Genomic DNA, 54573 nt, shown 5'->3' with positions numbered 1-54573 from the left:
GGTGCAGGGGTCGGGCACTCGTCATCGAGGCGCACCTTTCGGTTCGGTTCATGGACGCTCTGAATCGATTCAGAGGATCGCAAGCAGCGTATCCGGGCGATCGGCCGCGGGTCAACGGACCGGCTGCCCGGACCTCTGAAGATCTGGACAGGGTGCATCGACCGTTCGGCGTTCAGGGCGCGCCCGTCGTCCGCGACGATCACCCCTGGACACCTCGGAGCGAAGTCCCTAGCGTGATTCCCATGGCTGCCGATGACGCGCCACCCGATGCACCCACGATCGACGGTTCCGACGGTTCGGAGGAGACGACCGTCGCCTCGGAGAGCCCGCACTGGCGTCGCGACGTCGCGGTGTTCCTGTCCGGCCAGACGGTCTCGCTGTTCGGCTCGACGCTCGTGCAGTACGCGATCATGTGGCACCTCACACTCGAGACGAAGTCCGGTGTGGTGCTCGCGTTCGCCGCCGTCGCGGGATTCCTGCCGCAGGCGATCGTGTCGATCTTCGGCGGGGTGTGGGCCGACCGCATGAACCGCAAGCTGCTCGTCATCGCGGCCGACGGCTCGATCGCCATCACGACCCTCGCGCTCGCGATCTTCCTCATCAACGGCGCCGCCGAGCTCTGGCTCATCTTCCTCACGCTCGCGATCCGCTCGGTCGGCGCGGGTATCCAGATGCCGGCGGTGTCGGCGCTCATCCCGCAGATCACGCCGACGGACAAGCTCATGCGGGTCAACGGCATCAACGGCTCCATCCAGTCGGCCATGATGCTCGTCGCGCCGGCTGCAGCCGGTGCGCTGTACGCGAGCGCGTCGCTCGTCGCGATCTTCTTCGTCGACGTCGTCACGGCCGCGATCGGGATCGGGCTGCTCCTGCTCGTGCCGGTGCGGACGCTCGTTCGGTCGGGCGAGCGCCCCGGCTACTTCGCCGACCTCACCGAGGGCGTGCGCTACGTCTGGCACCACGGCTTCGTGCGATGGCTGCTCATCCTCTTCGCGATCGTGTTCCTGCTGGTCGTCGCGCCGTCCTACCTCACGCCGCTCATGATCGCCCGCACCTTCGGCGACGAGGTCTGGATGCTCACCGTGAACGAACTCGCCTTCAGCGTCGGTATGGTCGGCGGCGGCGCGATCATCGCGATCTGGGGCGGCACCAGGAACCGCGTGCTCCTCATCGTCGGGTCCTCGGTGGTGTTCGGGGCGCTGTCCATCGGCCTCGGACTCTCGACCAACCTCTGGGTCTTCTTCGGCTTCATGTTCCTGCTCGGGATCGCGGTGCCGTTCTTCTCGACGACGTCGATGACCCTGCTGCAGGAGCGCGTCCAACCGGAGCGGCAGGGTCGCGTGTTCGGGTTCGTCGGCATCGTCATGGCGGTGTCGATGCCGCTCGGGATGATCGTGTTCGGGCCGCTCGCCGACATCGTGTCCGTCGAAGTGCTCCTCGTCGTCGCCGGCGTGCTCACCTTCGTGGTGCTCGCCGTCGCCGTGCTCGTGCCGTCCGGGCGACGGGCGATGGCCGAGGTGACGAAGCAGCCGTGATCCGCTCCGGCCGTCCGGTCAGGGGAGCTGCGCCGAGTAGCCCTCGCGGTAGGTGGGATAGCGGTAGGCGAATCCGGTGTCGCGGAGGGCGGCCGCCGTGATGCGCTTGCCGTGGTGCGGTTCTTCCGGGGTGCGACCGGCGTCGTCGAGCGTCGGGGGAGCGACGCCGAGTCGATCGGCGAGGAAGTCGGCGACCGTCGACAGCAGGACCGGCTCCTCGTCGATGCCCGCCACGACCGGCGGGAGCGATGCCGCCGGCAGGTCGAGCAGGTGCACGATCACGGCAGCGGCGTCGTCACGGTGGATGCGATTGGTCCAGCCGGACGGCCGGGTGACGCGGCCGTCGCGGACCTGGTCGACGAACATCGTGGCCGTCGGACCGTAGAGGCCGCCGAAGCGGATGGCGCTCGCCTCGGGCACGGCGGCGAGGACGGCCTCCTCGGCTGCGAGCAGGGCGCGCGCGGTACCGGCGGTCGGGACGGCCGGCGTGGTGTCGTCGATCGTCTCCCCACCGTCCTCGCCCCACACCGCGGTCGACGAGACGAACAGGATGCGGGGTGGGGTGCCGGGGAGTGCGGCTACGGCAGCGAGGAGGTGCCCGACACCGTCGCGGTAGAGGGCGTCATAGGCATCGACCGAGCGTGCCCGGGGCGCAAGGGCCACGACGATCGCCGTCGTGTCCGCAGGAAGGTCGGGGACGGAGGTCGTGAGGTCGCGGAGCTGGAGGGTGAAGCGCCCCTCGACCGACTCGGGGGCCGGGTTCGACTCGGGCGCCGTGCGCTTCACGCCGACGACGTCCTCCCCACGGGCCAGGAGCCTCCCGGCGACGTCCGAGCCGAGCTGTCCGAGTCCCACGATCACGACGGTCATCGCTCCACCGTACCCGGCGCCAGGGGTGAGAATGGTGGGATGAGTGCTGCGGGGGAGTTCATCGACGCGGCGCTCCAATACGAGGGCGACGGCTATCGGGCAGCGGACGTGGCCGAGCGGCTGGGCGATGGACTTCAGTCCTACGGGTCCTCGGTCGGTGCGGTCCGCGGCACCGTGCGGGACGCGCTCCGGAAGTTCCGCGGGCTGGAGCACGACGAGCTGACAGCCCTCGCCTCGGAGCTGTGGGCCGTGCCGGTCTTCGAGCGCCGGCTCGCCGCGATCGTCCTGCTGCAGTCGAGCGTCCCGGTGCTCAAGCGCACCGACCTGACGCGGATCGAAGGTTTCGTCCGCGCCGGTCGAGTGCCCGAGCTCGCCGACCCGCTGGCCACCGACGTCATCGGACCGCTCCTGGAGCGCCTCGACGGGACGCCCCGGACCAAGGCCGAGAGCGTCCTCGACCGCTGGATGCAGGACGAGCCCTGGTTGCGACGTGCGGCGCTGCTCGCCCCGATCCGCGAGCTCGGTGCGGGTGGCGGCGATGTCGATCGCGCCACCCGTCGGCTGGCCGTCGCCCTGGACGGCTTGCAGCGGCCGGCGCCGATCGCCGTGGTGGAGCCCGCGATGGAGCGTCTTCGCGCCGTGCTCTGATCCGTCCTGTCGCGAGCGCCCTTCGACAGGCTCGGGGACCGGGTTCGGCTCGGGGACCGGGTTCAGCGCAGGGGCCGACGCGGACTCACACCTGGCGGAAGTCGATCCCCAGGAGGCTCGCCGCAGCCCGGTAATCCGCCGCCCGGTGCCCGAGCGACAGCGACCAGTGGTGCCCGATACCGGTCGCGCTCCACTCGTCCACCCAGACACCCGGGTCGCGCCCGAAGTCGACGCGGCTCGTCGTGTTGCCGATCGCGAGCAGCGGGCCCGGGACGACCTCGCCCTCCGAAGCGACGAAGGCGAGTGATCCGTCGCGGTCCTGTCCCAGCCCCAGCAGTGTGACGGGCCCGTGGCGCACGTCGAACTCGACGCTCACGCCCCAGCCGCGCTTGCCGTGATAGACCCCGAGTCCGCGCAGCAGCGGGTCGCGGGAGCTGACGGCGAGGTGCGCCGGACCGTCGTGCCCCATCTCGACGACTCCGTCCTCGAAGTCCAGCGCCTGGACCTCGCAGAACGACCCACCGGCGCCGACGACCTGGGTCGCGAGCTGTGCGACCGTGGTCCGCAACTCGTACTCGCCGGTCGTGGGGACACCGCGAGCGGTGAGGAGGGACGCGCCGAGGATCATGCCGGCGCCGAGTCGCTCGTGCTGTTCGCCGTCGCGACCGCGGTGGTAGTAGGCGAGGCTGTCGAGCGCGAACTCGTCGACGAGCCGATCGAGCCCGACCGACACCTTCGCTCCCCACGCGAAGTCGTCCTCGACCACCGTGTCGTCGAGGGTGAAGACCTCCCTGGCGAGGGCCATGCGGTCGGCGACCTCGGCATCGGTCACCTCGTCGACGAGGACCCGGAGGTCGTCGAACTCCACGACCTCGACGTGCGAGCCGAAGGTGGTCGGCAGCAGGGTGAGGTCGGTGGAGACGTCGAGCATGCCGGGGTAGACGTGTCCCATGAGGCCGTGGCGGGCGTGACGGAGGGCTGCGCGGACGTGCGCCGCCCGGATCCACTGCGAGATGCGGTCCCACGCCGACTCCTGACGCAGCCACCCCGACACCGAGCGGAACGGGATGCCCGCCCGACGGAAGACGTTGCCGACCTCGGGCACGGGGCACTGCCCGCAGTAGGCGAGCCAAGCGCCGGTGTCGAAGCTCGCGTGGTCCATCCGCTCGGTCGGCTGCAGGTCGATGACGAGGACCGGGGTGTTCGCGCGCTGGGCGATCGGCAGGACCATCGAGGAGGTGAGGTAGGTGGTGAGGAACAGGACGATGAGGTCGCAGTCCCCCTGTCGGAGGTGTTCCGCCGCGGCGTCGCCCTCCTGCGCGTCCGAGATGAAGCCGACGTCGACGACCTCGGCGTCCATCTGCTGGAAGCGTTCCGAGACGTACCGGGCCGATTCCTGGAGCTGGGGAAGCAGCTCCGGGAACTGCGGCCAGTAGGTACCGAGGCCGCCGGCGACGAGGCCGATGCGGGGCTTCCGCCGTGCCTTCGGGGTGAGGAGCGGGTGGGCGGCTGCTGCGGTGTGGGTCATCGTCGATCCTTGGATGGGTGCGGGTACGGGAGTATTTAATCGATTAAATACTGGTGACGACTGTACCCGGGCGTCACCGCCGCGTCCAGCCTCGCCGCTGCTCAGGCAGGCAGGGGAGCGGACTCGCGGACGACGAGATGCGGCTCGAGCGTCCGCGTGACGTGCTCGTGTGCCGCGCGGTCGGCCCCCAGCTCGGCCAGGAGGATCTCGACGGCCAAACGCCCGAGCTCGTCCTTCGGCTGCTCGACCGTGGTGAGCGGCACCCGCCCGTCGGCTGCGAGCGCGAGATCGCCGTAGCCGACCACCGACACCTCGTCGGGCACCGCGAGACCACCGTCGTTCAACCCCCTGATGACGCCGAGCGCGAGCTGGTCGTTCGTGCAGAACACGCCGGTCGGACGCGGTGTCTCTGCCGCGATCCGACGGCCCGCGATGCGCCCCGAGTCGACGGTCATCTCGTCCACGGTGACCTCGCGGAGGTCGTCGGGGTCGAGACCGGCCGCGACGAACGCGTTCCGGGCACCCTCGCGTCGATCGGCGCACTGCGGGATCGCCAGGTCGCCGTTCACGAGCACGATCGACCCGTCGGCGCGGGCGGGAGCATCGCGTCCGGCGGACACTCGGGCGGGATCGGCGAGCAGGTGCGCGACCGCGAGTTCCCCGCCGTGCACGTCGTCGATCGCGACGGAGCAGCCGGTGCCCTCGGGAGCGGTGCGGTCCATGAGCACGAGACGGCTGCCGACCCGTCGGAGCTGGGCCAGCCGGGAGGCGTCCGCCGTCAGCGGAGCGACGAGCGCGCCGGCAGCCCGATGTTCGGCGAGCATCTCGAAGTGCCGGAGTTCGAGGTCCGGGTCGTCATGGCTCACGCAGAGCGCGACCGTGTAGCCGTGCTCGGCCGCGGCCTCGGTGACCCCGCGGGCGATCGCCGAGTAGAACGGGTTCGCGATGTCGGGGATGACGAGGCCGATGAGCCGGTTCGTGCCCTGCCGCAGGGTGGCGGCGGCGCGGTTGGGGACGAAGTCGAGCTCCTCGATCGCCGCGAGGACGCGCTCGCGCGTTGCGGGGGCGACGATCTCGGGGCGGTTGAGCGTGTTGGAGACGGTCGCGTTCGAGACGCCGGCGAGTCTGGCGACGGCGGCGAACCCGATGTCGTGCTTCGCCATGCTGCCCTCCGATTCCACTCCGAGCGTACCCGGCGCGCCCCTCGTCCCGTTCTCAGGACTCCTGCGGTGTGGTGGGGCGATCTCCACCCGACACGCCGCGGAAGTCCTGAGAACGGGACGGAGGCGACCGCTACGGGAGGGTGTGGCCCGCAGCGGTGAAGAGGCGGTACCACTCCTCGCGTGACAGCCTCACGTCGGAACCTGCGGCCGCTTCCTCGACGCGCGACGGCTTGGTGGTGCCGAGCACGACCTGGATGTTCGCGGGGTGCCGGGTGATCCACGCGGTCGCGATGCCGGACGGCGTCACGCCGTGCGCGGCTGCGAGCTCGTCGAGCACGTCGTTCAGCTCCGCGTAGTGCTCGCGGTCGCCGATGAAGACGCCCGTGAAGAAGCCGGCCTGGAACGGCGACCACGCCTGCAGGGTCATGCCGGTCAGGCGGCTGTAGTCGAGCATCCCGTTGTCGCGGTCGATGGACTGGTCGAGGCCGGCCATGTTCGCGGCGACGCCCGACGCGATGATCGGGGCGTGGGTGATGCTCAGCTGCACCTGGTTGACGATGAGCGGCTGCTCGACGGAGCCCTTCAGCAGCTCGACCTGTGCCGGCGTGTGGTTGGAGACACCGAAGTTCCGGACCTTGCCCGAGGCCTGCAGGGCGTCGAACGCCGAAGCCACCTCCTCCGGCTCGACGAGGCTGTCGGGGCGGTGCAGAAGCAGGAGGTCGAGGTAGTCCGTCTTGAGGGCGGCGAGCGACTCGTCGACGGTGCGGAGGATGTGCTCCTCCGAGAAGTCGAAGAAGCCCGGGCGGATGCCGACCTTCGACTGGATGAGCACCTGCTCGCGCTCGGCGGCGGTGAGGGTGACGGCGTCTCCGAAGCGGCGCTCGCAGCCGTGACGCTCCGAGCCGTAGATGTCGGCGTGGTCGAACACGGTGACGCCGGCGTCTCGTGCGGTGTGGAAGAGGGTGCGGATCGCCTCGTCGTCGAGGGGCTCGATGCGCATGAGGCCGAGGACGATGCTGGACGCGGTCAGGTCGGTCTGGGGCAGGGGGATGGTCTTCATCCGACCATCCTGGCCGAACCCACCGATGGTCTGCCTAGGATTGACGACATGTTCGTGTTGTCGTTGCTGCTCATCGTCCTCACGATCATCGCGCTCATCGACGTGGTGGGTCAGCCCGAGCCCGTCGTACGCAACCTGCCCAAGATCGTGTGGGTACTGCTCATCGTCTTCATCCCGCTCATCGGCGTCGGACTGTGGTTCCTGCTCGGCAAGGACTGGTCGAACAGCCGCATCAGGTTCCCCGAGCGTCGGCCGCGCAGTGCGTCCCGTTCGAGCGGCTCCTGGGGTCCCGCGGCATCCTCGTCACCCTCGCCGTCCCAGCCCGACCGCGCGGTCAGCAGCACCGAGGAGCAGCTCGCGGCCCTCGAACGCGAGATCCAGGCCGCGGAGGACGCCGAGCGAATCCGCAAGCTGGAAGCCGAGCTCGCGCGGGACGACGACCGTCGCGACGAGCCCCGCTGACCGCTGCTGCGCACGACGCGGTCCGCACGACGGTCAGTCGAGGACGGCGACGAGGATCTCGGCACCGACGACGAGTCCGGCGACCACGAGGACGGGGACGAGCACCCAGTTCCGGCTCGGACGCAGTCGCGCCCCACGGGTGGTCCCCGCGTCGAAACGCGACGGACGCGGGGTGACCGGACTCATGCGGGCGATGCGTCCACCGAGCTTCGGGACGACCAGGTCGATGAACCGGAACAGCCGCAGCGTCTCCGACGCGTCCCAGAGCCGGAAGCTCCCGCTCGTGGTGACGAAGAGGTTGTCGTCGACGATCTCGATGTCCCAGCGCCGGCCGTGGTCGATGAGGAGCGCCATGACGTCCGGGGTGAACACCTGCAGCGCCTCGACCTGGAAGTCGCGGGGGACGTAGAGGGCGAAGTGCCGGTCGAAGTCGCCTTCGAGGGAGACGAGCTGTTCGTGTTCGACGGTGCGTGCGATCCCGCGACGCGCGCCGCCGTTGTTGGCGACACCGTCGAGCAGCAGGTGCGGTGACCGCGTGGGCAGGGAGACGTGCACGAAACCGACCGAACCGCGGGTCTTGCCGGCACCGCCCGAGGCCGAACGCTCCGAGAGGGTCGCGTCGCCGATCGTCACGCCGACCGTCGCCGGCCCGGTCCGTCCGCGGATCCGTCGCCCCTCCGGACTGCGCAGCTGGTTCGTGACCGCGATGTGCAGGCCCGTGCCGAAGACGACGCCGACCGGTGGGGGCGGCGCACCGTTGGCCCGGTACTCCAGACCGTTGTCGGCGGCGAAGCGACGAACGCGCAGGAGGCGACGCTCGGTGAGCGGTTGCGTCAGGAGGAAACCGCCGAGGACCACCGCCAGCACGGCGACCACGGCGACGATGCCGGCGACGATCTCGATCCCGCTGCTGAGGCCCTCCCATCCGTCCGGGAGACGCAGCGGCAGGCTGGTGGCCGCCCACCAGAGGTACAGCCCGCTCGCGACGACCACGCCCGCGCCGACGGCGGCGTCGCGGAAGGCCCAGGGCTGGTCGGCGACGACCTCCTTCCACGGGAGGTGCCGCGTCAGCGCGGTCGTGTCGGGCTCGACGGTCGGAGGCACAGCGTTCACGATATCGCCGCCATCGGATGCACGTGCGGTTCACAATTCAGGACGCGAACGGCGCGTCGCCCCCGGATCCGAGGGTCCGGGGGCGACGCACCGAGGCCGTCCTGAATTGCGAACGGGTCAGAAGTCGTACTTGTCGATGTTCGATGCGTCGAAGGTGGTCGGCGGGCCGACGATGACGGTGCCGTCGGCGCCGACCTCGCGCTCACCGAGGTCGCCGGCCTCGAAGGTGTCGCCCTCCTTGCCCGTGATCGTGCCCTCGGCGAGTGCCTTGCCGGCGAACGCGGCGACGTAGCCGAGCTGAGCCGGGTCCCACAGCGCGAACGCGGTGACGGTGCCGTCCTTCACGAACGGACGCATCTCGTTCGGGAGGCCGAGGCCGGTCAGCGCGACCTTGCCCTTGTACTCCGAGGTGGAGAGGTAGCGGGCGGTCGCGGCGATACCGACCGTCGTGGGCGAGATGATGCCCTTGAGGTTCGGGTGCGCCTGGAGCAGACCCTGGGCCTCCTGGAACGACTTCGTGTCGTCGTCGTCGCCGTAGACCTTCGCGACGAGCTTGATGTCCTTGTAGTCCGGGTTGGAGGCGAGCTCCTCCTCCATGTACTTGATCCACTCGTTCTGGTTCGTCGCGTTGGCCGTGGCCGAGAGGATCGCGATCTCGCCCGAGCCGCCGATCTGCTCCGAGATGAGCTTCGTCTGGATCAGGGCGACGTCCTTGGCGACGACCTGGGAGATGAAGACGTCGCGGCAGTCCTTGCTGGTGTCGGAGTCGAACGCGACGATCTTCGCGCCGCCGTCGCGGGCCTCCTTGAGGGCGGGGCAGACGGCGTCGGGGTCGTTCGCTGCGATGACGATGACGTTCGTGCCGGCCTGGGTCTCGGCGTTGATGAACGACACCTGGCTGGACGCGCTCGCCTCGAGCGGGCCGACGACCTCGGTGGCGCTGAAGCCGGCCGCCTTCGCGCCGTCTTTGCCGCCGCCGAGCACGACGTCCGTGTACGGGTTGTTGAGCTGCTTGGGGATGAAGGTGATGCTCTCCGCGGCACCGCCGCCACCACCTGATCCCGCGGAGTCGCCGGTGGCGCACCCCGTCGCGATGAGTGCGAGGGAGGCTGCTGCGGCGATGAGGGCCGCTGCGCGACGGGCCGGACGGCCTGCTGCGCGGTTTCGAATCGACTGCATTGTCTGTTCCTTTCTGGATACGCCTGGTGCTGTGGCGTGGGGTGCCCCGAGGGCTGCGCCGATCGGGAGATCAGTGCTGGGGCAGGCTGCGTCGGATCCGTCGGTGGTGGTTCCACTGCTTGACGGACTCGAAGATACTGGGGCCGACCACCGAGGCGATCAGCAGGGTCCCGGTCACGATGATGAGGACGACGTCGGAGACGCGGCCGAGCCGGAGCGCGTAGTTGATGGTGCCGATGAGCAGCACACCCGCGACGACGCCCGGGATGGAACCCTTACCGCCGAAGATCGAGACGCCGCCGAGGAGCACTGCCGCGATGACGGCGAGTTCGAGCCCGGAGGCGTTGTCGCTGCGGGCGCTCGAGTAGCGGAGCGTCCAGAACACCCCCGCGAGGGCGGAGACGCCGCCGGTCGCGACGTAGAGCCAGAACTTCGAGCGGGCGACCTTGATGCCGACGAAGCTCGCCGCCTCCGTGCTGTACCCGAGCGCGTAGAGCCCGCGGCCGAAGGGGGTCAGGTGCAGGACGACCCCGAAGGCGAGCACGACGACGACGACCCCGACCATGACCACGGGGACGCCGGTCGAGCCGATCTTCGACGTGAAGAACGCGGTGAGCTCGGGTGGGAAGTTCGCGACCGCGTTGTCGCCGATCACGACGAGCGCGAGGCCGCGGAACAGCGCGAGCGTGCCGATCGTCACCGCGAGCGACGGGAGTCCGACCACCGCGATGAGGAAGCCGTTGAACGCGCCGGCGACGACTCCGACGAGCAGCCCGATGAGGAGGACGACCCCGATGTCCATCCCGCCGCCGGCCCACAGCACACCGATGACGGCGCTCGTGAGGCCCGCGGTGCTCGCGACGGACAGGTCGATCTCGCCGGTGATGATCACGAGCGTCATCGGCATCGCGATGAGGAGGATCGGGATCACGTCGAGGAGGAGGAAGCCGACGGTGACGGGGGAGGCGAACCGCGGGATGAGCAGGCAGGCGCCGATGACGACGACGAGCAGCGCGTAGATCATGATGGCGTCGCGGCCGAGCAGGATGCGCGAAGCGCCGGTGCGGCCCTTCGGTTCGGCCACGAGCACGCCGGTGGTGTCGGTGCCGAGCGGGCCGGAGCCCTTGGTGAACGGAGCCTTCGGGGTGGTGCCCGAGGTGGTCGGGGTCTTCAGATCAGACATCGCGTGCCTCGCTCATTCGCAGTTTCTTGGCCGTACGGAGGCTGGCGACGCGGTCGATGACGATCGCGGCCAGGATGAGGATGCCCACGATCGCCTGCTGCCAGAACTTGTCGACGCGCAGGGCGGTGAGGGCGCTCGTGATGGTGGTGAGGAGGATCGCGCCGATCGCGGCCCCGGCGACGGAGCCGCTGCCACCGAAGATCGCGACACCACCGACGACGGCCGCTGCGACGACGTCGAGCTCCATGCCCGACCCGGTGGTCGCGCCGACCGAGTTGAAGCGGGAGGCGTAGAGCACGCCGGCGAGTCCGGCGAGCAGGCCGTTCGCCAGGAAGGCGAGGAAGACGCGGCGGCCGACCGGGATCCCGAACAGCTTCGCGGCGTCGGGGTCCGACCCGATCGCGTAGAGGTCGCGGCCGGACCGTGCGCCGGCCATGTAGACGGCGACGACGATCACGACGAGGATCGCGATGAGGGTGATGACCGGGAAGCCGAGGACGGTGTCGACGGACAGGTTCCCGAACGCGTCGGGTCGGTCGTCCGCGAAGTACTGCGTGCCACCGGCCCACGCGTTGTTCAAGCCTCGGTAGATGTAGAGCGTGCCCAGGGTGATGACGAGGGCGGGGACCTTCGCGATCGTGACGAGCGCACCGTTGATCGCACCGAGCACCGCGCCGAGCAGCATCGCGATGGCGAACACCGCGATGATCGGCAGCTGCGGCATCGTCGCGAACATCGTGCCGGTCGCGAAGGCGACGAGCCCCAGGATCGAGCCGACGGACAGGTCGACGTTGCGGGTGATGATGACGAGCGCCTGACCGACGGCGAGGATGATCATGATCGTCGCGTTGAGGAGGAGGTCCTTCACCCCCTGCGCCGACAGGAACAGCGGGTTCGCGAGATAGGTCACGAGCACGAGGACGACGAGGGCGACGGTGACCGGGAGTTCCCGGAGTCGCACGATCGACGCGATCGGGTTCGTCGTGCGCTCGGTCGCGACGGTGACGGGGCCGCCGCCTCCCGGCTTGGTGGTGGTGTCGGTCATCGTGCGCCTTCCAGGGAACCGGTGGCCGCGTGCATCACGGTCTCCGGGGTCGCTTCTTCGCGGGTGAGCTCGGCGGTGATCCGGCCCTCGTGCATGACGAGGACGCGGTCGGCCATGCCGAGGACCTCGGGCAGTTCGGAGGAGATCATGAGGATCGCGATGCCGCGACCGGCGAGTTCGGAGATGAGGCGGTGGACCTCGCTCTTCGTGCCGACGTCGATGCCGCGGGTTGGCTCGTCGACGATGAGGAAGGTCGGCTCGGTGGCGAGCCACTTCGCGAGGACGACCTTCTGCTGGTTGCCGCCGGAGAGGGTGGAGACCGCGTACTCCTGGGAGCCGGTCTTCACCTGGAGGCGGGCCGACCATTCCTCGGCCGCCTCGCGTTCGCGGCGGCCGGAGATGATCCCGAACCGCGCGAGCCGGTGGCGGAGGGTGAGGGTCGCGTTGCGGGCGACCGACAGGTCCATCACGAGACCCTGCTTGCGGCGGTCTTCCGGGACGAAGCCCATGCCGGCGTCGATCGCCGCCTGCGGGTCGCCGGCCTTGACCGGCTTGCCGTCGAGCGTGACGTGTCCGGTGTCGTAGGGGTCGATGCCGAAGACGGCGCGGGCGACCTCGGTGCGCCCGGCGCCGACGAGTCCCGCGAGGGCGACGATCTCACCCGAGCGCACCGTGAACGAGATGTCGGAGAAGACGCCGGCGCGCGACAGCCCGTCGACGGTGAGGACCGCGTCGCCGATCTCCGCGTCCTGCTTGGGGAAGAGGGCGGCGATGTCGCGACCGACCATCTGCCGGACGATCGCGTCGACCGTCGTCTCGCTCGTGACGTGCGTGGCGATGTAGCGGCCGTCGCGCATGACCGTGATGCGGTCGCACAGCGCGAAGACCTCCTCGAAGCGGTGGGAGATGAACATGATGCCGGCGCCCGCGTCGCGCAGGGAGCGGGCGACCTGGAAGAGGCGGTCGACCTCGACGCCGGAGAGCGCGGCGGTCGGTTCGTCCATGATGAGGACCTTGGCGTCGAGCGAGATGGCCTTCGCGATCTCGATGATCTGCTGGTCGGCGATCGAGAGGCCCTCGGCGACGCGGTCGGGGTCGATCTGGACGCCGAGGCGGTCGAACAGGGCGCGGGCGGCCTTCCGCATGGCGCCCGTGCTGATGAGGCCGAGGCCGTTCTTCGGCTGGCGGCCGATGAAGATGTTCTCGGCGACGGTGAGGTCGGGGAACAGGGTCGGCTCCTGGTAGATCACGGAGATGCCCGCGGCCTTGCTGTCGGCGACCCCGCGGAACGCGACGGGCTTCCCCGCGAGGGTGAAGTCGCCGGCATCGGGCGTGTAGAGCCCGGCGAGGATCTTCACGAGCGTGGACTTCCCGGCGCCGTTCTCGCCGACGAGCGCGTGGATCTCGCCGGCCTCGATCCGGATGGTGCCGTCGGCCAGGGCGACGACGGGGCCGAAGGTCTTGGCTGCTCCGATGAGGGAGAGCGCCGGCTGGGCGCTGCGCCCGGTGGGCTCGGTGCGCGTCGGCTGCGCTGGATGGTCGATCGTCATTGAGGGTCCGTTCCTCCACGGTGAGGGGCTTGCTCCCGGTGAGATGTGAATCGATTCAGGGTCGGGAGCACCTGCACTGTATGGCCGTCGGATCGCGGGCGGCAAGGCGAAGCGGTCGTTCCTGACAGGACCTTCAGAAACGGCGCCCCGGTCTGCTCGCCTAGGCTGTGGATGCTCGATGGCGAAGGAGGACGACCGTGCGGATCCTCGTCGTCGATGACGAACGCGAGATGGCTGGCCTCCTCTCCCGCGGTCTCGGGTCGGACGGCCACGACGTGACGACCGCGTTCGACGGCCCGACCGCACTGGACCTCGCGCGGCAGGCGGTCGCGCCGGCATCCGGTGGCGACGCGGGCTTCCAGGTCGCGGTCGTCGACGTCATGCTCCCGGGGCTCTCCGGATTCGCCGTCTGCCGCGAGCTCAAAGGCCTCGACCCGACGCTCGCGGTGATCCTGCTCACGGCGCGCGACGCCGTGGACGACCGGGTCCGAGGGCTCGATGCGGGGGCCGACGACTACATGATCAAGCCGTTCGCCTTCGCCGAGCTCGCCGCCCGGATCCGCGCGGTCCGGCGGCGGGACGCGCTCACCGTGCAGCCGCGCTTGGAGGTCGGTGGGCTGACGCTCGACCTGCACCGGCACCGGGCACGCGTCGGTGACCACGACGTGCCGCTGAGCGGGACCGAGTTCGACGTCCTCCGGGTGCTCGCGAGCGAACCGGGTGTCGTCGTCTCCCGGGCGGCCATGCTGCGGGAGGTCTGGGAGACCTTCGACAACATCGACCCGAACGTCGTCGACCAGTACATCAGTCGTCTCCGTCGCAAACTCGACCTGGCCGAGGCTGGCGTCCGCATCGTGACGAGCCGCGGCGTGGGGTTCTCGCTCGTCGCCGCAGGGAGCTGAGGGCGTGTCGGCGGACCGTCGCCGGTCGACGCGGTACCACGGCATCCGCACGCGGATCGCCGGGGGCAGTCTGCTCATCGCCGTCGTCGTGTCGCTCTTCGCCGGGCTCGCGATCAACGCCCAGCTGGAGCGCATCGTCCGCGACGGCACCGTCCAGGCGCTCCGCAGTGACGGCGCGCAATACGTGTTCGCGCTGCAGGCGAGACCCGACGACCCGCTCCAGGGGCCCGGCCTCGGGACCCGCATCGCCGTCATCGCCCCCGACGGCTCCATCCCGGTCTTCAGCCTGCCGACGACGCTCGCCGCGCCGCTCCCGGCGCTCGCTGCGACGCGGGAGGTCACCACGGTCGACGCCGGTGCCGCCACCTACATCCTGTTGTCGCAGCCCGTGACCGTCGGTGGCGACACCTGGTACGTCATCGCCGGGCGCGACGAGGCCGAGGAGACGACCGTCCTCGTCCAGATGCGGCTCCTCCTCGTCGGGTCCTTCGCGCTCCTCGTCCTCGGTGTGGCGGCCGGCGGATGGATCCTGACGACGGTGTCGCTCCGGCCCGTCACCCGGCTTCGGGTGAGTGCGCAGAGCCTCAGCGAGCGGTCGACGGACGAGGTGCTGCCGGTCGGCCGTGCCGACGACGAGATCGCGCAGCTCGCGATCACCCTCAACGACCTCATCGAGCGGCTGCGGGCCTCGGCCGACCGCGAACGGCAGCTCGTGTCCGACGCGAGTCACGAGCTCCGGACGCCGCTCGCGATCCTCCGCACCCAGCTCGAACTCGCGCGCCTCGAGGACTCGTCGCGCGAGCAACTGCTCGCCGACATCGAGGGGGCCGAGCGCAGTGCGACGCGGCTGTCGGCGCTCGTCACCTCGCTGCTCGAGTTGTCCCGCATCGAGGCGGCGACGCCGGAGGAGCGGACGAGCGCGGCCAGGCTGGAGGCCGACGTGCTCGAAGCGGTCGAGCGCGCACGGTTCCGGGTCGCCGCGGACGACGCGCTGGCCGGGATCGAGGTCGAGTACGTGAGTGCGATCGCGGAGAGCGGGCCGGGGGACGGCGCGGCGGTGTACGCCGTGCGCGCCGACGAGGTCGGCCGGGTCGTCGACAACCTCGCAGGGAACGCGCTGCAGGCGTTCACCGAGCGCGGGGGTGCTCCGCGCCGGGTGTCGGTCATGCTCGACGACGACGGTGGTCAGCTCACGCTGCGGGTGTCGGACAACGCGGGAGGGCTCGACCCGGCCTTCGAACCGCGGGCGCTCGAGCGGTTCAGTCGCTCGGACGCGACGCGGTCCTCCGGGCACGGTTCCGGTCTCGGGCTCGCGATCGTCGCCGCCATCGCGCGCAACGCGGGTGGGGAGATCGTGCTCCACAACCGTCCCGGCCACGGTCTCGAGGTCGTCGTCACCTTGCCCGCCGCGTCGGCCAGGCCGGGCGATCCTGCCTGATCGTCGCCCGTTCGCAGGAGTCGCCCGGTGTGTCGGGGCGGGCGGGGGCGCCGCGCCGGGGAACTCCTGAGTCGGGGACGGAGACGACCGGGGCAGCCGACCGCGCGGGCGCGAGGAGGCCCTGCGTGCAACAATGAGCCAGCCCGTCCGGCGTCACCCGGCGGGCCCGACAGGCGAAGGGGAGCCGTGAGCGCGAGCGTGAAGGACGTCGCGGCGAGAGCCGGCGTCTCGGTCGGGACCGTCTCCAACGTGCTGAACCGCCCCGAGAAGGTCTCGCCCGTCACGGTCGACCGCGTCCACGCGGCGATCGACGAGCTCGGCTTCGTCCGGAACGACGCGGCCCGCCAGCTCCGGGCTGGTCGCAGCCGCAGTGTCGGCCTCGTCGTGCTCGACGTCGGCAACCCGTTCTTCACCGACGTCGCCCGCGGCGCCGAGGATCGAGCCGATGCCGAGGGGTGGTCGGTCCTCCTCGGCAACAGCGACGAGAGCATCGACCGCGAGCGCGCCTACCTCGACCTCTTCGAGGAGCAGCGGGTCGCCGGCGTCCTGATCACGCCGCTCGGCGACGATCTCACCCGGCTCGGCCGGCTGCGCGACCGCGGGACGCCGACGGTCCTCGTCGACCGGCAGACCGATGACACGAGCTTCTCATCGGTCGCCGTCGACGACGTCGCGGGCGGACGGCTCGCGGTCGAGCACCTCATCGGACTCGGACGGCGTCGCATCGCGGTCGTGGGTGGTCCGTCTTCGCTCCGTCAGGTCGTCGATCGGCTCGCCGGTGCGCGCCAGGCGGTCGATGCAGCCGCGGCAGGTGGTGCCGAGGTGACCCTCGAGGTCCTGGAGACCACCGCGTTGACGGTGCTGCAGGGCCGTTCCGCGGGCGAGACCATCCGGAACCGTCCTCGCGACGAGTGGCCCGACGCGGTGTTCGCGGCCAACGACCTCCTCGCGATGGGGGTCCTGCAGGCGTTCAGCATGCTCGGTTCGGTGCGCGTGCCGGACGACATCGCGCTGATCGGGTACGACGACATCGACTTCGCGTCGGCGGCGGTCGTCCCACTGTCGTCGATCCGTCAGCCGAGCGCGCTCATCGGCCACACCGCCGTCGAGCTCCTGCTCCGTGAGGCGGACGCGGGCGCTCGACGCGTGCCCGAGCAGATCATCTTCCAACCGGAGCTCGTCGTCCGGCAATCGACGGTCGGCGTCGACCCGGCCTGAGTCTGGTGCCACCCTGCGTCACGCCGGGTGGTCGGGGACCCACGGGTCGATGAGGCGGAGACCGACACCCGCGAAGTCGCGCGTGTTCCGCGTCGCGAGCGCGGCGTCGGAGGATCTCGCGATGGCCGCGATGATCGCATCCTGAGGTCCGATCGGGTTGCCGGAGCGGCGTCGCGTCGTCATGAGCTCCGCGTAGTCGAGCGCGGCTTCCGCAGAAAAGGGGAGGACGCGCCCTGCGAAGTCGGCATCGAGCACGGTCGCCATGGCCCCGACGAGCGTCGATCGGCGAGCGCCTGCAGGGAGGCGCAGGGCTCCTTCGAGGAGCTCGGCAGCGGTCATCGCCGTGAGGTGGAGGGCGGCCTCGTCCTGCCGATCGAGCCACCGGACCACCGTCGGGTCGGGCCGTGGTCTGAACAGTTCCGAGACGACGTTCGTGTCGAGGACGATCACCTCGGGGTCTGGTCATCCGCGTCGGCGCTCGCAGCGTCCTCGAACGGATTCGGTCGGACGGTCGTGGTGCGCTCGGGCAGTTCGATGACGAGTTCACCGTCGAGGTGGAGGTCGACGAAGCGCTGATGAATACGCTCCGCCAGCCCGGGTCGGTCGATGTCTGCGGCCGAGGCGGCGCGGAGGTCTTCAGGCGTCGTCGTCCTGACAGCCGCGGCGAGGATCGCCCGGATCTCCGCTTCCATGGATCGTCCGTGCAAGGCGCCGAGCTGTTGCAGACCGCGCTTCGTGTCGTCGTCGAGATTGCGGACGGTCACTGTGGGCATGTCGTCACCTCTCGTGGAAATGGAGTGCTAGCACGATGCTAGCAGGACAGTGGGTCCGGCTTCATCGGTCCTCCACAGGCCACGCCGAGCGGAGGTTCCTTTCAGGGAGGCCCACGTAGGGTGGCCGTTTCGCCTTCCTCGGATCGGGCAACCGGTCGACCGCGGTCATCGAGGGACGGCTCTGCCGAGGCGATGCTGCACCCACCGAGCATGAACCGAGCGCGCCCCCGACGCGACCGAGACCCAGGACGGTACCCCGCACATGACCAGCACCACCCCTGCGCGCGCCCTCGAGCGCCGCGACCCGAACACTCCGGCCGCAACCCCCGCGGCCCCCGGTCGGACCGGCGGCCGCCACGTGGCCCTCAGCCCGCGGGCCGCCCGTCGCGCGGCTCGCCTCGAGGACGCCAGCTGGACCGCCTCCGCCGAGGAGGAGCGACGTCACGTCGACCTCGTGCCCGCCAAGCGGCCCTCGGCCCCGCGCGCCAAGAGCTCCTTCGCGAAGCGCGCCAAGCCGTTCGCCACGTTCGGCGTCATGACGCTCGCAACCGGGCTCTTCGTGTCGGTGTCACTGCCGGCGGCCGCTGCCGGCGTCGACGTCGATGCGGCCACCGGTGGCGCGATCCCGTCTGCGGCGACGATGCAGTCGGTGTCGTACTCCGTGCCGTCGGCCGCAACCGATGTGCCCTTCGTGCGCGACGGCTACGGCGCGACCAGCCAGGAGGAGGTCGACGCTGCCTCGGCCGCCGCCGCAGCTGCCGCAGCCGAGGCGGCCGCGAGTGCATCCGCCGCCTCCTCGTCGTCCGCGTCGGCTTCGGCGGGACGCACCTACGCGGCCCCAGCCGTCGCCCGATCCGGCGAGGCGATCCTCGCCTACGCGGCGCAGTTCGTCGGCGTCGTCCCCTACGGCAACGGCAACGACCCGTCCGACAGCTTCGCCTGCGACGGCTACGTGCAGTACGTCTTCGCGGCGTTCGGTGTGTCCCTGCCTCGCGGTGCCGGTGCGCAGGCCGCATCGGGCGTGCAGATCTCGGCGTCGGAGGCCGTCGCCGGTGACCTGCTCTACTGGCCGGAAGGTCACATCGCGATCTACGACGGCGCGGGCGGCATGTACGACTCTCCCGACTGGGGTCGCTACGTCCAGCACCGTCTGACGATCTGGGGAGATCCGGTCTACATCCGCATCCCGTAGGCCGAGCGCTGAGTCGCCCAGAACGGTGCGTTTTCACCGCAAATACGCACAATTCCGGGCAACTCAGCCGGAGCGACGGATACCGTGGAGCGATGAGTGACGCACGCGGCTTCGAGACCTCCCTCGGCACGATCCTGGGGCGGGTCGACGGCGCGGTGGTACGAGCTCGCGGCATCCCGTACGCGCGTGCTGGTCGCTTCGAGGTGCCGGAGCAGATCGGTCTTCCCGTCGGCTCCGACGGCGATCCAGTGCCGTTCCGGGCCTTCGAGCGGGCGCCTGCTTCACCGCAGCGCTCCTCGCGGGTGCTCGAGGCCGTCCTCGAGGGCGCCGGTGAGGGCATGGTCGACTCCGAGGACTGCCAGGCGCTCTCGATCACGATCCCTGCGGACGCCCGGCCGGACGAGTCGCTGCCGGTGATGGTGTGGATCCACGGTGGTGCCTACGTCACGGGCGCCGGCGACCTCGACGTCTACGATCCGATCAGCCTGGTCGTCGAGCAGCGGGTCATCGTGGTGTCGGTCACGTACCGGCTCGGGATCCTCGGCTTCCTCGGTGACGGTGAGACGCTGCCGGCGAACCTCGGCCTGCTGGACCTCGTCCTCGCGCTCCGGTGGATCCACGAGCACATCGGCGCGTTCGGTGGCGATCCGGCGTCGGTCACGCTGTTCGGGCAGTCGGCGGGCGGCGATGCGATCGCGCACCTCATGATCAGCGACGGCACCGCGGGGCTCTTCCAGCGCGCCATCATCCAGAGCGCGCCCCTCGGCATCAGCAGTGGGCGCGCCAAGATGGCGAGCGCGATGATGCGAGCGGCGGGCAGCCCGACACGGGACACGCCGGTGGTCGAGTTGCTGGCGCTCGAGGAGCGGGTGGAGCGAGCCGCTCGTCGGTTCGGACTGCGCGGAGGCATGGCGTTCGGCACCCAGTACGGTCACGAGCCGCTTCCGGCGGAGGCCGACCGCGACGCCGCCTGGCGTGAGGCGGCGTCGCGCATCGACGTGCTCATCGGCTCGACGACGGAGGAGACCCGGCTGTACGTGCCGCTCATTCCGGCCTTCGCCCGCATGACCTCGGCGCCGCTCGTCGGTGACCCCATCCGGCGGGCGCTCGTCGGCGCGACCACGCACGTGACCTACACCCGCGACGCCCGGAAGTTCGTCGAACGGCATCGCGCGTCGGGCGGTCGAGCGACGCGGTACGAGCTCAGCTGGGCGCCGCCCGGTAGTCCTTACGGAGCGTCCCATGTCACCGATCTGCCGCTTCTCCTCGGGACCGAACGATCGTGGAGCCGGACGGCGCTCATCGGCTCGGCGACCTGGGAGGAGGTCGATCGACGCGGACGTTTCCTGCGTCAGATGTGGGCCGACTTCGCGCGTGACGGCGTCCTGGCCGCCGACGCGACCGCAGGCCTGAGCGACGTGGTGACGCTTGACCGCTGAGCGTACTTCCGGACGCTGATGCCCTGAATACCCCATCTGTGAACAGATGTAATTGTGTACACAGTTTGATACCATGGTGCGATGAACACGATCACCCACTCCCTCTCGACGCGAGATCTTCGTGAAGGCCTCGCAGACGTCTTCGGGCGGGTCGGCTATGCGCACGAGCGGATCGGTGTGACGAGGCACGGGAAGCTCGCCGCGGTGGTCATCAGTGTTGAGGACCTCGAACTGCTGGAGTCTTTCGAGGCGGCACGAGACGAGGCGGAGTTCCGGGCGGCTCGGGCTGAAGACGACGGAACCCGCGTTTCACTCGACGAGCTGCGCGCCGAGCTCGACGCTTGACGAGGTACGTGGTCGAGTTCACCTCCGCTGCCGCTCGTGAGTTCAGGAAACTCGATCCCCAATTGCGGCGACGGCTGCTCCTCGCCATCGGTGAGCTGGAGGCTGATCCTCGACCGACTGGTGTGCGCAAGCTGGTTGGGTTCGAGAACGCATGGCGGATTCGGGTCGGCGATTATCGCGTCCTCTACGAAATCCTGGATGGTGTCGTGCTGGTGACCGTGTTCCGGATCGCGCACCGTCGCGAGGTCTACGACCGCTGAGCGCGCGGTGGGTGGCTCCTCCTGGAGACCAGTGCCAGGCACGCGCGGGCGTGTTCCCGGGCTCCATCGGGTGTCGGCGCAGCGGCCAGGCCGAGCAGCCTGCGTCGATGCGGTTCGCCGAGGAGCAGGGTGTAGAGCTGCTCCGCCCGCTCGCCGACGTGGCCGGAGAGGAACGCGATCGAGCGGGCCGGGCCGGCCGCGTAAAAACCGGCGGCGACCTCGGGGAAGCGCGGAGACTCCGCGATCACGAGTCGGTGCAGCGCGACCGAGACGTCCGAGTGCAGCGCGATGACCAGTCGGGTAGCCGCGTCCTCGAGAGGCTCCGCCTCGGAGCCTGGCTCGTCGGCCGCGAGGAGGTACCCGTGCTGGCGTTCGACCGCCGCCGTCAGCACGCCGGCGAGGTCACCGAACCAGGTGTAGATCGTCCGCTTCGTCACGCCCGCGTCGGCGGCGATCGCCTCGATCGTCGTCCCGCCGTACCCGTGCTCGGTGAACCGGCGGATGGCGGCGTCGAGGATCGCGTCGCGGCGGCGGTCGCGTTCGGCTGCCGTCGGGCGACCACGTCTCGATTCCATGCTCTAATGATACGGTAACGTCTCATTAAATGGAGAGGGTGGAGATGACCAAGATCCTGCATGTCGCGATCGTCGACGACTGGGAGGCCAGTCGGCCGTTCGGCGAGTACGAGGTGTCGACGCGAGCCGTGCCGTTCGTCGGCGCCGGCTTCGTCCACGCGACGACCGCCGACCGGCTGCCCGAAGTGCTCGAGCGCGTCTACGGATCGCTCCAGCTGCCGCTCGTGCTCATCGTGCTCGACGTGGAGGAGCTGCAGGCGACAGGCATCGAGGTGGTTCTGGAGCCGGAACCGCGCATCCTCGCGCCGCTGCCGACCGCCGGCCCGGCGATCACCGCCGAGCTCCCGCTCGAGCGCGACGCGGCCGGCGCCTGGCAGATTCCCTCGGCGCTCGCGGGATCAGCAGCGGACTAGCATCGGGGCATGTCGAAGTCGTGGCCCGAGATCGTCCCCGATGTCCGCATCCCGGTCCCACCGTTCCGCGACCTGGACGAATCGAAGACGTTCCATCGCGCGCTCGCCGTCCATGTCGCCGAGATCGGTCGTGCGTCCGGCGGGCCGTTCGCCGAGACCCTGGCGCTGTGCTCGGTGATCGCCTCGGCCGGCGCTCTGCGGCGTTCTGCCTCGAGTGGCGACGGGGCCACTGGAGCGCCGGATCATCCCTCGGCTGTGGTCCTCGGGGTGACGCTGCTGACGCGACTGCCCGTCGCCTGGACCCCGGTGTCGCTCGTCGAGGCGGTCCGTGCCTCGTCGAGCGGCGAAGGCATGCTCTGGGCGGAGCCGACTGCGACGCAGGTCGGGTACTTCAGTGACCCTGAGTTCTCGGCCAGTCGCGACGCCGCAGGTCGGTGGACGGCCGGTTTCCGCGAGCGCGGCGTGAGTCGTGTCGACGCCGTGCTCGACGACGACTGGACGTTCGTGCGGTACCTGATGGACCATGTCGCCGACCGCTTCCCGTTCCCCTTCGGTTGGTCGACCGGCGGCGTGGAGCAGGACCCGCTCGTCCGACGGAACGCGGCGGCCGTCTCCGACTTCTTCGCGGCGCAACGCGAAACGCCCTATCTGCGTCGGTGGTCGGCTGCCGAGGCCTGAGCGACGGACGTCGCGCGAGGCGGGGCCGTTCCCCGTCGCTTCGGCGTCAGCCGAGCAGCCGGTGGAGGTCGGCGAGGACGACGTCGAGCAGTTCGGTGAACGATCTCGTCTCGTCGTCGGCGATCCAGGCGGCGAAGGCCAGGTGGAAGGCTGCGGAGCCGCTCTGCGCTGCGAGTGCCGCCGGCACGGGGGCGACGCCCTTCGCGATGAGCGCGGTCGTGAGGGCGTCGGTGAGCGAGCTGCGCTTGAGGGACTCGCGTTCCATCAGTGCGGCGCTGGAGTCGACGATCCGCTGGCGCGCGCGGGACCAGGAGCGTCGTTCGTCCGCGAAGAACGCCGCACCGCCGTGAAGTGCGGCCTCGACGAGGCTCATCGGCGCCGTGGCCTCGGATGCGAGGAGGGCGTCGAGGAATCGCGCCTGGTAGTCGTCCTGGTTCGTGAACAGCACCTCGCGTTTGTCGGTGAAGTAGCGGAAGAAGGTGCGCTCGGTCACCCCGACGGCCGCGGCGATGTCGCTCACGGTGACGGCCTCGAACCCGCGCGACCCGAACAGCTCGATGGCGGCCAGCTTGAGCCGTCCCTCGGTATCCGCTTGCCAACGAGCCATGGATCCATCCTATCGATGACAGTCACTGACATCAGGTGCTAGGGTCAATGTCACTCACTGACATGAAAGGAGCGCATCATGCGCGTGTTCGTTACCGGAGCAAGCGGCTGGATCGGGAGCGCCGCCGTCGACGAGCTGCTCGCGGCGGGTCACGAGGTGCTCGGCCTCGCGCGCAGCGACGCCTCCGCGGCGTCCCTCGAGGCGAAGGGGGCGACCGTCCTCCGCGATGATCTCGACGACCTCGTGTCGCTCCGTCGCGGAGCCGACGAGTCCGAGGCGACGCTCCACCTCGCCAACAAGCACGACTGGTCGAACCCTGCGGAGTCGAACCGCGCTGAGCGTGCGGCGGTCGAGGCGCTCGCCCAAGCGCTCGTCGGCTCCGGGAAGACGCTCGGTCTCGCCTCAGGACTGTTCCGACCCGACGCGGACCGGCCGGTACTCGAGACCGATCCGCACCCAGCCGTCGGGCCGGAGTCGATGCGCGGTGGAAGCGAGAACCTCGCATTCGACTACCGGGATCGCGGGGTCCGCAGCATCGCCCTTCGTTTCGCGCCCACGGTGCACGGTCACCACGACCATGGCTTCATCGCGCAGATCGTCGCGGCCGCGCGGCGCACGGGCGTCTCCGGCTACCTCAGCGACGGTTCGAACTCCTGGGCCGCCGTGCATCGCGGTGATGCGGCCCGACTCGTGCGCTTCGCGCTCGAGCAGGCTCCTGCGGGGGCCCGAGTGCACGCCGTCGGTGAGGAAGGCGTGCGGACGCGTCGGATAGCCGAGGCGATTGGTGAGGTGCTCGGCCTCCCAACGGCATCCATCGACCCGGACGACGCGGTGGAGCACTTCGGCGTCATCGGGCGCTTCTTCGGCGCCGAGATGACGGCGTCCAGCACTGCGACCCGCGCCGCGTACGGATGGGAACCCACCGGGCCGACGCTCCTGGAGGACATCGCCGGCGGGGCGTACACGGCATGACGTCGCCTCCCCGATACCGCTCTTCGTACGCGGCCTCGGGCCCTGACTGTGCGCAGGAGGGCCCGGCGCCGGGCGTCAGTAGTGGTCGCGCGCTTGCAGGATGACGATGTGGGTGTCGGTCACCAGGTACACGAGTCGGTTCGCGTCGTCGATCCGTCGGGACCAGGCTCCGGAGAGGATGTGCTTCAACGGCTCGGGTTTGCCGATGCCGACGAACGGATCGCGGAGGACGTCCTGGACGAGCAGATTGACGCGCTTGAGTGTCTTGCGGTCTTGGCTCTGCCAGGACGTGTAGTCCTCCCAGCCGCTCCGGTCGAAGGCCAGCTGCCGGGTCACGCGTCGAGCGGCTCGTGGGTCTCGAACTCGCCGTTCCGAGCGCGTTCGAGTGAGGCGAGGAGGCGTTCGGCACCTTTGGCGTTGCGGAGCAGGTACGCCGTCTCGACCATGGCGTCGTAATCGTCCTTCGAGACGAGGACCGCGTTCCCCCGCTTCGACACGACCTCGACGGGGACGTGGTCGTCGTTCACCTGCTGGATGAGACCGAACAGGTTCTTGCGTGCGTCGGTCGCGGTGATCGCTGACATGAAGAGCCTCCTGGAGTGGTACAGAAAAGCGTACCACTTCAGCTCGTCGTTGGCCTCCTTGGGCTACCCCAGGGACGGCTTGATGTCCTTGACGATCGCCTCGAGGATGCGCGCGTTGAAAGCGACGCCGAGCTGGTTCGGGACAGTGACGAGGACGGTGTCGGCGGCCTGCACGGCGGCATCGGCCGCGAGCTCGGCGGCGATGACGTCGGGCTCGCCGATGAAGCTGCGGCCGAAGCGCGCGAGTCCGCCGTCGAGGTGTCCGACCTGGTCCTTCGAGTCGGCCTGGGCGCGCAGACCGAAGTAGCGGCGCGTCTCGTCGTCGATGAGCGGCAGGATGCTGCGGCTCACGGAGACCCGCGGCTGCCACTCGTGACCGGCTTCGGTCCAGGCGTCACGGAACATCTGGATCTGCTCCGCCTGCAGTTCGTCGAACGGCACCCCGGTGTCCTCGGTGAGGAGCGTCGACGACATGAGGTTCATGCCCTGCTCCGCCGTCCACACCGCGGTGGACCGCGAGCCGGCACCCCACCAGATGCGCTCGCCGAGCTCCGGCGACTGCGGCTGGATCGCGAGCAGGCCGTTGGTCCCCGTCATCTGCGGGTTCGCGCGGGCCACACCGGCTCCGGCGATGGCCGCCCGGAACACCTCGGTGTGCGAGCGGGCGATGTCCGCGTCGGTCTCATCGTCGCCCGGCACGTAGCCGAAGGACTCCGACCCGCGGAGGGCCGTCTCGGGTGATCCACGGCTCACGCCGAGCTGCAGGCGGCCGTCGCTGATGAGGTCGGTTGCCGCCGCCTCCTCGGCCATGTAGAGCGGGTTCTCGTACCGCATGTCGATGACACCGGTGCCGAGTTCGATCGTCGAGGTCTTCGCCGCCATCGCCGCCAGCAGTGGGAACGGTGACGCGAGCTGCCGGGCGAAGTGGTGCACGCGCACGTAGGCGCCGTCGACGCCGACCTCCTCCGCCGCGACCGCGAGGTCGATGCTCTGCAGCAGTGCGTCACGCCCGGTGCGCACACTGGAGCCCGGAACGTCTTGCCAGTGTCCGAAGGACAGGAACCCGATCTTCTTCACGCTGACTACAGCGTCGCGCGGAGCGGTTCTATTCCTCTGAATGGATCGTCTACCGTCCCGACCGTCACCTCGAAGCGGTGCGTACCGCTCGTCACCGACACCGGCTCGGCGCCCGGCAGGTCGACGACGGCCGTCGTCCCCGTGGGCACCTCGACCTCGACGTGCAGCGTGTCAGCCTCGATCCGCCAAACGATCGACGCCCGACCGTAGGGCGTCAGGTGCACGGCCGAGGCGTGGGTGAGCCCACCGCCGGGTCGGGGCCGGAACAGGATCGAGCGGTAGCCGGGTGCGGACGGAGCGATGCCGGCGACGACCCGGTGCAGCCAGTCGGCCACCGCTCCGAGCGCGTAGTGGTTGAACGAGGTCATCTGCCCCGGGTTCACGGTCCCGTCGGGCAACATGCTGTCCCAGCGCTCCCAGATCGTGGTCGCTCCCTGGCCCACCGCATACAGCCAGGACGGGCACTCGTCCTCGAGCAGCAGGTCGTAGGCGCGGTCGAGATGGCCCGACGTCGTGAGCGCGTCGCTGACGATCGGCGTCCCGACGAAGCCCGTCGCGATGCGGTTGCCGGCGGCGGCGACGAGGGCGCTCAACCGCTCGCCGGCACGGTCCACTGCTGCCGGGTCCGGCAGGAGCTCGAACGCGATCGCGAGCGAGTACGCGGTCTGCGCGTCACTGGTCATCAGCCCGTCTTCGCCGACGTACTCCGCGAGGAACGCCCGGCGGGTCGCCTCAGCGAGCTCGGCGTAGTGCTCGGCGTCGTCGATGCGACCGAGCACGGCGGCGGTCTTCGCGAGGTGCGCCGTGGACCAGGCCGAGTAGGCGGTGGCGACGAGGTGGCGGTCGGTGAGCGACTCCGCCGGCCGATCCGGTGGTGCGGCCGGGTCGAGCCAGTCGCCGAGCTGGAACCCCTCGTTCCAAAGGTGGTCGGGGCCGGAGAGTCGGTGCACGAGGTCGACCCACCGCTTCGCGGTGTCGTACTGGGCCGCGAGGACGCCGATGTCGCCGAAGCGCTCGTAGAGCACCCACGGGGTGAGGACGGCGACGTCGCCCCACACGGCGCCGGGTCGGTTCGGCGTCCACTGGCCGTCGTCGGGGATGAACGGGACGTACCAGGGCACGGTGCCGTCCTCGTGCTGCTCGACCGCGACGTCCTGCAACCAGGAGCCGAGCATGCCCGACACGTCGTACAGGAACGAGGCGGTGCGCGCGAAGACCTGCAGGTCGCCGGTCCAGCCGACGCGCTCGTCCCGCTGCGGGCAGTCGGTGGGGAGGTCGACGAAGTTCCCACGCATGCTCCAGAGCACGTTCTCGTGCAGGCGGTCCACCCGCTCGTCGGAGCTCTCGAACCAGCCCGTCCGCTCGAGGTCGGAGTGGTAGACCCGCGCGACGACGTCGCCGTTCGCGACCGCCTCGTCGAGATCGCCCGGCCATCCGGTGATCTCCGCGTACCGGAAACCGTGGATCGTGAACCGCGGCTCCCACTCCTCCGCGGGACCGCCGTCCGCCGGAGCCGGGTGGCCGGCGAGGGTGTAGCTGTCGGTCGCCTTCGCCTCGCGGAGTGGGCGGGTGTAGATCTCGCCCTCCTGCATGACCTCCGCGGTCCGGATCACGACCGTCTCGCCCGCCGGACCGGTGACCCGGATCCGCAGTCGACCGACGAGGTTCTGGCCGAGGTCGAGGATGCGCTTGCCGCTCGGGCTCGTGAGGACCGCGATCGGCGAGACCTCCTGCGTCGCGCGCACCGGGGGTCCCTGCGGTGCGACGAAGGTGGCCGGGTCGCGTGTGCCGATCCGTACGCCGGCCCACCCGCTGTCGTCGAAGCCGGGCCCCGACCATCCGGGGAGCTCCTCGCGGGCGTCGTAGTGCTCACCGTCGTAGTTGCCGGAGCTGACGATGGGGCCGAACGAGGCGCGCCAGTGCTCGTCGGTCGCGATGGTCTCGACGCGACCGTCCTCATAGCGGAGTTCGAGCTGGGCGATGAGCGAGAGGTCCGAGCCGAACAGGTTGCGGAAGCCACCGCGCCACCCCAGTCGACCCCGGTACCAGCCGTCGCCCATCCAGGAGCCGATCGCGTTGTCGCCGGGGTGCAGGAGCTCGGTGACATCGTGCGTCGCCGTGCGCAGTCGGCTCGCGTAGCTGGTCCAACCCGGCGCGAGCGCCTCGTCCCCGACGCGACGACCGTTGATCTCAGCCTCGTAGACACCGTGCGCTGTGAGGTACAACCGCGCCGACACGAGGTCGGCACCGACGGTGAAGCCCCGCCGCAACAGCGGTGGCCGACGTGTGTCGCTCTCCGGCTCCTCAGCCCAGTCGGCTGCGACCGGCACCGCGACCCAGTCGCCCGGTGCGAGCAGGCCGGCCTCGACCGTCGCCACCGGGCTCCAGTCGGCCACCTCGACCGCCTGGCCAGGGCCGCTGTCGGTGCCCCACACCCGTACGCGCACCGATGCCACCTCACGCGAGCGGAGCGGAGCGGCGGGCCAGGCGACGAGGACGGATTCACCGGTGGCGACCCGGCCCGTGGTCGTGACCCGTCCGTCGCGGGTGATCTCGATCTCGGCGGCGTGCTGCTCCCAGCCGGCGGGCGCCAGATTCGTCCAGCTCAGCCTCGGGGTGGCGTCGCCGATCCCTCGGGCCTCGCGGAGGTGCTCGAATCTGGGGGCGCTCGTGGTCACCATCGTGGCTGCTGGTCCTTTCGTCAGGCTGGGCGCGTCGCAGCTCGCTCGGCGGTCAACTCTGACACGTTTCAAAACCAGATGCTACAGCGTTCGCATGCGAGAAAGCGAGGAAGATGCAACTCTTCTTGACACGTTTCAAAACGTGGACCAGGATGGAGGCGCTGGCGGGGTCGAAGCGGATCCGTCAGGTGGGGCGCGCCGACACACGGCCGTCCTGCGCTCACGACGACGACGATGGAGAGCGACGATGACCGCACCCGAAGCACCAGCCAGACCGACCGTCGCCCTCGTCGGCACCCTCGATACGAAGGGCGCCGAGTACCGATGGGTCGCCGGCCGTCTCGGCGAACTGGGCGCGGACGTCGTGGTCGTCGACGCCGGAACGCGTGAGCCCCACGGGTACGACGCTGCCGTGGACCACCCGAACCACGAGGTGGCCGCCGCTGGCGGGACCGATCTCGACACGCTGCTCGCCGCGGATGACCGTGGAGCCGCCGTGAGTGCGATGGCGGAAGGTGCCGCGACGGTGATCGGCCGACTGCACGCCACCGGGCGGGTCGACGCCGTCCTGGCCCTCGGTGGCAGCGGCGGCTCGGCCATCGCCGCCCGGGTCTTCCGCGAACTGCCGATCGGGGCCCCGAAGCTCCTCGTGTCGACGATGGCGTCCGGGGACGTCGCGCCGTACGTCGGCGCGAACGACGTGACGCTCATGTACAGCGTGGTCGACATCGCCGGGATCAACCAGATCTCCCGTGCCGTCCTCGGGAATGCGGTGGCGGCCATCGCCGGCATGGCGGCGGCTGCGCAGGCGCGCGGTCCGGCCTCGTCCGCCGAGCGGACGGACCGCCCGCTCGTCGGGGCGTCGATGTTCGGGGTCACGACGCCGGCGGTCGACGTGGCCCGCGAGCGCCTCGACGAACTCGGCTACGAGGTCCTCGTCTTCCACGCCACCGGCTCGGGCGGGCGGGCCCTGGAATCGCTCGCCCGGAGCGGCATGCTCGCAGGGGTCCTCGATCTCACCACCACCGAACTCGCGGACGATCTCGTCGGCGGCGTGCTGACGGCGGGCCCAGACCGACTCACCGCGGCCGGCGCGGCAGGCGTCCCACAGCTCGTCAGCCTCGGTGCGCTCGACATGGTCAACTTCGGCCCTCGCGACACCGTGCCGGAGCGGTTCGCCGATCGCGACTTCTTCGTCCACAACGCGACGGTGACGCTCATGCGCACCACGGTCGACGAGAACCGCGAGCTGGGCGAGCGGATCGGGGCGAAGCTCAGCGGCGCCGAGGCCCCCACCGTGCTGCTGATCCCGCGCGGCGGCGTCTCGGCGCTCGACGCCGAGGGCTTGCCCTTCCGCGACGCGGAGGCGGATGCTGCACTCATGGAAGCCGTGCTCGCGGGTGTGCAGGGCAGCGCGGTCACGGTCGTCGACCGTCCGGAACATCTCAATGATCCGGTGTTCGCGAGGCTCGCCGCCGACACCCTCCACGCTGTGATCGAGCGAGGCGGCGACAGGAACCGCACCGACACCACGGAACAGGACTGACCATGGACAGGACCATCGCACTCGAACGACTTCGCGCCACCGTCGCGCGCGGCCAGGCCGTCATCGGCGCCGGGGCGGGCACCGGCATCTCGGCGAAGTCCGCGGAGGCGGGCGGCGTCGACCTCATCATCATCTACAACTCCGGCAGGTATCGGATGGCCGGTCGCGGCTCGCTGTCGGGCCTGCTCGCCTACGGGGACGCCAACCAGGTCGTCGTGGAGATGAGTCGGGAGGTGCTGCCGATCGTCCGCGACACCCCGGTGCTCGCCGGCGTGAACGGGACGGACCCGTTCCGGATCATGGAGCGCTTCCTCGACGAGCTCAAGACAATGGGGTTCACCGGCGTGCAGAACTTCCCGACCGTCGGGCTCTTCGACGGCGTCTTCCGCCAGAACCTCGAGGAGACGGGCATGGGCTACGACCTCGAGGTCGACATGATCCGCCTCGCCGCCGAGCGTGACCTCCTCACGGCCCCGTACGTCTTCGACGTCGAGTCGACGGTCGCGATGACCGAGGCGGGTGCTGACGTCCTCGTCCCGCACATGGGCCTCACGACGGCCGGCACGATCGGCGCGACCACGGCACTCTCGCTGGAGGAGTCGGCGCACCGGGTGCAGGAGATGCGCGACGCGGCCGTCGCGATCAACCCGGACGTCATCGTGCTGTGCCACGGCGGTCCGATCGCCGAACCGGAGGACGCCGCCTTCATCCTCGCCAACACGACGGGCGTCGCCGGGTTCTTCGGCGCGTCCTCGGCCGAACGCCTCCCGACCGAGCGGGCGATCAAACGCCAGATCGAAGACTTCAAGGCCATCCAGACCCGCTGACCGACGGCACGACCGACCACCCGACCACTCGACGAGGAGCATCCCATGACCGAACCAGCCATCACCCCCGCCACCGCCGGCCGTCGCCCCGACGAGGTCCCCACCCGGGTCTTCGACTGGGGCACCATCAAGTGGCTCGTCACCCCGCACCTCGACGAGGGCGCCGGACTCACGGTCGGCGAGGTCATCGTCTACCCCGGACAGGGCCACGCACCCCACCAGCACCCGGGCGAGGAGGAGGTCATCACGGTGATCTCCGGCGAGGGCGTGCAGACCGTCGGCGACGGTCCCGCGTTCCCGATCCGCGAGGGCGACGCCGTGTACATCCCGAAGGACACCGTGCACTCCACCTACAACACGACGTGGCGCCCGCTGCGACTGTCGGTCGTGTACACCCCTGGTGGCGCGGAGACGGGGCTCGACGGCTTGCCCGACGCGCGCATCCTCGACGCCGGAACGGCGCCGAGCTGGAAGCAGGACCGCTGATGCCGGTGATCGAACCGGGCTCCTGGGTGCATCCGGGTTCGAAGCCGGACTGGAGCGAGATCGGCACGATCGGGCGCTTCGCGGTGTCGGTCGACGGAGGACGGTTCGACCGCCACCACCACGACGACCACGAGATCTGGTTCATCACCGAGGGCAAGGGGAAGGTGCTCGTCGACGGTGGCGAGCGCTACGTGCAGTCGGGCGACATCGTGCTGACGCAGGCGGGCGACACCCACGACATCGTCGAGGTGTACGAGACGATCCGTGGCTTCTTCACGGAGACAGGACTCCCGGCCGGTGGGCGCGTCGGCCATCTGCACGCGAACGAGGAGGACGCAGCCGGGCACGTGGTGACCGCGCTCCCGCTGCCCGCCGACTTCCCGGCCCGAGCCTAGGATCGTCGGTATGCGCATCGCCGTCACCGGGAGTTCGGGCAAGCTCGGCTCCGCCACCGTCGAACGACTGCTGCGGGACGGCCACGACGTGCACGGGATCGACGTCGCGGGCGCGGCCGGTCCGGGGTTCACCCGCGTGGATCTGGCCGATTACGGCCAGACGATCGACAGCCTGCTCGGGGTGACGGCGAGGTTCGCTGGTCTCGACGCCGTGGTGCACCTGGCCGCGATCCCGGTGAACGGGCTCGTGCCGGATGCGGCGACGTTTCACAACAACCTGACCGTGTCGTTCAACGTGCTGCACGCGGCGCTGCGGGCGGGCATCCGGACGATCGTGACCGCGTCGAGCATCACGGCCATGGGATTCCCATTCGAGGAGGCGCCCGAGTTCCTGCCGATCGACGAGACCGTCAGTCGCGCGAACAACACCTATGCGCTCGGGAAGGTCGCCGAGGAGGCGATGGCCGCACAGCTGGTGCGGTGGGCCGACGGGACGTCGATCACCGCGTTGCGGTTCACGAACGTCGTGGCGCCGGGGGAGTACGGGACGTTCGTGCGGGCGTCGGAGCCCGGGTACCGGCGCGACCTCCTGTTCAGCTATGTCGACGCACGTGACGGTGCGCAGGCGGTCGCGCTGGCGCTGACCCGAGCGGACCCCGGCTTCGAGGTCTACGACGTGTGCGCCTCCGACAACGGGACGACCGTGCCGTCGGCGGAGCTCGCGGCGACGCACTTCCCCGGCGTCCCGCTGCGGGCGGGGCTCGGCGAGTTCGAAACGCTCATGTCCATCGACAAGGCCCGCACACGACTCGGTTTCGAGCCCGAGTACTCCTGGCGGGACGAGTTCGAGCGCGAGCAGGCAGTGCGGGGCTGATCGGCACGGAAACGAACGAGGCGCTGATCGGACGATCGACGGATGAGTGCACCCCGGTTCGCGCGAGCACGATGCCGTTGACCGGCGACGGGGCATCCGAGGCCGGTCGGGCGTTCCTCCTCGCTGAGTACGGCTTTGACGACGCGCTCGACGAGGCGATCCGGGTCGGCACGCCCAAAGTCGGCGCTGCACCCGAGAGTGGTACGAACGGTCGAGACCGGTCCGGCGCGGGAACCCGCCGCGTCGTCTAGCGGACGCCCGCCTCGGCTTCGGCCAACGCCCGCACCTCGGCGACCTCGCGGATCTCGTCGGCACCGATGTTCGCCCCGAAGAGCTCGTGTCCGGGTTCGAGGACGACGCCCGCGCGCAGCGGCCCGATCTCGACGGGGTCGAACCCGAGGGCGTCCACCACGGCGGAGACGGCCGCCCGGTCCGCGGGGGCGTCGCCGGCGATCGCGATGCCCTTGCGACCGGGCGTGCCGGCCGGACGCGGTTCCCCGTCGAGGTCGTGGTACCCCATGTGGTTGAACGCCTTCACGACCCGGGACTCCGGCAGGAAGGCGGCGATCAGCTCGCTCGTCGAGGTCTCCGGCGCGCTGAGGTCCTCGCGGTGGCCGTCGACCTCCCACCAGTAGTTCATGGCGTCGATGACGAGTTTGCCGCGCAGCTCGTCGACGGGCACCGACCGATGTTTGCCGAGGGGCAGCGCGAGGATGACGAGGTCGGCCTGGGTCGCTGCCTCGGCGGCGGTCGCGGCGACGGCACCCGGAGCGAGGACGTCGATCGTCAGGGCGATCCGGGCGGCGTCGCGCGAACCACTGATGAGCACCCGGTAGCCGGCGGCGACCGCGAGTCGTGCCAGGACCGTGCCGACCTTGCCGGCGCCGAGGATGCCGATGGTGACGCTCTGCGACGGAGTCGGCTCGTCGACGGATCGGACGGTTCCGGAAGCGGTGTCGGACATGGGTCTCCTTCGTGGACGGTGCGGCCGCACGCGGTCGCCTGGGTCAACCGGAGGTCGTCCATCGCTATTCCGAGACCGGTCCGACGTGGACGCGCAACCCCTCCTCCGCGATCGCCCGCTCGACGTACCGTTGCCGCATGACTGACGCAGAACAGACCGACGCAACGACCCCCGACGCCACGACCTCCGGCTCACCCGAGACGATCGGCGCCACCGAGGAGACCCTCGGGGCCCGGGGCGACGATAGCTCGACGAGCGCGAGCAAGGACCCCGAGGACTGGGTCACCGGCGACGAGCCGATGACCGGCCCGCAGCGCAGCTACCTCGACACCCTGGCGCGCGAGGCCGGCGAGGAGCTCCCCGCCGACCTGACGAAGGCGCAGGCCTCCGAGCACATCGACCGGCTGCAGAACGCCACCGGCCGCGGTCAGTCCGGATCCTGAGCGCCGCCGCCACCGTGACCGACTCCAGCAGGGCTCCGCTCCATCACGAGGTGGTCGTCATCGGTGGCGGCAACGCCGGTCTGTCCGTCGCTGGCAGGCTCCGGCGATACGGGGTCGATGACGTCGCGGTCATCGAACCGCGCGAACACCACCGGTACCAGCCGATGTTCTCGCACGTCGCGGGCGGGACCGCGTCCGCGTCGGCGGCCACGAGGCCCCAGCGCGCGGTGACGCCGAAGGGCGTGACCTGGATCCAGGACCGGGTCCGGTCCATCGACCCGGTCGCGAAGACGCTGACGCTCGAATCCGGCACCGCCGTCGAGTACGCCCAGCTCATCGTCGCTCCGGGCATCCAGCAGGACTGGGACGCCGTGCCCGGTCTGACGGAGGCGATGGCCTCGCCGGTGGGGATCTCCAACTACACGTTCGAGTACGCGCAGAAGGCCTCGCGCGTGCTCCGGTCGGTCCGCTCCGGCACCGTCGTGTTCACGCAGCCCGCCGGCCCCGCGAGCTGCTCGGGTGCCGCGCAGAAGCCGATGTACCTCGCGTGCGACCACTGGCGGCAGACGGGCGTCCTCGACGACATCCGTGTGGTGCTCGTCGTGCCCACACCCACGATGTTCGGCATGCCGATGATCGACGCCGAACTCGACCGCAAGGTCGCCGAGTACGGCATCGAGGTGCGGTTCTCGCGCGAGCTCGTCGCGGTCGACCCGGAGCAGCGCGTGGTGACCATCGCGCAGACCGACCCGCAGGACGGCCCGGATCGCGGGCAGGACGGCGTGACGGGGGGACTCCGGGAGGAGATCCCCTACGACGTCCTCCACGCGGTGCCGCCGCAGTCCGCACCGGACTGGCTCGCGGCAACGGCGCTCGCCGAGCCCGGCAACCCGGGTGGCTTCGTCGAGGTCGACTCGCTGACCCTGCGGCATCCGCGCTTCCCCGACGTCTGGGCGCTCGGCGACGCCGCCGCGGTGATGAGCTCGAAGTCCGGCGGAGCCCTCCGGCAACAGACGAAGACCCTCGCGAAGAACCTCGTCGCCGTGCGGTCCGGCCAGGAGCCGAGCACGGTCTACAACGGCTACTCGGTGTGCCCGTTCACGGTCTCCCGCGGGACGGTGGTGTTCGCCGAGTTCGACGACCGCTACCGCCCGAAGCCCTCGATCCCGTTCTGGAACGGACTCGCGAAGGAGCGTCGGTTCACGTTCATCGCCGACCGCCACGTCCTGCCCTGGGTGTACTGGAACCTCATCCTGCAGGGTCGGGCGTGAGCGTCCGCAGCCGCACACCGAAGGTCGTCTCCGCCACCGGCACCCGATAGCGCTCGGGCAGGGCCGGCCCGCACGACGAGCTGCCGAGCCCGTGCTGCGCGTGGTCGAGGTTGAGCCACACACGGCCGGAGTCTCGGAGGTCCTGCGGGTGGCGGGCCTCCTCGAGCGCTTCGCTCGTCCATCGTCTGGCGGTGAAGTCGAAGCCGGTGTCCTGCAGCTGCTCGGCTCGTAGAGTCGGCAGGCCGTTGCCGGTGAGTTCCACCCACCGCGTCCCGACGTGGTTGCCGTTCTCCTCGGGAACCGGGTAGTCGGTCTGGAGCCCGTCGACACTGCTCGTGAAGCGACCGACGCGCGCCGCGGCGAGGCTGTCGACGTACGACTCGCCGGGGCCCCGACCGAACCACGTCGCATCCGTGTAGTCGCCCGGTAGTCCGAGTCGGAGGCCCAGGCGCGGCAGCGTCAGCACGTGATCGCCGATGGGGGTGTGCTCCCAGATCCCCTCGGGGACGACGGTGACCGACAGGTCCAGGGCGCCGCCCGCGTCGGTCCAGTCGAACGTCCAGCGCAGGCCGAGCCCGTGCGCGGCCGGGGCGCTGCGGCCGGAGACCCGCAGGCCGCCGCCCTGCCCGTCGTCGATCCGCTCGACGACGTCGGTCCGGTGGAGGAAGCGGTCGAGTCCCGTGAGCTTCCAACTGGCTGCGGCCGTGTTCCGCGGCCCCTGGCCCCGGTCGTTCTCAGTGGGTGCACGCATGATGTCGAGGACGGGCCCGTCGAACTCGAGATCGCCGAGCGCGCGGAGTCGGCCGGTGCGCGCGTCGAAGGAGCCTGCGCCGAGGGTGATGCGGTGGCCCGGCGTGCGGTCGGCGTGAGCGAGGGGTCTGCGTGCCGCGGACGCCACGGGAACGGTGACGCCGGTCGGATCCGCCGGTCGGTCGGCGGCGATCCGCGCCTGCCCGAACGCGACCTCGTGTCCCGCTGCCGCCCACGGCTCGTCGGCCGCCAGGACCGCGCGCACGGTGAGCCAACGCTCGACGGGTGCGCCGGAGACGGGATCGACACCGGCGGTCGGCACGGTCGCCTCGGCCGGCAGGTCGACGGTCGCCGCGCTCCGGGGGTCGACGGGCGGTGTCGTCAACGCACCCGACGCGACGGCGAGGCCGTCGTCCTCCAGCTGCCACCGGAGCGCCAGGTGATCGAGTGACCGCATGTCGTGTTTGTTCCTGACCGTCAGCGTGCCGGTGGTGGCGTCCGCCAGGAGCTCGACCGGACTGATCGCGGCGTGCAGCTCGGCGAGGCCGGGGGAGGGCGTGCGGTCGGCGAAGACGAGTCCGTCGAGGCAGTAGCGTCCGCCGTTCGGTCGGAAGGCGACATCGCCACCGTGCATGACGAACTCGTTCCCGGCGGCGTCGGTGCTGCGGAAGCCGTGGTCGATCCACTCCCAGACGAAGCCGCCGCAGAACCGGTCGGAGGACTCGAGGATCCGCTGGTAGTCGACGAGCGACCCCGGGCCGTTGCCCATCGCGTGCGCGTACTCGCAGAGCAGGAACGGGAGTCGCCGCCGATGCACGTCGTCCGGCGACCCCGCCACGACGCCCACGGGGGTCGGTTCCTCGCGACGGCCGATGGCCTCGAGCAGCTCCTGGTCGGGGTACATGAGGCTGGAGAAGTCCGAGTTCCGATACGACGGATCGCGCTCGTACATGATCGGCCGGGACGGATCGCGCTCGCGGATCCACTGCTCCAGCACGTCGAAGTTCTCGCCGACCCAGCTCTCGTTCGCCATCGACCACACGACGATCGACGGGTGGTTCTTGTCGCGCTCGACCATCCGCTGGACACGGTCGAGCATCGCGTCGCGCCAGACCGGCTCCGTCGGCGGGTTGCCGGCCCAGTCGGTGTAGATGAAGCCGTGGGTCTCGAGGTCGCACTCCTCGACCACCCACAGCCCCAGCTCGTCGCAGAGGCGGAGGAAGTCCGGGTGGGGCGGGTAGTGGCTCGTGCGCACGGCGTTGAGGTTGTGCTGCTTCATGAGCAGGATGTCCTGCCGCATGGTCTCCGTGTCGAGTGAACGGCCGCGGTCCTGGTCGTGCTCGTGCCGGTTGACCCCGCGGAACAGCACCGGGACGCCGTTCACGAGGAAGCGGCCGTCCTCGATGGAGACGGTGCGGAACCCGATGCGCAGCTCGACGGTCTCGCCGGCCACGGGCGTCTCATCGGTCGGCCGCGGCCTGAGGTACGCCGTGTAGAGGCGCGGTACCTCGGCGCTCCAGGGCTCGACCGGCAGAGCGGTCGCGGTGCCGGTGGGGAGGTCGAGGATGCCGAGCTCGGGGACGTCGACGAGGCCGGGGACGTCGGTGTCGACGCGCAGGACGCCGATGCCGTCGCGATGGTCGTAGCTCGCGCGGACCTGGACGTCGTCGATCGCGCCGGCCGGGCGTTCCAGGAGGTCGACGTCGCGGAAGATGCCCGGCAACCACCACATGTCCTGGTCCTCCAGGTACGTGCCGCTCGACCACCGGTGCACCCGCACGGCGAGGACGTTCTCACCGGGGACGAGGTGCTCGCCGACGTCGTACTCCACCGGGAGACGGCTGCCCTTGCTGTGGCCGAGGAGCACGCCGTTCAACCACACGGTCCCGCAGGAGTCGACACCCTGGAAGCGCAGCACCGTGTCAGCGCGACGCCAGTCCTCCGGCAGGGTGAAGGTACGGCGGTAGTCACCCGTCGGGTTCTCCTCGGGCACGTGAGGCGGGTCGATCGGGATCGGGAACGCGGTGTTCGTGTACAGCGGCTGCCCGTGGCCCTCGAGGACCCAGTGCGCGGGCACCCGGATGCGGTCCCAGGAGGAGTCGTCGAGCGACGGATCACCGAAGGTGTCGCCCGTCCCGTCGGCCGTGGGCGAGAGCGTGAACGCCCAGTCGCCGTTGAGGGACAGCCGACGTGCGTCGCTCAGTTCGTCGGCACGGGGTCGCCGCCGGCCGGTCCCCGGGATCGGGTCTTCGACCCACGACGCCGCGAGCCCTGCTGAGTCGTTCATCGTCGTGCAACCTTCATCGTGATGCGGCCTTCATCGTCGGGCGTCCCTTTCTCAGGAGGTCATCGGCGCGCCGGCCCGGCCAGCGGACGCCACGCCGGCGGACTCCTGAGAAAGGGACAGTGGAAGGGAAAGGGGAGCGGGTGGGTGGATGGATGGATGGATGGAGAACGGGCTCAGTCGGTGATGGTGCTCGGCGGGGTGCCGAGTGCGTCGAGGTCCGACCAGAAGTCCTCGGGGATGTGGGTCGTTCGCAGCGTCTCGACCTGTTCCAATCGCTCGGGCCGGTTCATCCCGACGACGGTGGAGTCGACGAGTTCCGATCTCGTCGAGAACGCGAGTGCGGCAGCCGCGAGCGGGATGCCGTGGCGGGTGGCCAGCTCGTCGGCACGGTCGACCCAGGCCAGCAACTCGGGCGAACCGGCCTGGTACGCGTACGTGGCCGGCTTGCCGTCGCGCCCGCGCCGTCCGGCGAGGAGTCCGCCCCCGAACGGAGCCGCGTTGAAGACGCCCATCCCGAGCGAGCGCGCCTCCTCCAGCAGGCCGGTCGCCGATCGGTCGACGAGGGTGAACCGGTTGTGTGTGAGGAGCACGTCGAACGCGCCGGTCCGCACATACGGCAGCATGACGCTGAGCGGACCGGCCGCGATCCCGATCGCGTCGACCAGCCCCTGCTCCCTGAGTGCCAGCATGCCCTCGATCGCACCACCCGGTGCCGACGCCTCCTCGTACGACACCGAGTACGGGTCGTGCAGGTGGAACACCGGGATGCGCTCGACGCCGAGCCGCTCGAGGCTCTCCTCGAAGGACCGCAGCACCCGGTCGCGGTCGAACACCGCCGTCGACGGATCCTGGTCGGCCTTCGTCACCACTCCGCGTCCCTCGGGCAGACCGCTCTGACGGATGGCGTCGCCGATCGCCGTCTCGCTGCGTCCGTCCGAGTAGTTGTTCGACGTGTCCACAAGCAGATTCGGACCCCGGAGGGCGGCCGATGCGAACGCCGTGGAGCCCGGGCCGGGGGAGCCGTCGGCGCTCGCCGGCGTGCCGAGTCCTGAGGTGCCGACCGTGACCGGGCTCACGACGAGCCCGGTCGAGCCGAGCGGTCGGAGGTCGTCTGGTGTCGCCACTGCCGCGGTCGTCCGGTCGGTGGAGGAGGTGTGGGTCGTGTCGTCGTTGATCATGTCGTCCATCCTGCGGTCCTCGGGCACTTCGGCGTCACCCCTTGAGCGCGCCGGATGCCAGCCCCTTCATGATCCGCTGGTTGAGGAACACGAACACGACGAGCAGTGAGAACACGTTGATGCAGATGCCCGCGAACAGCGGCCCGTAGTCGACCTGGCCGAACTCCCCGCTGAAGTTCAGCAGACCCGCCTGGATGGTGCGGAGGTCGGCGTTCGTCGTGAAGGTCAGCGAGATGAGCAGGTCGTTCCAGATGGAGAGGAACTGGACGAGCCCGATCGTGAAGAGCGCGTTCCGCACCATCGGCAGTCCGATGGACCAGAAGGAACGGATGATGCCGGCTCCGTCGATCGTCGACGCCTCGAACACCTCGCGCGGCACGGCCCGGAAGTAGGCGGTCATCATGAAGACCGTCAGCGGCATCCCGAGCGCCGTGTAGGTGATGATCATCGGCCAGTACGTGTTCGTGAGGCCGAGGTTGAAGTAGGCGACGAAGAGTGGCACGAGGATCATCTGGCCCGGGATCATGATGCCGGAGATGAACAGCAGCAGCGTCAGGTTGCGGCGTTTCCACACCATCACCTCGAGGGCGAAGGCGGCGGCGACGCCGAAGATGAGGATGAAGACGAGTGACGGCAGGGTCACGATGACACTGTTGAGCAGGTTCTGCGAGATGTTGCCGGTCGTCCAGGCGGTGACGTAGTTGTCGAAGCTCCACGACTCCGGGAGGGAGAAGGTGGACTCCTGCAGGAACTCGCGCTGGTTCTTGAACGAGGACAGGAACAGCCAGACGATCGGGTAGATCTCGATCACGAGCAGGAGTCCGATGAGGATGACCGAGGGCAGTTTCCGCAGGTAGTAGGCGCGCGAGCGGGGAGCGCGACGCATCTTCGGCCGGCGGACGGCGGTGCCGGATCCGTCGCCGCTGCCGCTCGAGGCCGGTGTGGTGGCGCCGGGCGCCGGGGTGATGGCGGTCGTCATGGCGTCAGTCCTTCGTCAGGTCTTTGCGGGAGGTCTTGAAGATCAGGAGCGTCACGAGGAAGCACATGATCGTGAGCACGAACGCGAGCGTCGAGCCGTAGCCGTAGTTCTGGTACGTGAACGTCGTGTTGTACATGTAGAGCGTCAGCGGGGTCGTGGCCGTCCCTGGCCCGCCGCCCGTCAAGGCGAGCACCGAGTCGAACACCTTGAGCGTCGCGTTGAAACTGAAGATCACCGCGGACAGCAGGACGGGGAGTGACAGCGGCACGATGATGTACCGGACGAGCTTCAGGCCGCGGGCACCGTCGATGCGGGCCGACTCGATCACCTCCTCGGGGATGTCGAGGAGCCCCGCATAGAGCAGGACGGCGTAGAAGCCCATCGACCGCCAGAGGTCCATGATGATGATCACGACGAACGCGCTGTCGGGCGAGCTGAACCAGTCCACCGAGTCGATGCCGAAGCCGTTCAGGATGGCGTTGACCGGTCCGGTCTGCGGCGCGACCTCGAACAGGCGCTTGAACAGCAGACCGACGGCGACGGTCGGCAGCACGACCGGGAAGAACACGAGCGTGCGGACCAGCGTCGACGCCTTCTTCAGGACGAAGACGTAGAAGAGGGAGAGTGCGTACCCGAGGGCGATCTGCGCGACCGTCGCGATGAGCGAGTACTTGATGCTGAAGAAGATCGCTTCCGGGGCCGTCGGGTCGGCGAACAGCTGGGCGAAGTTGTCGAGGCCGACGAACTCGAAGCCGCGCAGGTCGCCCTGGAAGAAGGTGAGGCCGAACGACCACATCACCGGGACGAGCTTCACCAGGGTGAAGATGAGCAGGGCCGGGCCCAGCAGGATGGCGATGGCCTTCCTGTCGCCGAGGACGTCTTTCATGCTGTGCTCCTGAGTCGGTCGGGGGACCGTGAGGCTGGGCGGCGAGGTGCGAGACCCGCTGCAGAGGTGGATGTCCGCGGACGGACGGATCCGGTCGCCGGGCGACTGCCGGGCGACCGGATCGCCGATTACTTCTTGAGACCCGCGTCCACGCCGGCCTGGACGAGCGCCGCGAAGTCCTCGGGGGAGATGCCGCCGGTGAGCAGCGGGGCGGCGTTGGTCTGGGCGTCGACGCCGGCCTTCTCGGGGAGGAAGGTCTCGAACCAGGTGACCGTCTCATCGGTGTCGGCCATGATGCCCTGCACCTCGGCGGTGAGCGCGGGGACGTCGGTCACCTCTTCGTTGAGCTTGAACCCGGAGATGACGCCCTGGTTCTTCAGCACGCTGGAGCCGTAGTTCTCCGCGATGCAGCTCAGCCAGCCGCCGACCTTCTCCTCGTCGTAGCTCTTCGTGGAGAACGAGGTCGCCGCACCGGTGTTGGCCGGGTACTGGTCGATCGAACCCTTGCCGCCCTCGACGGTCGGGAACGGCATGAAGCCCACGGCGTCCTCACCGATCTGGTTGAGTTCGGTGTTGTAGACGTCGGCGAGCATCCAGGTGCCGTTGTACATCATGGCCGCGTTGCCGGTGAAGAACTCGCTCGTCGCGGTCTGCATGTCCATCGTCGTGATGCCGGCACCGAAGTACTTGCCGAGGTCAGCGACGGCGGTGATCGCCTCGACGTACTCGGGGTCGGTCAGCTTGGCGTCGCCCGAGGCGATGTCGTTCATCGCGTCCGGGCCGAGCAGTCGGAACAGGTAGGTGCTGATGTAGCGGGTGATCGTCCAGCCCTGGGCACCGGAGACCGTGAAGGCGGACTTGCCCGAGGCCTGAACGGTGTCGGCCGCGTCGAGCAGTTCGTCCCACGTCTGCGGGACCGCGATGCCGAGGTCCGTGAACATCGTCTTGTTGTAGAAGAAGCCCTCGACGTTGTACTGGTAGGGCATCGAGACGAACCGGTCGCCGTAGATGTTCTTCACGGTGGCGACGGCCGAGGGGAGGATGTCGTCCATGACGCCCAGCTCGGTGAGGGTGTCTTCGAGGTCGAGGACGGTGTCGTCGTCGCCGAGGGTGCCGCCGGGCCGCAGCGGTGCGGTCGGTGCGGTGAAGGTGGTGGGCAGGGCGTTCTGGCTGGCGAGCAGCGTGACGCGCTGGAGCACGTCGGCCTGGGGCAGGGTCTCGACCTTGAGCGGCAGCGCCTTCTCGTTCGCGGCGCACGCGCCGTCGCCGAGAGCGGTGAGTTCGTCGCGGACGATCGAGTTCTCGACGGCCGCGAGGTAGTCGAACGACGTGGCGCTCGATGCGCCGCCGTTCCCTGCGCAGGCGGTCAGGGCGAGAGCGGTGACGCCGAGAGCGGCGATGGCGGTGGCCGACCGACGTTTCGGGGCCCGGTGCGCTGTGGACACATTTCCTCCTTGAAGATGTGGCAGTGATGTTGAGACGCGAGCGGTGATGGTCGCGAGCAAAGTTGAAGCGTTTCAATGGCCGAGGCTAACCGCGCTCGGGTCGCATGTCAAGCGTCGGATCAGTTCCGCTCGGCGAGGCGCTTCGGGCATGACGGCGGCTGGGCGGAATGCATATTGACACGTTTCAAGACGGCGACGAGAATGGGTGATCGTCGTCCCGTGATCTCGATCATGTCGGCACGACCACAGTCAACGACGATAAACGGCGATTCAACCCGCCGGACGAGGAACGGAACCGCACATGAGGTTGCAGGGCAAACGAGCCGTCATCACCGGGGCAGCAGGAGCGCTCGGCCGGGTGATCGCCCAGAAGCTCGCCGCGGAGGGGGCAGACGTCGCCGGCCTCGACGTCAACGCCGCGGGGCTCGAGGAGACGGCGGAACTCGTCCGTGCGCACGGGGTGCGGGCCGCATCGGCGACGGCCGACCTGACCGACTTCGACGCCGTCCAGGCTGCCGTCGGCGGCATCGTCGACGAGTGGGGCGGGGTCGACATCCTGCTGAACGGTGCGGGCGGCGGCGCGGTCAGCTTCTTCCACGAGATGACGTACGAGACCTGGATGACCCAGATGGACCGCAACCTCAACTCGGTGTTCAACGTCACGCGCGCGGTCCTGCCCTCGATGCTCGAACAGCGCTCCGGTCGCATCATCAGCATCGCGTCCATCGCCGCCGTCAGTGGCGGACGCCTCGTGCGAGGGGCGACGGCCTACGCCGCGGCCAAGGCCGGCGTCGTCGGACTCACGAAGGCGCTCGCGATCGAGGTCGCCGAGCAGGGTGTCACCGTCAACGCGCTCGCCCCCGGAGCCCAGGCGACCCCCGGCCGCGACAACGACACCCCGGAACGCCGTGAGGCGCTCCTCGCGCAGATCCCCACCCGGCTCCTCGGCGAGCCGGAGCACCTCGCGGAGACGGTCGTCTTCCTCGCCTCACCCGCCGCCGTGAACCTCACCGGCCTCATCCTGCCGCTCGACGGCGGACACTCGATCTGAGGCGACGGACGATGACGACAGGACCAGAGGACATGACGAGGCTCGAGCGCGGCAAGGCGAAGTTCGACGAGGTGTACGGCGAGGGGAAGTCGGAGGGGCTTGTCGCGATGCAGACCGGGCTCGCGCAGGACCTCGCGCGTTTCGGTATCGAGTTCAACTTCGGCGACATCTACTCCCGGCCGGGGCTCACGCTGGCGCAGCGGGAGCTCATCACCCTCGCGGCTCTCGTCGCGCTCGGTGGGCTGGAACCACAGCTGCGCGGCCATACCCGCGGTGCGATCAACGTCGGCTGCAGCGCGACGGAGATCCTCGAGACGGTCATCCACACCGTGCAGTACGCGGGTTTCCCTCGCGCCCTCAACGCGATCCGCGTCGTCACCGACGCCCTCATCGAGGTCGGCGTTGAGATCCCCGAGCCGCTCGGACCGGACTGGACCGGCCCGGAGCCGCGCGACCAGCAGCCCGGCAGCGCTCAGGACCGCCCGGGACCCGGCGATCTAGACTGAGCCGGGCCGCGGGCGAGTGCCCGCAGCGCCGCAGGACGACAGGAGGGGTTGAGCATGGGACGAGTCGGAATCCGCGAGGTCGCGACGCTCGCCGACGTCTCCATGGGGACGGTGTCGCACTACATCAACCACCCCGATCGGGTCTCGCCGGAGAAGCAGGAACGCATCCAGCGGGCGATCGACCAGCTGGGATTCGTGCGGAACAACGCGGCCTGGCAGCTCCGTCTCGGTCGGAGCGGCACCATCGCGTACATCGCGCCGGACGTCAGCAACCCGTTCTTCGCGACCATCGCCGAGGGGGTGGAGCAGCGCGCGGCCGAGGACAGTCTCTCGGTGTTCATCGCCAACTCGAACCGGAGTCGTGAGCGCGAGGACGCCTATCTCGGCATGTTCGAGGCGCAGCGTGTGCAGGGCATGCTCGTCGCCTCCCACGAGTCCGTCGAGGAGCGGTTGACGAGCATCCGGCAGCGGGGCATCCCGTCGGTCCTCGTCGGGCAGCTCGCATCGTCACCGGACCAGCCGTCGGTGTCGGTCGACGACGTCCGGGGTGGGTTCCTCGCCGCGGAGCACCTGCTGCAGACCGGTCGTCGTCGGCTCGCGTTCGTCGGTGGTCCGCTCGGCATCCGCCAGGTCGCCGACCGCTTCGAGGGTGCGAGTTCCGCCGTCGCAGCGGTTCCGGGAGCCACGCTGGAGGTGATCGCGGGCACGGAGCGCACGATCGCCGAGGGGCGCGAGCTCGGACGCGCGATCGCCGCACGACCGGTCGACGCCCGTCCCGACGCGGTCTTCGCGGTCAATGACCTGCTGGCACTCGGCATCATGCAGACGCTCGTGGTCGAGCACGGGGTCCGGGTGCCCGAGGACATCGCGATCGTCGGCTACGACGACATCGAGTTCGCGGAGTCGTCGATCATCCCGCTCACCTCGGTGCGGGCGCCGCACGAGGGCTTCGGTGTCGCCGCGGTGGAGCTGCTCCTCGGCGAGTTCGCCGTCGCGGAGGGTGCACCGATCCCGCCGCCGTCCGCGCGCCACCTCGTCTTCCAGCCCGAGCTCGTCGTCCGGGCCTCAACGCGCGAGTAGTTCGCTTGTCGTACAAGCGCGAGAATCGGGCATCGCCGTGGAGGCGATGCCCGATTCGTTCATCGACTATCGTGGCGCTGAGCTAAGCGTGGCTGTTCGCGTAGTCGATGCAGGCTGCGGTGATGCCTGTAGAGGTGCCGATCAGCGCGGCCAGGCACACGCCGCATCCGATGCCGACCGTGACTGCGCAAGCCACGGCGCAAGCGGTAGCCAGGAGGCTGGCCGCCCAGACGGGGACGCCGCTCTGGCTCAAGCACGAGCTCAACTCGCCCCACCAGTCGCCACTTCCGCTGACCGATACGGTCCCCGAGAGAGCGTCCGCGGCTTGAGACGCGGTCACGGATTGTGTCGACGTGAAGATGGAGTCCTGCCAAACGCTCATGCTTCCGCCACCTCGACCATCGGGCTGGAACAGCATCTCCACCGTGGATATGACCTCAGCACCGTCGTTCAAGAACACTGTCAGCGAAGACGGTGCCACCACGTTTTCGCCAACCAGATCGAATCTGGCGGCCACAGTCGACTCTTCAACTTTGAGGACGGAAGCCCGAGCAACGTCGACGTGCGCACCCCCTTGAACCTCGAGATGTTGTGAAGCTGCTCGGAGGAAGCGGTCTCGTTCCGAGCCGGTGATGTCGGTCGTCGAAAGCTCGCTCGCGTCTGTGACCAATCGAAGGACGTCGGATGATGTGGGTGTAGTCGAGTCCTCAGCGCGCGCTTGTGCGGGTGCAACGGTCATCACGACCGCGCACAGGGTAGCGGCCGTCAGCGCCGCGACAAATCGTGATACTCCCATAAGCTCCACTGCATTCTCCGTTTCGTTGTGTGGCACTCTTCATCGTTCTGAGGCGGACGCCGCAAGGAGCAGCGCGCCAGCGACGCAGAGCAATGGCACCGAGAGGAACCCAATCGCTGCTGCGGGTGACGGGAGAATCAGGCTCATGGACATGATCGGCGCCGAGACCGCGATGAGACCGACTCCCCAAGCTTTGTGAGGCCTGCGCGACCGCGGTTGCAGATGAGATGGCATGAGATTGATCCCTCCGAACGACTTCCCATGAAGCTAATACTTCTAATTTTTATGCGCAATATGTATACACAAAAAACTGTTATATCAAACATGTGTATGCTTCTGAGTGGCGAAATATCGAGATACCAGGTGGACGTTCGGATCGATGGCTCGAGCGCGTCCTTGACGGTCGTCCCGGTGCCTGAGGACATCGCTGATCGTCGGCTACGACGACATCGAGTTCGCCGAGTCGTCGAGCATCCCGCTCACCTCCGTGCGCGCGCCGCACGAGGGGTTCGGTGTCGCCGCGGTGGAGCTGCTCCTCGGCGAGTTCGCCGTCGCGGAGGGTGCGCCGATCCCGCCGCTGTCCGCGCGCCACCTCGTCTTCCAGCCCGAGCTCGTCGTTCGGGCCTCCTCCGTCTGAGCGGCGCGACCGTCAGGGCCGCGGCGACTGCCGGGTGGCCGTGCGGATGCGGTACAGGGAACTCGACGCGGTGATGTAGAGCGTCATGCCGTCCTCGCCGCCGAAGCAGACGTTCGCCGTGCGTTCGGGGACCGGGATGCGCAGGATGGTCGCGCCGGTGGGGTCGAAGACCTCGACGCCGTCGCCGGCCGACGACCAGACGTTGCCGTCGACGTCGATGCGGAAGCCGTCCGAGGCGGGGACGGCGGTCGCGGCGAAGGTGCGGCCGGGGGTGTCTCCGTGCTCGACCGAGATCCCGTCGGCGGCGACGTCGTACGCGGCGATGCGCTGCGCCCCATCGCCGGTGTCGGAGACGTAGAGGACGGATTCGTCAGGGGAGAACGCGAGCCCGTTCGGGTGGACGAGGGCGGTGATGACGGGTTCGACGACGCCGGTCGCCGGCTCGAACCGGAAGACGTAGCAGCCGTCGTACTCCTGCTCACCCGGGTGCCCCTCACGTCCGCTGGCGTCGATGCCGTACGGCGGGTCGGTGAACCAGATCGAGCCGTCGGCGTGCACGACGACGTCGTTCGGGGAGTTGAAGCGGCCGCCGGCCCAGCGGTCGACGAGCGTGATCGGACCGTCGGGCCCCTCGATCTCGACCGCGCGCCGCCCGTGACTGCACTGCACGACCCGGCCCTCGCGGTCGATCGTGCGGCCGTTCGTGTACTCGGCGCCGTCACGGAACACGGACGTCTCACCGGTCGCGGTGTCGAACTCGAGGATGCGGTCGTTCGGGATGTCGCTCCAGCGCACGCGGCCGGTCTCCGCGATCCATGCGGGCCCCTCGCTCCAGATCGCGCCCGTGTACAGGTGCTCGAGTTCGGCTCCCTCGGCGAGCAGCGGCGAGGGTTCGTTCGTCATGGTGACGTCGTCGTCGGTCATGACACCCAGCCTATTCGGCAGGTGCGGGTCTACGCCGGATCGATGGGGGAGGAGCCGAGGTTGCGAGCGCTCGGTCGGGTGACGGGCGGTTCGACGATCGACTCCAGGAAGGCCCACGCATCCATGCGCCAGCGGTCACCGGCGACGTCGATCGCCTCGATCCGGAACGGTGGGGTGAGGATCGCGTCCCAGTCGATCGAGTCGAGGACGCGTCGCGGGATCATCTCATCGACGTACGGCGCTTCACGCTCCGGATCCGGTGCGACCTCGGGCGCTTCGTCGTCGACGAGGACCTCGAGTCGGTCGATCATCGCGTCATCGAACGTCTGCATGCGGGTCACGAGCGTCTGCAGCTCGTCGGGATCGAGTCCGGCGACGAGTTCGAGGAGATAGGCGCGCCCCGGATACGCTTCCGCGGGCACATCGACGATGTTGTATCGGCCGTCGTCGGAGATCCACATACGTCAACGCTAGCCCGTCGCGGCTGGAGGCCGGGCGAGAGTGATGAGGTGAAGTGAGGCGATCGGTCGCCCGGGCCGCGGTTCAGCGACGACGTGCCGCGACTCAGGCGGTGGGTACCTGCGTCGGGTGGACAGGCAGCTGCGCGGCTGGACGGACGAGCGCGGTCGGGCCGGGGTCGGTGAACCCGAACTGCCCGTAGAGGCCGTGCGCGTCGCTCGTGAAGAGCGTCCACCGGAAGTGCGCGCCGGGACCGTCGTCGATCATGGCCTGCACGATCCGCTTGCCGAGCCCGTGGCCCCGGTGCGCTTCGTCCACGATGACGTCGGCGAGGTAGCCGAAGCCGAGTCCGTCGGACACCGCTCGTGCGAAACCGACCTGGGCGCCCGTCTCCTCCTCGTACACGCCGATCACGCGCCAGGCGTCGTCGATCTGCGCCTCGACGTCGGCTCGGCTGCGCCACTTCGCCCAGTAGACCTCGCGGAGCAGGGCCCACACGGCGTCCCGGTCGATGCGGTCCTTCGAGTCGTCGATGCGATAGCCCATCGAGCCACCGTAGGACGGCCGGCACCGGGCCGTGGAGAGCCAGTCCGGTTCCGGTGGCCCGCTCGTCATCGAACGACACGACGGAATAGTCGAGCCGTCCGCGGGCTTAGCGTGAGGAGCAGTACCAGCGATGCACCGAACCCTGGAGGATCATCAGATGACTCACGCCCGCACCACCCTCGGAACGTCCGACCTGTCCGTCTTCCCGCTGAACCTCGGCGGCAACGTGTTCGGCTGGACCGCCGACCGGCAGACCTCGTTCGACATCCTCGACGCCTTCGTCGCGGGCGGCGGCAACTTCATCGACACCGCCGACGGCTACTCGGCGTGGGTGCCAGGCAACACCGGCGGTGACTCCGAGCGACTCATCGGCGAGTGGCAGGAACTCCGAGGCAACCGCGACGAGCTCGTCATCGCGACCAAGGTCAGCCAGCACCCCGACTTCACAGGCCTCGCGGCCGACAACATCCTCAAGGCGGCCGACGCCTCGCTCGAGCGCCTCCGCACCGACCACATCGACCTCTACTACGCGCACTTCGACGACGAGTCGGTGCCGCTCGAGGAGACGGTGACGGCACTGTCGTCCCTCGTCGACGCCGGCAAGGTCCGCCACCTCGGCATCTCCAACTACTCCGCAGCGCGCATCGCCGAGTGGTTCGAGATCGTCGAGGCCAAGGGGCTCCACCGCCCGATCGCCCTCCAGCCGCACTACAACCTCGTCGAGCGCGAGTTCGAGGGCGAGCTGCGCACGATCGCCGAGCGCGAGCAGCTCGCGGTGCTGCCGTACTTCTCGCTCGCGAAGGGTTTCCTGACGGGCAAGTACCGCGAGGGGTCGAGCGTCGACAGCGTCCGTGCCGAGGGCGCGCAGGCCTACCTCGCCGACCACGCCGCGCTCCTGCCCGTCCTCGACGAGGTCGCCGCGGCCCACGGCGCCTCCGTCGCGACGGTGTCGCTCGCGTGGCTCCGCTCGCAGCCGACCGTCGCCGCGCCGATCGCGAGCGCCCGCACGGTCGAGCAGCTGCCCGACCTCCTCGCCTCCGCCACGCTCGAACTCTCCGCCGACGAGCTGGCCGCCCTCACCGCCGCCTCGGTCGCGTAGGGGCGGCACCGGCGAGGGCACCTCCCCGCGCTCCGAAACACCCCGGCAACATGTGTCCCGGTAGAGTCGGCCCATGGGTGACCTGTTCAACGGCTATGGCGGCACGCTCGCCCCGCGCAAGACTCCGGGCGGCGTCCCCGCCTTCGACGAGATGTTCGGCGAGGCGGCGGAACACGCGGGTGGTGCGACCGCGAGGCGGGCGTATCAGGAGATCTACAGCTCCCTCGCTCGGATGACCCAGGAGGAGCTCCGAGGTCGCACCGACGCCCTCGCCAGCTCCTACCTCGCGCAGGGCGTCACCTTCGACTTCGCCGGTGAGGAGCGTCCGTTCCCGCTCGACGCGGTCCCGCGGGTGATCGAGCAGCAGGAGTGGACACAGGTCGAGGCCGGCATCAAACAGCGCGTCAAGGCGCTCGAGGCCTTCCTCGCCGACGTCTACGGCCCGCAGCTCGCCGTGCGCGACGGCGTCATCCCCGCGAAGCTCATCTCCTCGTCGTCGCATTTCCACCGGCAGGCCTACGGGATCCAGGCCGCGAACGGCGTCCGCATCCAGGTCTCCGGTATCGACCTCATCCGCGACGAGCACGGTCAGATGCGCGTCCTCGAGGACAACGTCCGGGTCCCGTCCGGCGTCAGCTACGTCATCTCCAACCGTCGCGTGATGGCGCAGACGCTCCCCGAGCTGTTCGTCTCGATGCGCGTCCGGCCCGTCGGTGACTACCCGAACAAGCTCCTGCAGGCGCTGCGTGCGTCGGCCCCGCCCGGCGTCGAGGACCCGAACGTCGTCGTCCTCACCCCCGGCGTGTACAACTCCGCGTACTTCGAGCACACGCTGCTCGCGCGGCTCATGGGCGTCGAACTCGTCGAGGGCCGTGACCTCTTCTGCTCCGGCGGCAAGGTCTTCATGCGCACGACCGCCGGACCCACTCGCGTCGACGTCATCTACCGCCGCGTCGACGACGAGTTCCTCGACCCGCTGTCGTTCCGTGCCGACTCCATGCTCGGTTCGCCCGGGCTCATGCTCGCCGCACGTCTCGGCAACGTGACCATCGCGAACGCCGTCGGGAACGGTGTCGCCGACGACAAGCTCGTCTACACGTATCTGCCCGACCTCATCAAGTACTACCTCGCCGAGGACGCGATCCTCCCGAACGTCGACACCTGGCGTCTCGAGGACCCGCTCGCCCTCGAAGAGGTCCTCGACCGCCTCGACGAGCTCGTCATCAAGCCCGTCGACGGTTCCGGCGGCAAGGGCCTCGTGGTGGGTCCGGACGCCTCGAAGGAGGAGCTCGCGACCCTCAAGACGAAGCTGCAGGAGGACCCGCGCGGCTGGATCGCGCAGCCGGTCGTCATGCTCTCCACGATCCCGACGCTCGTCGAGGACGGCATGCGTCCCCGCCACGCCGACCTGCGACCGTTCGCGGTCAACGACGGCAACGACGTCTGGGTGCTGCCCGGCGGCCTCACGCGCGTCGCCCTGCCGGAGGGGCAGCTGGTCGTGAACTCCAGCCAGGGTGGCGGCTCGAAGGACACCTGGGTGGTCGGACGGGCCTTCGACCCGAACGCCGCGCCCGAGGCCTCGTCGCACGACATCCAGGGTCTCGTCGCCGAGCAGGCCACGACCGAGACGACGTCGATCCCGATCATCTACGACCACGGAACGACCCCGGAGCACTCGCCCCAGGACCGTCCGGTCGGCAACCAGGACCAGCAGGAGCAACAGCAGCAGACGCTCTCCACGCCCGCTGTCACCGGGCAGGAGGACGCATCATGCTGAGCCGCATCGCCGAGAGCCTCTTCTGGATCGGCCGCTACATCGAGCGCAGCGACGGTACCGCGCGCATCCTCGACGTCCACCTGCAGCTGCTGCTCGAGGACCCGTGGATCGACGAGGACACCGCCTGCCGGTCACTGCTGTCCGTCATGGGCAGCGACGCACCCGCCGACCAGGAGCTCACCCGCCAGGACGTCCTCGCGCAGCTCGCCGTCGACCGCACCCACCCGGCGTCGATCGCCTACTCGCTCGGCGCAGCCCGCGAGAACGCGCGTCGTGCCCGTGAGATCGTGTCGACCGAGCTCTGGGAGTGTCTCAACACGACGCGTGCCCGGATGCCGCGCCGGGTCGCGAGTGACAAGGTGCACGAGTTCTTCGGGTGGGTGCGCGAGCGCTCGGCCCTCGCCGTCGGCATCGTCGACTCCGCCACGAGTCGTGACGACGCCTGGCGCTTCTTCACCCTCGGTCGCAGCCTCGAACGCGCCGACATGACCGCGCGGCTCCTGGCGACGCGGTCGCTCACCGAGGCGAGTGGCCCGTCCTGGACGACGATCCTCCGCTCCTGCGGCGCCTACGAGGCCTACCTGCGCACGTACCGCGGCATGCCGAGCGCGAAGAACGCGGCCGAGTTCCTGCTGCTCGACCAGCTCTTCCCCCGGTCGGTCATGTTCTCCATCAGTCGGGCCGAGGAGTGCATGCGCGACCTCGAACCGCGCCGAGGCCGCGTCGGGACGGTCGATTCCGCCCAGCGCCTGCTCGGACAGATCCGGAGCGACCTCGAATACCGGCCTATCCAGGACACGCTCGTCGACCTCCCCGGTCGGATGGACGCCGTGCAGAACGTCACCAGCCAGGTGTCCGAGGCGATCCGCGAACGCTACTTCCCCACTCACGCGGTGCCCGCGTGGATCGGAGAGAACTCATGACCCGGCTCCACATCAAGCACAGCACGGGCTTCTCCTACGGCGGCAAGGTCAACGCGTCGTACAACGAGGCGCGCATGCTGCCGGTGACGACCGAGGACCAGTACGTCCTGTACTCGCACATCGACATCCAGCCGGGAGCGTCGCAGTCGACGTACACCGACTACTGGGGCATGAAGGTCTCGGCGTTCGAGGTGCTGACCCCACACGACGAGCTCTCGCTCACGGCGACGAGCCTCGTCGAGGTCCGGCCGCGCCAGCACGAACCGCACCCGACGGGCTGGGAGCAGCTCGACATCGCGACCCAGGCCGCCGTGACGCGGGTGGAGCACCTGGAGCAGACGCGCCGGACGACCCCGCCGGACGACCTCGTCGAGCTCGCCCGGACGATCGCCGACCGCCACGAGAGCCCGTGCGAGGCCGCGATGGCCATCAGTCGGGAGATCGGCGAGCAGATGGACTACGTGCAGGGCGTCACGAGTGTGTACTCGACCGCTGCCGAGGCGTGGGCGAACCGCAAGGGCGTCTGTCAGGACATCACGCACATCGTTCTTGGGGCGCTGCGCTCGGTCGGGATCCCGGCCCGCTACGTGTCGGGGTACCTGCATCCGAAGCCGCACGCGGCGATCGGCGAGACGGTGACGGGGGAGTCGCACGCGTGGGTCGAGTGGTTCTGCGGTGACTGGCGTGGGTTCGACCCGACGAACATGGTCGACGTGGGTGAGCGTCACGTCCTCATCGGGCGGGGGCGTGACTACGGCGACGTCTCCCCACTCCGTGGTGTCTATGCGGGCCCCTACCGCTCGAAGCTCTTCGTGAAGGTCGAGATCACCCGAGAGGCCTGACCCGCCGGCCGACGCGGGGCACACCCTCCTCGGTGGATGCGTCAGCGCGGTGCGCTGACGTGAGCGCGGGTCATGCGCGTGAGCGCGGGTCTCCGGAGCGTCGCGCTCACGCGCCAGCCCCGCGGTCGTGCCCGTTCGGGTGCTCTCGTGCCAGCGCATCGCGCCGACGCCCGCAACCCCGCGGTCACGTCAGCGCCCCGCGCCGGCACCCGTAGGATCGACGGCATGCAGACCGAGATGATCGTCCCGGCCCGCCGCCCGATGAAGCTGATCCCTGCGGTGCTGCTCGCCGCGTCCGCGTTCTGCCTCTTCGGCCTCATGCAGCCGCTCGCCGGCTACCCGCTCCTCGTCGCCGCGCTCGCGACCGCGATCCTCATCGACCGAGAACTCGCGAAAGACCTGTTCCTCATCGCGATCGGCATCGGGATCGTCTCGACCACGTCCGTGGAAGCGGACGTCTCCTGGCCGAGCTTCTTCCGCATCGGCACCGTGCTCCTGCTGGCGGTCGGTGTCCCGTTCCTCATCGACCGATTCGTCTACCGGCGGAAGGCGATCACCTTCCCCTGGCGCAGCCGCGAGAAGAAGACGAAGGGCGAGATCGCCTACCTCGTCGCCGTCCCGCTGCTCGGCTGGGCGATCCTCCCGTTCTACTTCATCCGTTCGGGCGCCTACGAGAACTGGCCGGTGATCAGCGACGCCGGGGAACTCGGCCGGTTCTTCGTCGGCGTCAACGCGGTCGGCACGTGGGACGAGCTGTTCTTCATCTGCACCTGCCTCGCCCTGCTGCGCCGGCACTTCCCGGTCTGGCAGGCCAACCTCCTGCAGGCCGTCATCTTCGTCTCGTTCCTGTGGGAACTCGGTTACCGCTCGTGGGGTCCGCTGCTGACGTTCCCGTTCGCACTCCTCCAGGGGTACCTGTTCTCGAAGACGCGGTCGCTCGGCTACATCCTCGCCGTACACCTGCTGTTCGACGCGATCGTCTTCCTCGCGATCGTGCACGCCCACCATCGCGACTGGATCCCGATCTTCTGGTACTGAGCGAAGACTCCGTCCGCCAGCGCACCGCTCTGACGCGAAGGTCGCTGTTCCGGGCCCAGCGCGGTGCGCTGACG

57 protein-coding genes (1 of these 57 only partly in view) are annotated in these 54573 nt (G+C 69.6%); 29 read left to right on the top strand and 28 right to left on the bottom strand.

The genetic code is table 11. The features are described from left to right. A protein-coding gene (locus BIU99_RS06800) for an L-rhamnose mutarotase (RefSeq protein ID WP_197479032.1) crosses the window boundary here: on the bottom strand, nt 1–25 show its start. 335 nt of this gene lie to the left of the window's left edge; 25 of the gene's 360 nt are visible here — the first part of the coding sequence; its start codon is at nt 23–25; its stop codon lies beyond the left edge, outside the window. Between the two features lie 217 nt (nt 26–242). Here BIU99_RS06800 and BIU99_RS06795 point away from each other — a divergent pair, with 217 nt between their 5' ends. After that, complete coding sequence (locus tag BIU99_RS06795; protein WP_083397232.1) at nt 243–1535, top strand: MFS transporter; 1293 nt, start codon at nt 243–245, stop codon at nt 1533–1535. Nucleotides 1536–1553: 18 nt separating this feature from the next. Here the strand turns inward: BIU99_RS06795 and BIU99_RS06790 are convergent, their stop codons facing one another. Then, nucleotides 1554–2405 carry an NAD-dependent epimerase/dehydratase family protein gene (locus BIU99_RS06790; protein WP_064294871.1) on the bottom strand — a complete coding sequence of 284 codons (852 nt, stop codon included), beginning with the start codon at nt 2403–2405 and terminating at the stop codon, nt 1554–1556. 39 nt (nt 2406–2444) lie between these two features. On the opposite strand from BIU99_RS06790, the gene BIU99_RS06785 reads away from it, so the two are divergent. Next, nucleotides 2445–3053: a DNA alkylation repair protein gene (locus BIU99_RS06785; RefSeq protein ID WP_064294870.1), complete on the top strand. Its 609-nt coding sequence runs from the start codon at nt 2445–2447 to the stop codon at nt 3051–3053. 85 nt (nt 3054–3138) lie between these two features. On the opposite strand, the gene BIU99_RS06780 is transcribed toward BIU99_RS06785, so the two are convergent. The 3 genes from BIU99_RS06780 to BIU99_RS06770 form a co-directional block, all read right to left on the bottom strand. Then, nucleotides 3139–4581, bottom strand: coding sequence for an L-fucose/L-arabinose isomerase family protein (locus BIU99_RS06780; protein WP_071260427.1), 1443 nt, complete (start codon nt 4579–4581; stop codon nt 3139–3141). Between the two features lie 101 nt (nt 4582–4682). After that, on the bottom strand, nt 4683–5744 hold the full coding sequence (locus tag BIU99_RS06775; protein WP_071260426.1) for a LacI family DNA-binding transcriptional regulator: 1062 nt from the start codon (nt 5742–5744) through the stop codon (nt 4683–4685). 130 nt (nt 5745–5874) lie between these two features. Continuing rightward, nucleotides 5875–6804, bottom strand: coding sequence for an aldo/keto reductase family oxidoreductase (locus tag BIU99_RS06770; protein WP_071260425.1), 930 nt, complete (start codon nt 6802–6804; stop codon nt 5875–5877). Between the two features lie 48 nt (nt 6805–6852). Between BIU99_RS06770 and BIU99_RS06765 the strand changes: the two genes are divergently transcribed. Beyond that, nucleotides 6853–7266, top strand: coding sequence for a PLD nuclease N-terminal domain-containing protein (locus BIU99_RS06765; protein WP_071260424.1), 414 nt, complete (start codon nt 6853–6855; stop codon nt 7264–7266). A 33-nt stretch (nt 7267–7299) separates the two neighbouring features. Here the strand turns inward: BIU99_RS06765 and BIU99_RS06760 are convergent, their stop codons facing one another. The 5 genes from BIU99_RS06760 to BIU99_RS06740 all read right to left on the bottom strand — a co-directional run bounded on the left by BIU99_RS06760 (nt 7300) and on the right by BIU99_RS06740 (nt 13336). Further along, a complete protein-coding gene (locus BIU99_RS06760; RefSeq protein ID WP_071260423.1) occupies nt 7300–8370 on the bottom strand; it encodes a hypothetical protein in 1071 nt (356 codons plus the stop codon). Between the two features lie 126 nt (nt 8371–8496). Beyond that, on the bottom strand, nt 8497–9558 hold the full coding sequence (rhaS, locus tag BIU99_RS06755) for a rhamnose ABC transporter substrate-binding protein (protein WP_064294864.1): 1062 nt from the start codon (nt 9556–9558) through the stop codon (nt 8497–8499). 70 nt (nt 9559–9628) lie between these two features. Then, on the bottom strand, nt 9629–10741 hold the full coding sequence (locus BIU99_RS06750) for an ABC transporter permease (protein ID WP_071260422.1): 1113 nt from the start codon (nt 10739–10741) through the stop codon (nt 9629–9631). Beyond that, entirely contained in the window at nt 10734–11786 is a 1053-nt protein-coding gene (locus tag BIU99_RS06745) for an ABC transporter permease (protein ID WP_083397231.1), read from the bottom strand. The genes BIU99_RS06750 and BIU99_RS06745 overlap by 8 nt, the downstream gene beginning before the upstream one ends. After that, nucleotides 11783–13336, bottom strand: coding sequence for a sugar ABC transporter ATP-binding protein (locus BIU99_RS06740; protein WP_071260421.1), 1554 nt, complete (start codon nt 13334–13336; stop codon nt 11783–11785). The genes BIU99_RS06745 and BIU99_RS06740 overlap by 4 nt, the downstream gene beginning before the upstream one ends. 197 nt (nt 13337–13533) lie before the next feature. Between BIU99_RS06740 and BIU99_RS06735 the strand changes: the two genes are divergently transcribed. From BIU99_RS06735 to BIU99_RS06725, 3 genes are all read left to right on the top strand, one after another. Beyond that, nucleotides 13534–14238: a response regulator transcription factor gene (locus BIU99_RS06735; RefSeq protein WP_071260420.1), complete on the top strand. Its 705-nt coding sequence runs from the start codon at nt 13534–13536 to the stop codon at nt 14236–14238. Nucleotides 14239–14242: 4 nt separating this feature from the next. After that, nucleotides 14243–15676, top strand: a complete 1434-nt coding sequence (locus BIU99_RS06730) for a HAMP domain-containing sensor histidine kinase (RefSeq protein WP_083397230.1) — start codon at nt 14243–14245, stop codon at nt 15674–15676. A gap of 186 nt (nt 15677–15862) precedes the next feature. Continuing rightward, nucleotides 15863–16894, top strand: a complete 1032-nt coding sequence (locus tag BIU99_RS06725; RefSeq protein WP_175484362.1) for a LacI family DNA-binding transcriptional regulator — start codon at nt 15863–15865, stop codon at nt 16892–16894. 18 nt (nt 16895–16912) lie between these two features. Here the strand turns inward: BIU99_RS06725 and BIU99_RS06720 are convergent, their stop codons facing one another. Together BIU99_RS06720 and BIU99_RS06715 are read right to left on the bottom strand one after the other, a co-directional pair. After that, the gene (locus tag BIU99_RS06720) at nt 16913–17344 is read right to left on the bottom strand and encodes a type II toxin-antitoxin system VapC family toxin (RefSeq protein ID WP_071260419.1); all 432 of its coding nucleotides are present in this window, start codon (nt 17342–17344) and stop codon (nt 16913–16915) included. Then, a complete protein-coding gene (locus BIU99_RS06715; RefSeq protein WP_064295724.1) occupies nt 17341–17667 on the bottom strand; it encodes a hypothetical protein in 327 nt (108 codons plus the stop codon). Before BIU99_RS06715 ends, BIU99_RS06720 begins: the two co-directional genes overlap by 4 nt. A gap of 262 nt (nt 17668–17929) precedes the next feature. On the opposite strand from BIU99_RS06715, the gene BIU99_RS06710 reads away from it, so the two are divergent. The 4 genes from BIU99_RS06710 to BIU99_RS06695 all read left to right on the top strand — a co-directional run bounded on the left by BIU99_RS06710 (nt 17930) and on the right by BIU99_RS06695 (nt 20903). Continuing rightward, the gene (locus BIU99_RS06710) at nt 17930–18859 is read left to right on the top strand and encodes a C40 family peptidase (protein ID WP_071260418.1); all 930 of its coding nucleotides are present in this window, start codon (nt 17930–17932) and stop codon (nt 18857–18859) included. 92 nt (nt 18860–18951) lie between these two features. Then, nucleotides 18952–20298 carry a carboxylesterase family protein gene (locus BIU99_RS06705; protein WP_071260417.1) on the top strand — a complete coding sequence of 449 codons (1347 nt, stop codon included), beginning with the start codon at nt 18952–18954 and terminating at the stop codon, nt 20296–20298. 81 nt (nt 20299–20379) lie between these two features. Next, nucleotides 20380–20643: a type II toxin-antitoxin system Phd/YefM family antitoxin gene (locus tag BIU99_RS06700; protein WP_064295726.1), complete on the top strand. Its 264-nt coding sequence runs from the start codon at nt 20380–20382 to the stop codon at nt 20641–20643. Nucleotides 20644–20651: 8 nt separating this feature from the next. Continuing rightward, a complete protein-coding gene (locus tag BIU99_RS06695; RefSeq protein WP_217634977.1) occupies nt 20652–20903 on the top strand; it encodes a type II toxin-antitoxin system RelE/ParE family toxin in 252 nt (83 codons plus the stop codon). Here BIU99_RS06695 and BIU99_RS06690 read toward each other — a convergent pair. Continuing rightward, on the bottom strand, nt 20891–21478 hold the full coding sequence (locus BIU99_RS06690) for a TetR/AcrR family transcriptional regulator (RefSeq protein WP_071260415.1): 588 nt from the start codon (nt 21476–21478) through the stop codon (nt 20891–20893). The genes BIU99_RS06695 and BIU99_RS06690 overlap by 13 nt on opposite strands. A gap of 44 nt (nt 21479–21522) precedes the next feature. On the opposite strand from BIU99_RS06690, the gene BIU99_RS06685 reads away from it, so the two are divergent. Beyond that, nucleotides 21523–21891, top strand: a complete 369-nt coding sequence (locus tag BIU99_RS06685) for a DUF952 domain-containing protein (protein ID WP_071260414.1) — start codon at nt 21523–21525, stop codon at nt 21889–21891. Between the two features lie 9 nt (nt 21892–21900). Continuing rightward, nucleotides 21901–22569 (top strand): hypothetical protein, encoded by a 669-nt coding sequence (locus BIU99_RS06680; RefSeq protein WP_071260413.1) that lies wholly within the window; start codon nt 21901–21903, stop codon nt 22567–22569. 46 nt (nt 22570–22615) lie between these two features. On the opposite strand, the gene BIU99_RS06675 is transcribed toward BIU99_RS06680, so the two are convergent. Further along, on the bottom strand, nt 22616–23176 hold the full coding sequence (locus BIU99_RS06675; protein ID WP_071260412.1) for a TetR family transcriptional regulator: 561 nt from the start codon (nt 23174–23176) through the stop codon (nt 22616–22618). Between the two features lie 78 nt (nt 23177–23254). Between BIU99_RS06675 and BIU99_RS06670 the strand changes: the two genes are divergently transcribed. After that, nucleotides 23255–24148: an SDR family oxidoreductase gene (locus BIU99_RS06670; protein ID WP_071260411.1), complete on the top strand. Its 894-nt coding sequence runs from the start codon at nt 23255–23257 to the stop codon at nt 24146–24148. A 75-nt stretch (nt 24149–24223) separates the two neighbouring features. Here BIU99_RS06670 and BIU99_RS06665 read toward each other — a convergent pair whose 3' ends face one another. From BIU99_RS06665 to BIU99_RS06650, 4 genes are all read right to left on the bottom strand, one after another. Then, the gene (locus BIU99_RS06665) at nt 24224–24484 is read right to left on the bottom strand and encodes a Txe/YoeB family addiction module toxin (protein ID WP_071260410.1); all 261 of its coding nucleotides are present in this window, start codon (nt 24482–24484) and stop codon (nt 24224–24226) included. Beyond that, complete coding sequence (locus tag BIU99_RS06660; protein WP_071260409.1) at nt 24481–24732, bottom strand: type II toxin-antitoxin system Phd/YefM family antitoxin; 252 nt, start codon at nt 24730–24732, stop codon at nt 24481–24483. Before BIU99_RS06660 ends, BIU99_RS06665 begins: the two co-directional genes overlap by 4 nt. 63 nt (nt 24733–24795) lie before the next feature. Further along, a complete protein-coding gene (locus BIU99_RS06655; RefSeq protein ID WP_083397229.1) occupies nt 24796–25809 on the bottom strand; it encodes an LLM class flavin-dependent oxidoreductase in 1014 nt (337 codons plus the stop codon). 5 nt (nt 25810–25814) lie between these two features. After that, nucleotides 25815–28490, bottom strand: a complete 2676-nt coding sequence (locus BIU99_RS06650) for a glycoside hydrolase family 78 protein (RefSeq protein WP_071260407.1) — start codon at nt 28488–28490, stop codon at nt 25815–25817. A 247-nt stretch (nt 28491–28737) separates the two neighbouring features. Here BIU99_RS06650 and BIU99_RS06645 point away from each other — a divergent pair, with 247 nt between their 5' ends. Genes BIU99_RS06645 through BIU99_RS06625 form a run of 5 tightly spaced genes read left to right on the top strand, consistent with a single transcriptional unit; the run spans nt 28738 to nt 32618 of the window. Further along, nucleotides 28738–30036, top strand: coding sequence for a Tm-1-like ATP-binding domain-containing protein (locus BIU99_RS06645; protein ID WP_071260406.1), 1299 nt, complete (start codon nt 28738–28740; stop codon nt 30034–30036). Between the two features lie 2 nt (nt 30037–30038). Further along, nucleotides 30039–30863, top strand: a complete 825-nt coding sequence (locus BIU99_RS06640; protein WP_064295733.1) for a phosphoenolpyruvate hydrolase family protein — start codon at nt 30039–30041, stop codon at nt 30861–30863. A 45-nt stretch (nt 30864–30908) separates the two neighbouring features. After that, entirely contained in the window at nt 30909–31349 is a 441-nt protein-coding gene (locus tag BIU99_RS06635; RefSeq protein WP_064295734.1) for a cupin domain-containing protein, read from the top strand. After that, the gene (locus tag BIU99_RS06630) at nt 31349–31744 is read left to right on the top strand and encodes an AraC family ligand binding domain-containing protein (RefSeq protein WP_071260405.1); all 396 of its coding nucleotides are present in this window, start codon (nt 31349–31351) and stop codon (nt 31742–31744) included. Before BIU99_RS06635 ends, BIU99_RS06630 begins: the two co-directional genes overlap by 1 nt. Before the next feature lie 10 nt (nt 31745–31754). Continuing rightward, nucleotides 31755–32618, top strand: a complete 864-nt coding sequence (locus BIU99_RS06625) for an NAD(P)-dependent oxidoreductase (protein WP_071260404.1) — start codon at nt 31755–31757, stop codon at nt 32616–32618. Nucleotides 32619–32865: 247 nt separating this feature from the next. Here BIU99_RS06625 and BIU99_RS06615 read toward each other — a convergent pair whose 3' ends face one another. After that, nucleotides 32866–33582 (bottom strand): NADPH-dependent F420 reductase, encoded by a 717-nt coding sequence (locus tag BIU99_RS06615; protein WP_071260402.1) that lies wholly within the window; start codon nt 33580–33582, stop codon nt 32866–32868. 137 nt (nt 33583–33719) lie between these two features. On the opposite strand from BIU99_RS06615, the gene BIU99_RS06610 reads away from it, so the two are divergent. Together BIU99_RS06610 and BIU99_RS06605 are read left to right on the top strand one after the other, a co-directional pair. Continuing rightward, nucleotides 33720–34025, top strand: a complete 306-nt coding sequence (locus BIU99_RS06610) for a DUF3072 domain-containing protein (RefSeq protein WP_064295746.1) — start codon at nt 33720–33722, stop codon at nt 34023–34025. 14 nt (nt 34026–34039) lie between these two features. Next, nucleotides 34040–35296 (top strand): NAD(P)/FAD-dependent oxidoreductase, encoded by a 1257-nt coding sequence (locus tag BIU99_RS06605; RefSeq protein WP_064295737.1) that lies wholly within the window; start codon nt 34040–34042, stop codon nt 35294–35296. On the opposite strand, the gene BIU99_RS06600 is transcribed toward BIU99_RS06605, so the two are convergent. The 5 genes from BIU99_RS06600 to BIU99_RS06580 all read right to left on the bottom strand — a co-directional run bounded on the left by BIU99_RS06600 (nt 35274) and on the right by BIU99_RS06580 (nt 42821). Then, nucleotides 35274–38333, bottom strand: coding sequence for a glycoside hydrolase family 2 TIM barrel-domain containing protein (locus tag BIU99_RS06600; RefSeq protein ID WP_071260401.1), 3060 nt, complete (start codon nt 38331–38333; stop codon nt 35274–35276). The two genes, BIU99_RS06605 and BIU99_RS06600, sit on opposite strands and share 23 nt — an antisense overlap. A 173-nt stretch (nt 38334–38506) precedes the next feature. Next, on the bottom strand, nt 38507–39520 hold the full coding sequence (locus tag BIU99_RS06595) for an aldo/keto reductase (protein ID WP_254773590.1): 1014 nt from the start codon (nt 39518–39520) through the stop codon (nt 38507–38509). A 25-nt stretch (nt 39521–39545) separates the two neighbouring features. After that, on the bottom strand, nt 39546–40490 hold the full coding sequence (locus BIU99_RS06590; protein ID WP_228507330.1) for a carbohydrate ABC transporter permease: 945 nt from the start codon (nt 40488–40490) through the stop codon (nt 39546–39548). A gap of 4 nt (nt 40491–40494) precedes the next feature. After that, a complete protein-coding gene (locus BIU99_RS06585; protein ID WP_064295739.1) occupies nt 40495–41376 on the bottom strand; it encodes a carbohydrate ABC transporter permease in 882 nt (293 codons plus the stop codon). A gap of 128 nt (nt 41377–41504) precedes the next feature. Then, nucleotides 41505–42821 carry an ABC transporter substrate-binding protein gene (locus BIU99_RS06580; protein ID WP_083397228.1) on the bottom strand — a complete coding sequence of 439 codons (1317 nt, stop codon included), beginning with the start codon at nt 42819–42821 and terminating at the stop codon, nt 41505–41507. Between the two features lie 301 nt (nt 42822–43122). Here BIU99_RS06580 and BIU99_RS06575 point away from each other — a divergent pair, with 301 nt between their 5' ends. The 3 genes from BIU99_RS06575 to BIU99_RS06565 are packed head-to-tail and all read left to right on the top strand — an operon-like array spanning nt 43123 to nt 45458. Then, a complete protein-coding gene (locus tag BIU99_RS06575) occupies nt 43123–43872 on the top strand; it encodes an SDR family NAD(P)-dependent oxidoreductase (protein WP_071260400.1) in 750 nt (249 codons plus the stop codon). Between the two features lie 11 nt (nt 43873–43883). Next, nucleotides 43884–44378, top strand: a complete 495-nt coding sequence (locus BIU99_RS06570) for a carboxymuconolactone decarboxylase family protein (RefSeq protein ID WP_197479064.1) — start codon at nt 43884–43886, stop codon at nt 44376–44378. Between the two features lie 54 nt (nt 44379–44432). After that, a complete protein-coding gene (locus BIU99_RS06565; protein WP_071260399.1) occupies nt 44433–45458 on the top strand; it encodes a LacI family DNA-binding transcriptional regulator in 1026 nt (341 codons plus the stop codon). 82 nt (nt 45459–45540) lie between these two features. Here BIU99_RS06565 and BIU99_RS19690 read toward each other — a convergent pair whose 3' ends face one another. Continuing rightward, nucleotides 45541–46290: a hypothetical protein gene (locus BIU99_RS19690; RefSeq protein ID WP_139205360.1), complete on the bottom strand. Its 750-nt coding sequence runs from the start codon at nt 46288–46290 to the stop codon at nt 45541–45543. 451 nt (nt 46291–46741) lie between these two features. Between BIU99_RS19690 and BIU99_RS20135 the strand changes: the two genes are divergently transcribed. After that, nucleotides 46742–46891: a hypothetical protein gene (locus BIU99_RS20135; protein ID WP_240555574.1), complete on the top strand. Its 150-nt coding sequence runs from the start codon at nt 46742–46744 to the stop codon at nt 46889–46891. A 12-nt stretch (nt 46892–46903) separates the two neighbouring features. On the opposite strand, the gene BIU99_RS06555 is transcribed toward BIU99_RS20135, so the two are convergent. From BIU99_RS06555 to BIU99_RS06545, 3 genes are all read right to left on the bottom strand, one after another. Beyond that, entirely contained in the window at nt 46904–47815 is a 912-nt protein-coding gene (locus BIU99_RS06555) for an SMP-30/gluconolactonase/LRE family protein (protein WP_254773589.1), read from the bottom strand. A gap of 29 nt (nt 47816–47844) precedes the next feature. Continuing rightward, the gene (locus BIU99_RS06550) at nt 47845–48276 is read right to left on the bottom strand and encodes a hypothetical protein (protein ID WP_064295749.1); all 432 of its coding nucleotides are present in this window, start codon (nt 48274–48276) and stop codon (nt 47845–47847) included. 103 nt (nt 48277–48379) lie between these two features. Next, a complete protein-coding gene (locus tag BIU99_RS06545) occupies nt 48380–48820 on the bottom strand; it encodes a GNAT family N-acetyltransferase (protein ID WP_071260488.1) in 441 nt (146 codons plus the stop codon). Between the two features lie 157 nt (nt 48821–48977). Between BIU99_RS06545 and BIU99_RS06540 the strand changes: the two genes are divergently transcribed. From BIU99_RS06540 to BIU99_RS06520, 5 genes are all read left to right on the top strand, one after another. Then, nucleotides 48978–49919 carry an aldo/keto reductase gene (locus BIU99_RS06540; protein WP_071260397.1) on the top strand — a complete coding sequence of 314 codons (942 nt, stop codon included), beginning with the start codon at nt 48978–48980 and terminating at the stop codon, nt 49917–49919. A 73-nt stretch (nt 49920–49992) separates the two neighbouring features. Further along, nucleotides 49993–51696, top strand: coding sequence for a circularly permuted type 2 ATP-grasp protein (locus tag BIU99_RS06535; RefSeq protein WP_071260396.1), 1704 nt, complete (start codon nt 49993–49995; stop codon nt 51694–51696). Then, complete coding sequence (locus tag BIU99_RS06530) at nt 51690–52619, top strand: alpha-E domain-containing protein (protein ID WP_064295753.1); 930 nt, start codon at nt 51690–51692, stop codon at nt 52617–52619. Before BIU99_RS06535 ends, BIU99_RS06530 begins: the two co-directional genes overlap by 7 nt. Continuing rightward, nucleotides 52616–53461 carry a transglutaminase family protein gene (locus BIU99_RS06525; protein ID WP_064295754.1) on the top strand — a complete coding sequence of 282 codons (846 nt, stop codon included), beginning with the start codon at nt 52616–52618 and terminating at the stop codon, nt 53459–53461. The genes BIU99_RS06530 and BIU99_RS06525 overlap by 4 nt, the downstream gene beginning before the upstream one ends. A 225-nt stretch (nt 53462–53686) precedes the next feature. Then, nucleotides 53687–54499: a CPBP family intramembrane glutamic endopeptidase gene (locus BIU99_RS06520; RefSeq protein ID WP_071260487.1), complete on the top strand. Its 813-nt coding sequence runs from the start codon at nt 53687–53689 to the stop codon at nt 54497–54499. The last annotated feature ends 74 nt before the right edge of the window (nt 54500–54573 follow it).

Source organism: Plantibacter sp. MMLR14_011, from assembly GCF_001865025.1.
GTDB lineage: Bacteria > Actinomycetota > Actinomycetes > Actinomycetales > Microbacteriaceae > Plantibacter > Plantibacter flavus_A.
The sequence above is the reverse complement of the archived record's forward strand: the minus strand, read 5'-3'. Positions and strand labels throughout refer to the sequence as shown.

Excerpts from the sequence above, each read along its gene's own strand:
- BIU99_RS06795 (WP_083397232.1), top strand. The coding sequence starts at position 243 with ATGGCTGCCGATGACGCGCCACCCGATGCACCCACGATCGACGGTTCC.
- BIU99_RS06790 (WP_064294871.1), bottom strand. The coding sequence starts at position 2,405 with ATGACCGTCGTGATCGTGGGACTCGGACAGCTCGGCTCGGACGTCGCC.
- BIU99_RS06785 (WP_064294870.1), top strand. The coding sequence starts at position 2,445 with ATGAGTGCTGCGGGGGAGTTCATCGACGCGGCGCTCCAATACGAGGGC.
- BIU99_RS06780 (WP_071260427.1), bottom strand. The coding sequence starts at position 4,581 with ATGACCCACACCGCAGCAGCCGCCCACCCGCTCCTCACCCCGAAGGCA.
- BIU99_RS06775 (WP_071260426.1), bottom strand. The coding sequence starts at position 5,744 with ATGGCGAAGCACGACATCGGGTTCGCCGCCGTCGCCAGACTCGCCGGC.
- BIU99_RS06770 (WP_071260425.1), bottom strand. The coding sequence starts at position 6,804 with ATGAAGACCATCCCCCTGCCCCAGACCGACCTGACCGCGTCCAGCATC.
- BIU99_RS06765 (WP_071260424.1), top strand. The coding sequence starts at position 6,853 with ATGTTCGTGTTGTCGTTGCTGCTCATCGTCCTCACGATCATCGCGCTC.
- rhaS (WP_064294864.1), bottom strand. The coding sequence starts at position 9,558 with ATGCAGTCGATTCGAAACCGCGCAGCAGGCCGTCCGGCCCGTCGCGCA.
- BIU99_RS06750 (WP_071260422.1), bottom strand. The coding sequence starts at position 10,741 with ATGTCTGATCTGAAGACCCCGACCACCTCGGGCACCACCCCGAAGGCT.
- BIU99_RS06745 (WP_083397231.1), bottom strand. The coding sequence starts at position 11,786 with ATGACCGACACCACCACCAAGCCGGGAGGCGGCGGCCCCGTCACCGTC.
- BIU99_RS06740 (WP_071260421.1), bottom strand. The coding sequence starts at position 13,336 with ATGACGATCGACCATCCAGCGCAGCCGACGCGCACCGAGCCCACCGGG.
- BIU99_RS06715 (WP_064295724.1), bottom strand. The coding sequence starts at position 17,667 with ATGCCCACAGTGACCGTCCGCAATCTCGACGACGACACGAAGCGCGGT.
- BIU99_RS06710 (WP_071260418.1), top strand. The coding sequence starts at position 17,930 with ATGACCAGCACCACCCCTGCGCGCGCCCTCGAGCGCCGCGACCCGAAC.
- BIU99_RS06705 (WP_071260417.1), top strand. The coding sequence starts at position 18,952 with ATGAGTGACGCACGCGGCTTCGAGACCTCCCTCGGCACGATCCTGGGG.
- BIU99_RS06700 (WP_064295726.1), top strand. The coding sequence starts at position 20,380 with ATGAACACGATCACCCACTCCCTCTCGACGCGAGATCTTCGTGAAGGC.
- BIU99_RS06690 (WP_071260415.1), bottom strand. The coding sequence starts at position 21,478 with ATGGAATCGAGACGTGGTCGCCCGACGGCAGCCGAACGCGACCGCCGC.
- BIU99_RS06685 (WP_071260414.1), top strand. The coding sequence starts at position 21,523 with ATGACCAAGATCCTGCATGTCGCGATCGTCGACGACTGGGAGGCCAGT.
- BIU99_RS06680 (WP_071260413.1), top strand. The coding sequence starts at position 21,901 with ATGTCGAAGTCGTGGCCCGAGATCGTCCCCGATGTCCGCATCCCGGTC.
- BIU99_RS06675 (WP_071260412.1), bottom strand. The coding sequence starts at position 23,176 with ATGGCTCGTTGGCAAGCGGATACCGAGGGACGGCTCAAGCTGGCCGCC.
- BIU99_RS06670 (WP_071260411.1), top strand. The coding sequence starts at position 23,255 with ATGCGCGTGTTCGTTACCGGAGCAAGCGGCTGGATCGGGAGCGCCGCC.
- BIU99_RS06660 (WP_071260409.1), bottom strand. The coding sequence starts at position 24,732 with ATGTCAGCGATCACCGCGACCGACGCACGCAAGAACCTGTTCGGTCTC.
- BIU99_RS06650 (WP_071260407.1), bottom strand. The coding sequence starts at position 28,490 with ATGGTGACCACGAGCGCCCCCAGATTCGAGCACCTCCGCGAGGCCCGA.
- BIU99_RS06645 (WP_071260406.1), top strand. The coding sequence starts at position 28,738 with ATGACCGCACCCGAAGCACCAGCCAGACCGACCGTCGCCCTCGTCGGC.
- BIU99_RS06640 (WP_064295733.1), top strand. The coding sequence starts at position 30,039 with ATGGACAGGACCATCGCACTCGAACGACTTCGCGCCACCGTCGCGCGC.
- BIU99_RS06635 (WP_064295734.1), top strand. The coding sequence starts at position 30,909 with ATGACCGAACCAGCCATCACCCCCGCCACCGCCGGCCGTCGCCCCGAC.
- BIU99_RS06630 (WP_071260405.1), top strand. The coding sequence starts at position 31,349 with ATGCCGGTGATCGAACCGGGCTCCTGGGTGCATCCGGGTTCGAAGCCG.
- BIU99_RS06625 (WP_071260404.1), top strand. The coding sequence starts at position 31,755 with ATGCGCATCGCCGTCACCGGGAGTTCGGGCAAGCTCGGCTCCGCCACC.
- BIU99_RS06615 (WP_071260402.1), bottom strand. The coding sequence starts at position 33,582 with ATGTCCGACACCGCTTCCGGAACCGTCCGATCCGTCGACGAGCCGACT.
- BIU99_RS06610 (WP_064295746.1), top strand. The coding sequence starts at position 33,720 with ATGACTGACGCAGAACAGACCGACGCAACGACCCCCGACGCCACGACC.
- BIU99_RS06600 (WP_071260401.1), bottom strand. The coding sequence starts at position 38,333 with ATGAACGACTCAGCAGGGCTCGCGGCGTCGTGGGTCGAAGACCCGATC.
- BIU99_RS06595 (WP_254773590.1), bottom strand. The coding sequence starts at position 39,520 with ATGGACGACATGATCAACGACGACACGACCCACACCTCCTCCACCGAC.
- BIU99_RS06590 (WP_228507330.1), bottom strand. The coding sequence starts at position 40,490 with ATGACGACCGCCATCACCCCGGCGCCCGGCGCCACCACACCGGCCTCG.
- BIU99_RS06585 (WP_064295739.1), bottom strand. The coding sequence starts at position 41,376 with ATGAAAGACGTCCTCGGCGACAGGAAGGCCATCGCCATCCTGCTGGGC.
- BIU99_RS06575 (WP_071260400.1), top strand. The coding sequence starts at position 43,123 with ATGAGGTTGCAGGGCAAACGAGCCGTCATCACCGGGGCAGCAGGAGCG.
- BIU99_RS06570 (WP_197479064.1), top strand. The coding sequence starts at position 43,884 with ATGACGACAGGACCAGAGGACATGACGAGGCTCGAGCGCGGCAAGGCG.
- BIU99_RS06565 (WP_071260399.1), top strand. The coding sequence starts at position 44,433 with ATGGGACGAGTCGGAATCCGCGAGGTCGCGACGCTCGCCGACGTCTCC.
- BIU99_RS06555 (WP_254773589.1), bottom strand. The coding sequence starts at position 47,815 with ATGACCGACGACGACGTCACCATGACGAACGAACCCTCGCCGCTGCTC.
- BIU99_RS06550 (WP_064295749.1), bottom strand. The coding sequence starts at position 48,276 with ATGTGGATCTCCGACGACGGCCGATACAACATCGTCGATGTGCCCGCG.
- BIU99_RS06545 (WP_071260488.1), bottom strand. The coding sequence starts at position 48,820 with ATGGGCTATCGCATCGACGACTCGAAGGACCGCATCGACCGGGACGCC.
- BIU99_RS06540 (WP_071260397.1), top strand. The coding sequence starts at position 48,978 with ATGACTCACGCCCGCACCACCCTCGGAACGTCCGACCTGTCCGTCTTC.
- BIU99_RS06535 (WP_071260396.1), top strand. The coding sequence starts at position 49,993 with ATGGGTGACCTGTTCAACGGCTATGGCGGCACGCTCGCCCCGCGCAAG.
- BIU99_RS06530 (WP_064295753.1), top strand. The coding sequence starts at position 51,690 with ATGCTGAGCCGCATCGCCGAGAGCCTCTTCTGGATCGGCCGCTACATC.
- BIU99_RS06525 (WP_064295754.1), top strand. The coding sequence starts at position 52,616 with ATGACCCGGCTCCACATCAAGCACAGCACGGGCTTCTCCTACGGCGGC.
- BIU99_RS06520 (WP_071260487.1), top strand. The coding sequence starts at position 53,687 with ATGCAGACCGAGATGATCGTCCCGGCCCGCCGCCCGATGAAGCTGATC.